This is a genomic window from Paucibacter sp. DJ2R-2 (assembly GCF_025717675.1).
Classification (GTDB): domain Bacteria; phylum Pseudomonadota; class Gammaproteobacteria; order Burkholderiales; family Burkholderiaceae_C; genus Paucibacter_A.
Genome location: NZ_JAJIRT010000006.1, coordinates 225528 through 283198, shown reverse-complemented (window position 1 = coordinate 283198; position 57671 = coordinate 225528). Strand labels below are relative to the sequence as shown.

Genomic DNA, 57671 nt, shown 5'->3' with positions numbered 1-57671 from the left:
CAACATCTCCAAGGCCTATCTGAAGCCGGGCTTCGCCTTCGGCGGCTCCTGCCTGCCCAAGGATTTGCGCGCGACGACCTATCTGGCCAAGACGCACGATCTGGAACTGCCCATGCTCTCGGGCATCCTGGCCTCCAACCGCCAGCACCTGGACCAAGCGCTGGACAAGCTGCTGGCCCTGGGCAAGCGCAAGATTGGCTTCATCGGCCTGTCCTTCAAGACCGGCACGGACGATCTGCGCGAAAGCCCGCTGGTGACCTTGGCCGAGCAGCTGATCGGCAAGGGCATGCAGCTGTCGATTTATGACCCCGAGGTGCATCTGGCCAGCCTGCTGGGCGCGAACCGCAGCTTTGTGCAGAAGCACCTGCCGCACATCGGCGAGATGCTCAAGGGCGATCTGGCCGAGGTGGTGCAGGACAGCGAGGTGCTGGTGATGGGCCTGTCGGGCGCGGAGATCGCGGCGCAGGTGGCCGGGCTGGCTCGTGCGGACCAGGACCTGCTGGACCTGGTGAACCTGCCCAACAAGGCGGACTTCAAGGCTCGGGTGCAGGGGCTGTGCTGGTGATGAATCCGGCCAACCACAGTCCCGCGCAAGGGGGCACTCCATTCGGTCTCGCTTGGCCGCGTGCCCTGCTCGGGCTCGCGGCGGTCTTGCTCTTGGTGTTGGGCCTGTACCACCAGACAGCCTGGGCCATGGTGCAAATCTGGAACCGCTCGGAGACCTTTGCCCATGCCTTCACAGTGCCGCCGATCGCGCTGTGGCTGATCTGGCGCCAGCGCGCGGCCTTGGCCCTGGTCGAACCGCGGCCTTCGCCGTGGTTTCTGCTGCCGTTGGCGGCCTGTGGCAGCTTGTGGTTGCTGGGGGATCTGGCGGCCGTCAATGCCGCGACACAACTGGCCTTGGTGGGCATGCTGGTCTTTGCCGTGCCTTTGTGTCTAGGGTCGGCAGCAGCCCGTGTGATTGCTTTCCCGCTTGCCTTCTTTTTCTTTGCCGTGCCCATCGGCGAATTCCTGATGCCGCTGTTCATGGACTGGACAGCAGATTTCACGGTCAGCGCCCTGCGTTTGAGCGGCATTCCGGTCTATCGCGAAGGCCTGCAGTTCGTGATTCCGAGCGGCAATTGGTCGGTGGTCGAGGCCTGCAGCGGTATTCGCTATTTGATGGCTTCGGTCATGGTGGGGGCCCTGTTCGCTTATCTCAACTACCGCTCAGTCAAGCGGCGTGTGATCTTCGTGATCTTCGCCATCTTGCTGCCCGTGGTGGCCAACTGGGTGCGAGCCTATCTGACCGTGCTGCTCGGCCATGTGTCCGGCAATAAGCTGGCCACAGGTGCCGACCATCTGCTTTACGGTTGGGTGTTCTTCGGCATCATCATGCTGGCCATGTTCATGGTCGGGGCCCGCTGGGCCGAGCCCGATGCGCCAGCACCCGAGGCCAATCCGGGGTCGAGCATGCCCGGTTTGCCTCGCCGCCTGAGTGCTTCTGCTGTGGTCACGCTGGTGTCGGCTCTGGCATTGGTATTGCTGCCTTTTACATGGTCGCAGCGCTTGTCCCTGCAGTCCCCGAAGCCGGATCTGGTGCTGAGTCTGCCAGCCGGCAAGGTCGGCAGTTGGCAAGTGGCACCAGGCAGTCCAGTCATGTTGAAACCTGTGTTCCAGGCGCCAGCTGGGCAGACCGATGCGGTCTACCGCAAGGGCGACCGGCAACTGGGTTTGCATCTCGCCTATTACCGCCAGCAAAGCTACAGCAGCAAGCTGATCAGCTCGGTCAACACCTTGGTTACCAGCGAGGATCGCCGGTGGTCCGCTGTGTCGCAAGGAGCCGTGGTTTTACAGGAACCGGCCATTCGCCTGCGCCGTACCGAACTTCGCAATGTGCAGGGCACAGACAGCCCATGGCCGCAGCGCCTGGACGTCTGGCAGGTCTACTGGATCAATGGCCAGACCACCAGCAGTGACTCACGGGCCAAGCTGTTCGGCCTCTGGCATCGCTTGATGGGGCAGGGCGACGATGCGGCTGCCTTGACTCTTTACACGGACCGCGGTGACAACGGTTCGGGTGAAGCCGCACTGCGTGAATTTGTGCAAGAAAACTGGGCTGCCTTGGATGCCGCCCTGCGCAAGACCCGGGACGGCCAGGGCGCCGTGCCTGCTGCGTCTCCGTGAACAGCTGTTTTGAAATTTGAACTGACAAGGGAAACAAGATGACGACCTTAGCGGTGATCGGCCTGGGCTATGTGGGCCTGCCATTGGTGGTGGAGTTCGGCAAGCAGATCCGGACCATCGGTTTTGACATCTCGACCGCCAAAGTTGAGTCCTGCCAGCGCGGCGTCGACCCCTCGCGCGAGCTGAGCGACGAGCAGGTGCAAGCCGCCACCCATGCGGTCTACACCGACAAGCCCGAGATGCTGGCCGAGGCCGACATCATCATCGTCGCCGTGCCCACGCCGGTGGACGAGGCTCACATCCCCGACTTCAAGCCCCTGATTGGCTCCAGCACCAGCGTCGGCCGCCACATGAAGAAGGGCGCCATCGTCGTGTACGAGAGCACGGTCTACCCCGGTGCGACCGAAGAGGTGTGCATCCCCGTGCTGGAGCGTGAGTCGGGCCTGAAGTGGAAGCAGGATTTCTTCATCGGCTACAGCCCTGAGCGCATCAACCCGGGCGACAAGGAACACACGCTGACCAAGATCCTGAAGATCGTCTCCGGCGACACGCCGGAGACGCTCAACAAGGTGGCCGAGCTCTACGAAAAAATCATCATCCCTGGCGTGCACCGCGCCTCCAGCATCAAGGCCGCTGAAGCCGCCAAGGTGATCGAGAACACCCAGCGTGACCTGAACATAGCGCTGATGAACGAGCTGGCGATCATCTTCGACAAGATCGGCATTGACACTTCCGAAGTGCTGGCCGCGGCTGGCACCAAGTGGAATTTCCTGAAGTTCAAGCCGGGCCTGGTTGGCGGCCATTGCATCGGCGTGGACCCCTACTACCTGACCCACAAGGCCGACATGCTGGGCTACCACCCGCAAGTCATCCTGGCTGGCCGTCGCATCAACGACAGCATGGGCAAGTTCATTGCCGAGCAGACCATCAAGCACATGATCGCTTCGGGCTCCTACATCAAGGGCGCCCGCGTCAACGTGTTGGGCCTGACCTTCAAGGAAGACTGCGGCGATTTGCGCAACTCCAAGGTGATCGACATCATCAATGAGCTGCGCACCTACGGCGTGGAGGTATTCGTGACTGATGCCCAGGCCGAGGCCGAGGAAGCCATGCACGAGTACGGCGTGCGCCTGCTGCCCTTCGACGAACTGCCGCGTGCCGACGCTGTGGTGGCCGCTGTGGCCCACAAGGAATACGCAAAGCTCAGCGTCGAAGACCTGGGCAAGAAGATGGTCAAGGGCGGGGCGTTCATCGATGTGAAGGCTGCGTTTGATCAAGGCGGTCTGGAGGCCGCTGGCTTCCGCGTCTGGCGCCTCTGATCGAGTGCTTCGCTTGCCCCCTGAACGCATGAAAGAGCGCCGGCCCCTGGTTGTCCACCTGCTGTTCCGCTTCGACACCGGAGGGCTGGAGAACGGCGTGGTGAATCTGATCAACCACATGGATGCCAGCCGCTGGCGCCATGCGGTGGTGGCCATGACCGAGGTCACCGAGTTCCGGCGCCGCATTCAGCGTGACGATGTGCAGTTCCTGGCGTTGAACAAGCCGCCGGGGCCGGGCATTTTGCAGTGGGGCGCGCTGTACCGCATGTGCCGTGAGCTGCGGCCCGACATCGTTCACAGCCGCAATCTGGCGGCGCTCGAAGGCCAGCTGCCGGCGTGGTTGGCCCGTGTACCGGCGCGCATTCACGGTGAGCATGGCCGGGACATGGACGATGTGGACGGCCTCAACCGGCGCAACCGCCTGACCCGGCGTTTCTACAGCCCATATGTGCAGCGCTATGTGGCGCTGTCGCGCGATCTGGGTGGCTATCTTGAGAATGCCGTCGGTATCGTGCCGCGCCGCATCAGCCAAATCTACAACGGGGTGGACACGGACAAGTTCCATCCGCGCGGCGCGGCTGGGGCTTCGATTGAAGGCTGTCCCTTCCAATCTGGACCTCATGTGCTGGTCGGCACGGTGGGGCGGATGCAGTCGGTCAAGGATCAGCTGACCCTGGCTCGGGCCTTCGTCCTGGCCCTGCAGCAGCAACCCATCTTGCGTGAGCGCCTTCGCTTGATCATGGCGGGCGATGGCCCGCTGCGCACCCAGGTAGCCCAGGTCATGGCGGAAGCAGGCATGAGTGAACTGGCCTTCTTGCCCGGTGAGCGCCGCGATGTGGCGGAGCTCATGCGCGGTCTCGATGTGTTCGCCCTGCCTTCGCTGGCGGAAGGGGTGTCCAACACCATACTGGAGGCCATGGCCAGCGGCCTGCCGGTGCTGGCGACCCGGGTTGGCGGCAATGCGGAGTTGGTGGAGGCAGAGCGCACCGGGCTGCTGGTGCCTTCTGCCGATGTGTCAGCCATGGCTGGGGCCTTGATCCGTCTGGCTCAGGGCCCGGAATTGCGCGCCGCCTTCGGCCAAGCCGGTCGCCAGCGGGTGGAGCACTGCTTCAGCTTGCGCGCCATGGTGGCAGCATATGATGCCCTGTACAGCCAAGCTCTGGGGCGGCCCACGCTCGATCTCGAACACGGTCTGCGGACCACAAAGTAGAACAAGATATGTGCGGAATCACTGGAATCTTCGACACGCGCGCGGATCGCGAAGTCGATGCGGCGCGCCTGCATCGGATGAACGAATCGCAGTACCACCGGGGCCCCGATGAAGGCAGCCTGCACACCGAGCCCGGTCTGGGCATGGGGCACCGCCGCCTGTCCATCATCGACATCTCCACTGGCCAGCAGCCGCTGTTCAACGAGGATGGTTCGGTGGTCGTGGTCTTCAATGGCGAGATCTACAACTACCAGTCGCTGATTCCCGAGCTGCAGGCGCTGGGGCATGTGTTTCACACCAAGAGCGACACCGAGTGCATCGTCCATGCCTGGGAAGCCTGGGGTGAGGACTGCGTTCAACGCTTCCGCGGCATGTTTGCCTTTGCGCTCTGGGACCGTAACAAGCAGACCTTCTTCATGGCCCGCGACCGCATGGGCGTGAAGCCCTTGTTCTACAGCGTGCTGGACGATGGCCAGCTGCTGTTCGGCTCGGAGCTGAAATCCTTGCTGGCCCATGGCCAGATGCGCCGCGACATCGACCCGCTGGCGGTCGAAGAGTATTTCGCGCTCGGCTATGTGGCCGAGCCGCGCTGCATCTTCAAGCAGGCGCGCAAGCTGGAGCCGGGCTACAGCCTGTGCATCCGTCGCGGCCAGCCGATCCCCGAGCCCAAGCAGTTCTGGGATGTGCGCTTCACGCTCGACCGTCAGATCGGCGTTGAGGAAGCCTGCCTGGAACTGCAAGAACGTCTCAAGCAATCCGTGCGCCTGCGCATGATTGCCGAGGTGCCGCTGGGCGCCTTCCTGTCGGGTGGTGTGGACTCCAGCGCCGTGGTGGCCACCATGGCTGGTATCAGCTCGGACGCGGTCAACACCTGTTCGATCGCCTTCGACGACCCGGCGTTCAACGAATCGGAATTCGCCAAGCTGGTGGCCGACCGCTACCGCACCGAGCACAAGGTCGAGACCGTCAAATCCGACGACTTCGACCTGCTCGACACCCTGGCCCGGCTCTACGACGAGCCCTATGCCGACAGCTCGGCCATCCCGACCTACCGGGTCTGCCAGCTGGCGCGCAAGCATGTGACCGTGGCCCTGTCGGGCGATGGCGGTGACGAGACCTTCGGCGGCTACCGCCGCTACCGCATGCATTTGATGGAAGAGCGCATGCGCTCCATGATGCCGGCCGGCCTGCGCAAGCCGCTGTTCGGAACGCTGGGGCGTCTGTATCCTAAGGCGGACTGGGCGCCGCGCGTGTTCCGCGCCAAGACCACGTTCGAAGGCCTGTCGCGCAATGCCGTCGAGGCCTACTTCCACTCGGTGTCCATCCTGCGCGGCCCCATGCGCGAGCAACTCTTCAGCCCGCAGTTCAAAGCCCAGCTCAGCGGTTACGAGGCCCAGGAGGTGTTCGACCGCCATGCCGCCAAGGCCCAGACCGACGACCCGCTGGCCCTGATCCAGTACCTGGACACCAAGACCTATCTGGTCGGCGACATCAACACCAAGGTGGACCGCGCCAGCATGGCGCATTCGCTGGAAGTGCGTGAGCCGCTGATGGACCATGAACTGGTCGAGTGGGTGGCCAGCCTGCCGTCCGATCTCAAGATTCGCGGCCAGGAGGGCAAGTACCTGCTGAAGAAGTCCATGGAGCCCTTGCTGCCCGACGAGGTGCTGTACCGGCCCAAGATGGGCTTCGCCGTGCCGCTGGCGCGCTGGTTCCGCGGCCCGCTCAAACAACGGGTGCAGGACGCCGTGCTCGGCCCCCGCCTGGCCGCCACCGGTTGGTTCAACCGCGAGTACCTGCAACACCTGGTCGAAGCTCATCAGAGCGGCGCCCGCGACTACAGCGCGCCGCTGTGGACGCTACTGATGTTCGAGGCCTTCCTGCGCCAGGTGGTGGATGAAGAATTGCCCTTGGCCGTGCACAGCCGGGACGGCGTTCCCGCCTGAGTGAGGCCAGCCCGCCCGGCTTTGGCCGATGGCGGGCGCACGTGGATTCCGGGGCGTTCGCGCCCCGGAACTGCATCAAGATTTCGGAGACTTTGAGCAATGAAGATCAGCATTTTTGGATTGGGCTATGTGGGCGCGGTGTCGCTGGCCTGTTTGTCGCGAGACGGCCATGATGTGGTGGGCGTGGACATCGAGCCGGCCAAGCTGGACCTGATCAAGAACGGCAAGACGCCGGTGGTCGAGGAGGGCATGGTGGAGCTGATGGCGCAAGTCGCGGCCAGCGGCCATGTCAGCGTGACGACGGACGCGGTGCAAGCGGTGCTGAGCACTGAGATCTCGCTGGTCTGCGTGGGCACGCCCTCGGCGGCCAACGGCAGCCAGGACCAGGGCGCGGTGCTGCGCCTGGCCGAACAGATCGGTGAAGCGCTCAAGCAAAAGAGCGAGCCGCATGTGGTGGTGTTCCGCTCTACCCTGGTGCCGGGCACGGTGGAAGACGTGCTGCGCCCCATCATCGAGCGCGCCTCGGGCAAGCGCGACGGCGTGGACTTCCACCTGTGCTTCCAGCCCGAGTTCCTGCGCGAAGGCAGCTCCATCCGCGACTACGACAAGCCGCCCTTCACCATCGTGGGCGCCAACCACGATTACGCGGCCGAGCGGCTGCAAGCCCTGTTCGGCCATCTGCCCTGCAAGTTCCTGAAAACCTCGGTGCGCGCGGCCGAGATGATGAAGTACTGCTGCAACAACTTCCACGCGCTCAAGATCACCTTCGCCAACGAAACCGCGCGTCTGTGCGGCGCTTTGGGTGTGGACGCCTTCGAAGTGATGGACCTGGTCTGCCAGGACACGCAGCTCAACATCTCCAAGGCCTATCTGAAGCCGGGCTTCGCCTTCGGCGGCTCCTGCCTGCCCAAGGATTTGCGCGCGACGACCTATCTGGCCAAGACGCACGATCTGGAACTGCCCATGCTCTCGGGCATCCTGGCCTCCAACCGCCAGCACCTGGACCAAGCGCTGGACAAGCTGCTGGCCCTGGGCAAGCGCAAGATTGGCTTCATCGGCCTGTCCTTCAAGACCGGCACGGACGATCTGCGCGAAAGCCCGCTGGTGACCTTGGCCGAGCAGTTGATCGGCAAGGGCATGCAGCTGTCGATTTATGACCCCGAGGTGCATCTGGCCAGCCTGCTGGGCGCGAACCGCAGCTTTGTGCAGAAGCACCTGCCGCACATCGGCGAGATGCTCAAGGGCGATCTGGCCGAGGTGGTGCAGGACAGCGAGGTGCTGGTGATGGGCCTGTCGGGCGCGGAGATCGCGGCGCAGGTGGCCGGGCTGGCTCGTGCGGACCAGGACCTGCTGGACCTGGTGAACCTGCCCAACAAGGCGGACTTCAAGGCTCGGGTGCAGGGGCTGTGCTGGTGAATTCAGGCGCGTCGCCCTGGTTGAGTGAAGGCCGGTGGCGCTGGGGCCAGCGCCTTGGCTGGCTGCTGGTCTTGCTGCCGCTGCTGATCCTGCTGCCGCAGGTGCTGGGCAGCACCGATCGGGTTCGCCTGCGCAACGCGCTGGTTCTGGATGAGTCGGTCAATCCGGCCATCGACTGGCCCGCGAGTGCGCCGCCGCCCAGCTTCAAGCGTGAGCAGGCGCCGGCCTCGCTCGTCTTTGTGGAGCAGGTGCGCAAACTTGGCCTGGCCGAGCTGCCCGGTCCTTGGGAGCGCTCGCTGGCGATTGCCTCCCATTTGCTGAGCTCGGCGCCGGTCCTCACCGGCGGCCCGATCCAGAGCGATCTGCAGCGCACCTACCAGCGCATCGTCCAGGACGGCGAAGGCTATTGCGGCGATTTCGTACGCAGCTTCATGGCCCTGGCTCATGCAGCAAAGATCCCCACGCGCAGCTGGGGCTTTGCCTTTGACGGCTTCGGCGGCCACGGTCACATCTGGGTGGAGATTTGGAACGAGCCGCTGGCTCGGTGGCAGTTGCTGGATGTGTTCAATAACGTCTATTTCAGCCGGGGCCAGGGGCCGTTGTCGGCGCACGAGGTGCGCGCCGCCTTGCTGGCCCGCGATGCCGAGCTGCGCATGCTGCCCATCGCGCCTGAGGCTCGCCCGGGTTATGTCGAGGAGGCCAAGGCCTGGGAGTACTACCACCGCGGCGAGACCCAGTGGTTCCAGTGGCTGGGCGACAACCTCGAGAGCTACGACCGCGAACCGGCCGTGCGCATCACCGGCTCACTTTCGCGCAGCCTGGAGCAATTTGCCGCCATCGCCACGGGCGTTTATCCCGGCATGGCGATCTGGCCCATGGCCGAGAGCCAGGCGGCCCATGCGCATCTGCGTCGGCTGAAGACGGCCTTGCCCATGCTGGGCCTGAGCCTGCTTGCGGGCCTGGTCCTGCTGCTCCTCAGCGCCTTGCGCTTGCGCCGCCTGCGCCCGGCCTTGCAGGCTTGGTCACGCGAACACGGCCATGTGCTGCTGGTCGGGCCGCTGCCGCCGCCCGCCGGCGGCATGGCCAACCAGTGCGAACAACTCCTGCGCCTGCTCAAGGCCGAGGGTGTGCAGGTTCGCCTGCTGCGCAACAACCCACCGTATCGGCCGGCCTGGACGGGCCGTGTGCCCGTGCTCCGTGCGGTTGTTCGTTTGCTGGCCTATGTGCTGGCGGCTCGTCGCGAGATTCGCGGTGCGCGCGTGGTCCACATCATGGCCAACTCGGGCTGGGCCTGGCATTTGTTCGTGCTGCCGGTCGCGCGCCTGGCGCTGGCCCGTGGCGTGCCCTTAATCATCAACTACCGGGGTGGCCTGGCTGATGAGTTCCTCAGCCAGGGGCCGGCCCATGTGCGGCGCCTGCTGTCCCGCGCTGATTTGCGCGTCACGCCCTCGGCCTTTTTGCAGCGTGTGTTTGCCAAGCATGGCCTGAGCGCCGAGATCATTCCCAACATCATCGACCTCTCGCGCTTCAAGGCCAAGACGCCTGCGGTGGCTGCTAGCGCACCGGTGTTGCTGGTGGCCCGCAATCTGGAGCCGATCTACGACAACGCCACGGCGGTCCGCGCCTTTGCTCGCGTGCGTGAACAGTTCCCGGCGGCGCGGCTGATCGTGGCCGGGGAAGGGCCGGAGCGCGCCGCCTTGCAGCAGCTGTGCGAACAGCTGCAGATCGCCTCTGCGGTCGAATTTGCCGGTCGTGTCAACAATGCCGACATGCCTGCGCTCTACCAGCGCGCCGACTTGGCCCTCAATGCCAGCACCGTGGACAACATGCCCATCTCCATCTTGGAGGCCTTCGCCAGCGGGGTGCCGGTGGTGAGCACCGATGCCGGTGGTATTCCCGATTTGCTGGAGTCGGGCCGCACCGGTTTGCTGGTGCCCATCGGTGATGCCGAGGCGATGGCGGCCGGGGCCCTGACGGTGCTGAACGATCTGCCCTTGGCCCAGCGGTTCAGCGCGGCCGGGCAGGTCGAAGCCCAGCGCTATGCCTGGGCGGCGGTCAAGCCTTTGTGGCTGACGGCGTATGCCAAGGCGGGCCAACCCTTTGCGGCATCTTCGGTATCTGCGGCGCCGGTGCCGTCTGCCACTGTTTGAGATCTTTGAATCGTGAATCTCTACACCGATCTTTGCGCCCAGCTTTTGTTTCCGCTGCACGAGGCCTTGAAAGGCCATGACAGCGTGGCCCGGCTGCGCCTGCTGGAGCGCAGCCAGTGGTTGGCACCGGCCGAGTTGCAGGCCCTGCAACTGGCTCGCTTGCGCGATTTCCTGGGCGATGTGGGGCGCCATGTGCCTTACTACCGCCAGCTTTTCAAGGAGCTCGGCTTCGACCCGGCAGCCCTGCAAAGCTTGGCCGATCTGGAAAAGCTGCCGCGCCTGGACAAGCCCTTGATTCGCGCCCATCAGGACACGCTCAAGGCCGAAGACCATGGCGTGCTGAGCCGCTACAACACCGGTGGCTCCTCGGGCGAGCCTCTGATCTTCTACATGGGAAAAGCTCGCAAAAGCCATGATGTGGCGGCCAAATGGCGGGCCACGCGCTGGTGGAATGTGGACATCGGCGACCCCGAGATCGTGGTCTGGGGCAGCCCGATCGAGCTGGGCGCTCAGGACCGTGTGCGCCGCCTGCGTGACGGGCTGATGCGCAGCCATCTGCTGCCCGCTTTCGAGATGAGCGAGGCCAAGCTGGACGCCTTTGTCGCCGACATCCGCCGCATCCGTCCGGCCATGCTGTTTGGCTACCCGTCCAGCCTGTCCCTGATCGCGGCCCATGCCATGAAGCGCGGCGTGAGCATGCGCGATCTCGGCATCCGCGTGGCCTTTGTCACCTCGGAGCGGCTCTACGAAGAGCAGCGCCGCCTGATCTCGGAGGCCTTCGCCTGCCCGGTGGCCAATGGCTATGGCGCACGCGACGCCGGTTTCATCGCCCACCAATGCCCGGCCGGCAGCCTGCACATCAGCGCTGAGGACATGATTGTCGAGACCTTGGATCCTCAGGGTCAGCCGGTGGCCGAGGGCGAGATTGGCGAGATCGTCGTCACCCACATGGCCACGCGCGATTTCCCCTTCATCCGCTACCGCACCGGCGATATGGGCGTGCTGGGCAGCCAGGCTTGCAGCTGCGGCCGCGGCTTGCCGGTGTTGAAAGAGGTGCATGGCCGCAGCACCGATTTCGTGGTGGCGCAGAACGGCACCATCATGCATGGCCTGGCCTTGATCTACACGGTGCGCGATCTGCCCGGCGTCGAGAAGTTCCGCATCGAACAGCTGAGCCTGGATCACACCCAGGTGCAGGTGGTGCGTAACGCTGAATTTGATCCGGCTGGCGTGCAACGCATCGAGGACGACTTCCGGCGCCGGCTGGGTGCGGCGGTGCGCGTCGAAGTGCTGCTGGTGGACGACATCCCGGCCGAAGCTTCCGGAAAATTCCGCTACGTGATCAGCCGCGTCAAGGCTTTTGCATCTTGAGCCCGGGACGACCACAAAGTCCCAGGCCATTGGAACCACACTGACATGCTCACGAAACTGGCTTACAGCCTGCTCTCGCCTGCCGGCGCCCGCGGGCGGTTGACCATCCTGACCTTGCACCGCGTGCTGCCGCAGGCGGACGACATTTTCCCGGGCGAGGTGGACGCTGCGCGCTTCCGCGAGATCCTGGGCTGGCTGAAGGACTGGGCCCATGTCATGCCGCTGGACGAGGCGGCCGAACGCCTGGCCCGTGGCAGCTTGCCGGCGCGAGCCTGCGTGCTGACGTTTGACGATGGCTACGAGGACAATGTCTCGGTGGCCCTGCCCATCTTGCAAGAGTTCCGCATGCCGGCCACCTTCTTCATCGCCACCGGCTTTCTCGGCCAGGGGCGCATGTGGAACGACCGCATCATCGAGGCGATCCGGCATGCGCCGGCGGGCGCCTTGGACCTGAGTACGGTCACCAGCGATGAGCGTTCCCGCTTTCAGATCGGCGATGCCAGCAGCCGACGTCAGGCCATTGATGCGCTGCTCGGCGTGATCAAGTACCGCGTGCCGGATGAGCGTGTGCAGTGCGTCGCCGCGATCGAGACCCTGTGCGGCGGTGCCCACGACCAGGCCTTGATGATGGGCGATGCCGGCATCCACCAGCTGCGGGCCGCCGGCATGCAGATCGGCGCGCACACGGTCAACCACCCCATCCTGGCCACGCTCGATGCGGCCGGTATGCGGCGCGAGATCGGTGACAGCAAGGACTATCTCGAAGCGGTGCTGCGTGAGCCGGTGCGCCTGTTTGCCTATCCCAATGGCAAGCCGGGCCAGGACTACAACGCCGACAGCGTGGCTCAGGTCAAGGATCTGGGCTTTCTGGCCGCGGTCAGCACGGTTTGGGGCGCGGCGCGCCAGGGCGACTCGATGTTCGAGCTGCCCCGTTTCACACCCTGGGACACGAACCGATTCCGCTACCGCAGCCGCATCGTCGAAAACCTGATCCGCCACTGAGGACTACATGATTGCCTTGCGCCGCAGCCAGCTTTCTAACGCGGCGCTTTCCGCTCTTGCCGCGTTTGCGCCTCGTGATCGCGCATCGTTCTGGCGCCTCTGGGCGCGCCCGGGCTTGTGTGCTGCCGTGCTGCTGCAGACATTGGTTTGGCCGAATCAGGCCGCGGCGCAGTTGCCCGCCAACGCCGGGCCTGGCTTGGTGATCGGTGATGGCGAGGCGGGCCCGAGTTGCGCTTTTCTCACCGGCATGGGCGAGATCCGCTGGCAGCATCCGGGCGGCGACTGGATCGATGCCCAAGGCAAGCCGCAGGGCGATCGTGCCTTCTCGCAGATCAAGCTGCAGCGCGGCATGGGCCGACCTTTTGTGGAGATGGACCTCAGCAGCCTGGTGCAGCGCTGGCAGGCGACGCCCAGCCTGCCTCGCGTGGTCCTGCTGCGCGCCCTGGGTGCGGCCGGGGCCGGCGACATCGTCGACTTCCACAGCAAGGAGTCACCCGACCGAGCCGCCCGTCCCATGCTCAAGCTGGAGTTGGAGGACGGCAGCCGTTTGCGACTGAGCCCGGCGGCCGACACCTTCACCGATTGCAGCAGCCTGAGCAGCCTCGGCCAGCGCCCGGAGCTCAAGCTGGGCGGCGGCCGGCATGTGCTGCTGCGCTTTGACATTCCCGAGACGGCCAAGGTCAAGAAAGCCGTGCTCATGCTGACGTCTGACCAGCAATACGGCAGTGCCTTCATCGACATCGGCAGCTTTGCGCTCTATCCCAGCTATGCCCGGCCCGCGCAGGTGCAGGAAGGCCTGGCGGCCAAGTACTCGGGCGACCAAGGCATTGCGTCCCACCCTGACGTCTTGTTCAGTGCCGATTTCGAAGCTTCGGACTGGCTGCGTCAGTTTGGCGGCTGGGTGCTGCGCGGCGATGGCGGCGTGATCGGGCCGCAAGACGCCACCCCTGGGTTTCAAGCCCTTTCGGGCCGGGCGCTCAAGGTGCGCATCGCCAAGGGCGAGAACCTGGGCCTGGATCTGCGCTACAAGTTCAGCGCACGTGGGCAGGCGGAGCCGGAGGAGGTCTATTTCCGTTACTACCTGCGCCTGGGCCGCGACTGGCAGCCCCTGCTGGACGGCGGCAAGCTGCCCGGCATCGCGGGCACCTACGGGAAGGCCGGCTGGGGCCGGCGCAAGGCCGATGGCAGCAATGGCTGGTCGGTGCGCGGTGGCTTCGCTCGGCGCCCGGCGGGCGACCGCTCGGTGGCCGACCTCAATGCTTTGAACTTTTACGCCTATCACGCCGACATGAAGGACGAGACGGGCGACCCTTGGGACTGGTCACTGGGCCCCACCGGGCTGGTACGCAATGAGCGCTGGTACTGCATCGAGCAGCATGTCAAGCTCAACCAGCCGGGCAAGTCGGATGGGCTCATAGAGGCCTGGATCGATGGCCAGCAGGTCATGAAGCGCAGCGGTGTGCGCCTGCGCGACACCAAGCGATTGGCCATCGAGGAAGTCTGGTTTGATGTCTACCATGGCGGTGTGTCGCCAGCGCCGCAAGACATGCACCTCTACATTGACAACGTGGTGATCGCCCGCAGCTATATCGGTCCGATGCGTGCCGGCTCGCCTGCTCGCCCCTGAGGGCGCGAGCTCAGCGCCCCGGCAAGGCCCCTGCAGCCGTTGAGGCGGGTTGAAGCGGTGTTTGCGCTTGAGCCTTTTTCACGATGTGATCGGCGATCATCACGATGGCGCACAGGTAATACGGTAAGTCGAAATGCACCAGGGTCAGGAAGGCGCCCCCAACGGCGAAGCCGAGCAGGCTGGTCTGGGACATGCGCATCAAGAGCGGCAACCAGGACTGCAGTTCCGGAATCTTGGACGCTGCGTTGGACACGGCGCTAGCACGCATCCAGGTCACGATGCCGAGAAGCAAGAAGAGGATGAGCCCAGGGAAGCCATGTTCACCCAGGGCTTGGAAGTAGATGCTGTGCGCCACCAGCACCTGCCCCCCCGCGAAGTCATATCCGCCCACTTCCACGGCGGGACCGTAGAGTCGGAACACGATGGGGTTGTCAGTACGGAATCCGGCGCCCACAAAGGGGCGGTCCACGGCGCAGTTCCACAAGGTGGTCCAGGTGTAGAGCCGCGACATGGCCGAACCATCGGCTTGGAAATCCTGGATGGTGTTCATGCGACTGCTCCAGCTGTCGGGCATGAACACAATGGCAATGCTCAGAACCACAGCAATGCCAAGCAGCGTCAGGAACGGCCGCCTGCTCTTCAAGCCGAGCATGCATGCCATGGTCACGATGGCCAAGAGGGCTCCGCGTGACTGAGTGCCCAGCACGCACAACATGCTGATCAAACCCGAGAACATCAAGCCACGGCGCAGCCAGCGGCGTTCGGTGATCTGGTAGAGGTAGTAGAGCAGGGGCAAGATGATGACCAAGGCCACGCCGATCTCGTTATTGCCCTCGATGATGCCGCCTGAGGGCCCCCAGACCCGGCCGCTGCCGCCGCTGGTGATGGTGAAGATGCCTCCCTTGACTCCGTAAAAAGCCAAAGATCCCACCAAGGTCCAGACCAGCACTTCCAGCTGCTTGCGCTCGTGGATGAGGGCGATCGCCAGCATCACCATGAAGTGGATTTTGAGCACTGTGACCAGTTGCTCGATGACCTTGTCGGAACTGTTCAAGGCAAAGATCGATGTGACAAACATCCACCCAATGAACATCAGGTAGACGCTTTTCACACTGCTCTTGGGCCAGGCCATCTTGGGCCGCATGGCGACGATGCCTATCAGAGTGCAGATCGCCACGATCATGGCGAAGGGCAGACCACGAGCGAAGCCATAGGCCAGGCGGTAGGGAATCATCATGGCCAGCCAGACCCAGACCACGGTGCCGGTCCAGGGGCGTTTGATCACCATGGGCAGCAGGCCCAGGATGATCATGGTGATGAGGATGTCTCTCATGGCTGTGGCCAGGCGCGTCGCGCGCGTGCAGGATTCAAGGTCGGAAGTGGGCCGATGGGATCAGTGCGCCAGGATGCGGTAGTTTGGCTTGTGGCGCTCCAGCCACTGCTCCAGCATCATCAGAATCCAGACCATTTCACCGAAATAGCCTGGATAGGCCGGCAACTGTTCGTTGAGCAGGGTCTGGACGTAATCGGCGCGCACCAAGCCGCGTTCGACCAGCGAGTCCAGCGAGCGTCGCGCCAGTTTTTGAAGGCCCGAATTCTTGACCGTCCAGACCCCAAAGGGCAGACCAAAGCCCTGCTTGCGCTTGGTGATGATCTCGTCAGGCAGGAAACCTCGCAGCGACTCCTTGAAGAACCAACGCAGTTTTTGGCCACGCAGCTTGAAGTTGCTGGGCAGTTGGAGTGAGAAGTCCAGCAGGCCCTGGTCCAGCATCGGGAAGCCCACCGAGACACCGGCCAAGCTGGTGGCGGCCCGCACTTTGGGCAGATCGCTCTCGCCCAGGGTGTAGCGCCAGTCATAAGCCAACTCTCGGTTGAGTTCGCTGCAAGGCTGCGGGGTCGAGCGCCAGACTTGGCGCTGATGTTCCAGGGGGCCGTTCAGGTCGATCTGCTGCAGCAGCGCGGGGCTCAGCACCTGTTCAGGACCGACGCGTGTGACCAAGTTGTAATTCTGCAATCGGTCCGGCATAGGCTGCTTGGCTTGGCGAACATAGCTGCCTGCCTTGCGGACCAGAGGAATGCGGCTCAACGCGGCATTGCCGACGATGGGCTCGATCAAACCAGTGCGCAGAATGCCCGGCACCTGGTCGTAGAAGCCGAACAAGCGCTGGGTGGCATAACGCGAATTACCACCGTACAGCTCGTCGCCGCCGTCGCCTGCCAACAGACGGCTGACGCCGTCATCCTTGGCCATCTTGGCGCAGTAGAAAGCCGGCAGCACCGACGAGTTGCCAAAGGGCTGATCGAGATGAGCCGCCATGGTGGGGATGCTGCGAACCAGATCATCCGGGGTCACGTAGTATTCGTGGTGCTCGGTGCCGAAATGGCGGGCCGCTAGGCGGGCGTATTCCATCTCGTCGTAACCTTCGGCATCGAAGCCAATGGAGTAGCTGGCTGCGCCTGAAGGGCTGGCACGCATCAGCATGCCGGCAACCGTTGAACTGTCGGTACCGCCGCTCAGGAAACAGGCGGCCTTGCTGCCGTCAAACTGGCGTTGCACGGATTGCTGCATCAGTCGCAAAAACTCCTGCTTGCCTGCTTCGAAACTCAGCGATTTGTTCTCGCGAAACTCGGGTTGCCAGAAGGGTTTAATTTCCAATTTGCCTTGGTTGAACCAGGCGTAATGCCCAGGTGGCAAGCGGAAAATGCCTTTGTAAATGGTGCGCGGGGAGGGGATGCAGTGAAAATACAGGTAGTCAAACAGAGCCTGCGGATCGAGTTCGGTGGCTTCGTCGGCCAGCGCGTCGGCTCGTTCTGCAAAGCGCATTTCCCCATCAACCACGCGGTAGCATAGGCTGTAGGTTGCAAAGCGGTCCTGCGCCATGAACACTTGGCCCTGTTCGGTGCTGACGGCGATGGCGAAGTCACCTTCCGCGCTTTGTGCCGCCGCCGCTGGTCCTTGCTTCAGGGCTTCCAACCATGCCTGAGTCAGGCCTGCCGACGCTAGGATCGACTGAGTCCCTGGATTCTTGAAACGAGGCTGGCCGAGCACAATGGCTTGAAGCGATAGGGCAGTTGTTTCCATTGCTGACAAAAAAGAGGGTGGGTGCGGCCGGATCCCAGCCGAAAGGCGTGACTATAGTGGGCGAGATTGGATCCTCAACCCTTCAATCAGGGCGTCCCGGGAAAAATGTGCGTCTGCACAGTCAATAGAAAGCATCGTTTTGAAGCCAGAGAATGAAGTTGTGAAGAACGAGGACGGGGCCGCGTCCGGTTCTGAGTCTGAGCGCGCCTGGGAAGAGCGCCGTGTGTTTCTCCGTTCTTCGCTGGCAGCTTTGGGCGGCATTTCCTTGACGGCTTGCGGCGGTGGTGGTGGGGGCGAAGGCGGCGGGACGGACGTGGTCCCCAAGCCCGCACCCGCTCCGGCTCCGGCGCCCATCCCTGCGCCAAGCCCGGCGCCGTCTCCGAACCCCGCACCCGCGCCGACGCCTGCACCGTCTCCTGCCCCAACTCCTGCGCCGACACCGGCGCCAACACCGGCGCCCGCACCGGGTGAGTTGCCACAGTTCCTCTCCTACGATGGTGGAAGCGGCCCCAACAACAGCTACTGGAGCGAGCGGCTCAAGCTGGGGTGGCTGAATTTCCGGGTGGGCGACTGGCTCGATGCCAAGCAAGTGGCGCAGGGCGCCGAGCCCTATGCCACGGCGAGCGTGGCGGTCGGTTGGGTGAACCTGGATGTGGCGGCCTTGGTCAAGCGCTGGGTTTCTCAGGGTGTGAATCGCGGCTTCTATTTGCGCACCAACCAGGATTGGTCTTTTTATTTTGCGGGGCGAGATTATTCAGACGCCAGTTTGAAACCTGTGCTCGAGGTTGTCACCGATACCGGCACCTTCGTCTTGCCCTGTGTTTGCAATGCTGCCTGGAGCCCTTCGTCCACAGCGAGCAAGAACACTCGCAGCAAGTTCGAGGTATCCAAGACCAATTGGTTTGCCGCGGTTCAGTTTGATTTGAGTTCGGTGAAGGGCCAGGTCAGCAAGGCCACGCTCAAAATGCATTGCTTGGAACTGAAATATCCCGGCAGCATTTACGCTTTTGAGTTGAATCCGCCGACCTTTCGCATCGGCGGTGGCAACGGTACCGCTCAGGCGGGCATCGCCGGCAAGTACCCGGGTGACCAAGGCATCGAAAAGCACACCTCGGTTCTGTTCGCCAGCGACTTTTCGGTCATCGATCGCACGCGCTGGCAGGCGGGCGACATGTCCCCCGGGTTCAGCCAGGTGCAGGAGTCGCGCACCACGGGCACCTATGTGCGCGGCGTGATTGCCAAGGGCATGCTCAAGGGCGGCGATTTGCAGCGCAATGTTGTGATTGGGGGCGCGAAGGGCGTGCCGAACGTGGTGGAAACGCGCCTGTTCGCTCGCTACATGGTCTACCTGGAGCAAGACTGGGGGTCCACGCTGCAGGCCAACAAGATGCCGGGTTGGGATGGTCGCTTTGGTTGGTGGAATACCACCGGGTCCGGCTATTGGCAGTCCACCACAGGCAATGGGGGCTCACCTGGAACGGGCCGCAAGGTGGCAAATTCGAGCACCGGCGGCTGGACCTATGAAGGCTGCTCCATGCGCGGCCTCGGGGGCATGGCCAGCAAGGATGGCAACCCCTACGACGGCTTGTTCACCATGGCCAACTACATGTACCACCTCGATCAAGCCTCAGCCTTTGGCGAGGATTGCTATTGGCCCGGTGTGGTGCTCAGCAAGGAGCGCTGGTTCTCGATCGAGCACGAGATCGTCATGAACACCATCAGCGGTCCCTTTGATGCGTTCGGCAACGGGGTGGCCAATCGCGACGGCGAGTATCGCGTCTGGGTCGACGGCGTGCTGGCCTGGGAGCGCAAGGATCTGCGCTGGCGGCGTCACCCTGAGATGGGCATCCAGGGCTTCTGGCTGGACTGGTACCACGGTGGAACTGAGGCTGCGGCTGCCGACATGCACTTCCGCATGAATTCGGTTGTGATCGCGCGCGAGTACATCGGCCCGCGCAGCGCCTGATGCTCAGCGGCGCCGGCTCTTAGGCTGGCGCAGCGATCGATATTGCCTCGCCAGCTCAAGCCAGCCGAAGCACCTGCACGGGATCGGTGGTGCTGCTCAGGCGCAAGGCCACGTCGGCGCCACCCAAGCGCGCCAATCGGAAACGCCCCCAGGTGCCATGCGGGTGACCCAGCAGGGCGGCGGGCCCGAGCTGTTTGCTCACCCGCCAGTTGTTGCCATCCAGACCGTCAATGCGGTAGAGCGGGCCATTCTCGGCATTGCTTTGCACCCACAAACAGCTGCGCGCAGGGTCGTAGTGCATGCCCGCGTTGGCCAGCACGCCGTCATCGGCCAGGGATGTGGGGTTGAAGTCCAGGTGGGCGCCGTCGCTTGAACTCAGGCTCAGGCGGTCGTGGTAGCTCGTCCAGTTGTTGGCCTTGGCATCCAGGGCTTGACCATGGCGCACGCGGATGCCGGTGGCGTTGCCGAACAGGGAGACTTGTTCGCGGCGTTCTCGCAGCAGGGTCCAGGCGCGGTTGGCATAGGGCAAGGCCGTGCTGGAGCTGAAGGCGTTGAACTTGAGTTGACCGAGGCTCTGCGGGCTCCAGTCGGTGGCCTCCGTGGCATTCAGGTCGAACTTGAAATGCGCGAAGCTGTCGTGCGGCCCGTAGATGGCGCTGCCATCCAGAAATGCGGTGCAGTAGGACCAGTTGGCGCTGTCCTTGAGCGGGTTGAACCAATGGGCGGTGGCGTATTGCGCCCGGTCGAGGTTGACGATGGAGCGGGCATTGCCCGGGTAGAACAAGCCGCCAGCGACAGACCCAGCGCCCGGCAGGCCAGGAGGAATCCAGACCAGTCCATCATAGGTATGGATCGATGCCGGAACGCCATGACGCAAAGGCATATTGCTAGAGTTGGCCATGGATTGGGGCACGATCTTGCCCTGGGCATAGTCCCAGCTTTGCACCATGTCCAACGGGGCGCGATCCACCACCCGCTTGAACTGCAGCTGCGCCGCGTTGAGGGCATAGATGCCGGTTTCGCATTCATGTGCGTCGCCGTGCCCGCCGCCGCTGATGTACATCACCTGATTTTGGTGATCCCAGGCTGCACCGCCCCAGGCGGCAATGATGTTGGGACTGCCGTCACCGGTGCTGGCTTTGGGTTTGGGGTAGCGCGGCCGTTCGATGACGCTGTCCATCACCAGATCGGCCACAAAGAGCCAGCGCATGGTTGGCAGCTGGGACCAATCGCTGTTCAGCACCTGTCCGCTCGCGTCCCGGTTGGGGGTCCAGACCTGGCCCTGCAGTTTGAGGGCGGGCGCTGGTGGTGGCGGTGGCGGCGCAGGTGAGGGTGCAGGGGCAGGGCTCGGTGCCGGATCCACCCCGCCTCCGCCTCCGCAGGCGGCCAAAGCGGAGACACCACCCACACCAACCATGGATTGGAGAAAGCTTCGGCGCGGCAGACGGGTTTGCATCGGTGTCTCTTTCAAACGTGCGTAAGGCCTGTGCTGCCAGGCGCTGCCATTCAGGGGTGCGCCGGCTGGAGCGTGGCGGCGATGGACTCACTCCAGAGCCGGGCGGCTGCGTCCAGGCCTTGGCCTGAGAAATGGCAGCCGTCGCGGCGCTGCGTTGGTTCCACCAAGGTGTCGGTGTCCGGGCCCAGGCGCAACTGGGGCTGCTGCTGTGTCAGGGCCTGTATTGCCTCACGAATCACCCCGGCTTGCGCTGTCAGCCGCTTTGTGGTGTCGCCATGGGCTGCATCGCGCTGGCAGTGGGTCGAGCGAGCCAACAGCACCGGGGCTTGCACGCCCGCGGCCTGCAACTGCCCGAGCAACCGTGTCCAGCCGCGGATGTAATCGTCGGCTGACGTGCCGGTCAGGGCATCGGCCTCACCTTGCTGCCACAGCACCAGATCCGGCACCCAGGTCGCGGCGCGCAGCGACCTCAGTTTTTGCTGCAGTGCCTGGTTCAAGGGACTGCTGGGGCGGCTCCAGTCGTCCAAGGTGGTCGATTGCACGGCCAGCAGGGCAATCTGTGGTGAGCGCTGCGAGCCGGATCCCCCCTGCGCTTCGGTCAGCCTTGCTGGCAAACGACTCCAGATGCTGCCGCCTTCTCCGCTGGCGCCAGGCAAGGGGTCGTGGGCAAGAATGCACTGGTCGCCCATTTGCATCTGCAGTGGTGGCCCTGCGTCGGCGTCGGGATAACGTGGGCCGTGATTGCCTGCGTTGGATTGGCCCAGGATCAGGAGCCTGAGCGGCTCGCCCGTTGCTCGCTCGGGGCTGCAGCGGGCGTTGGTCGGGGCGGGCTGAACCCGTTGTGCCAGCTCTAGCCGCAGCCAGGCATCGCGCCGAAACTGTTGGCGCAGTTGCAGGCCTTGCAAGACGGCGAGGGCGCTCAGCAGGGTGGCCAGCAAGAACAGGGCCACCCAGTGCTTGGTACGGCGCCCGCGGGGCGCCTCACTGCTGCGGTCCGCCAACTTGTTCACCGGCGCATTCAAGCGGAATGGAGGGGCTTGCGCTGCAAGCCTTGCCGTTGCGCCCAGATGCGCCGTATGGCCGCCATGGCCGGGCGTTCGACGATCTGTGTCACAAGGTGGGCCAGAGTAAGACTGAAAACTAGGGCCACCGCGATGCTCAGATCAGTGGACAGGCCACGCGCCTGCAGTTGGTTCATCAAGACCCAGCCGATGTTCTCGTGCAGCAAATACAGCGGGTAGGAAATGGCCCCCAGCCAGCCCAGCAGCTTGAGCCGCAGCGGTGGCAATCGGCCCATGGCGGCGGCATACACCACGGTCGCAAGGGCTGCTGCCAGCAGCGTCATTGACCAACCCTCGCCCCAGCCAATGGTGACCAAAGCCAGCAGCACCGAGCCGATGATGCGGCGTCGCAGGGCGGATGTGGATGCCTGGGGATCAGCCGAAAGCTGGGTGAGTTGGCGGACACAAATGCCCAGTGCGAACCAAGGCGCCGTGCTCAAGAACAAGGTTCGGTGCAAGATCCAGGGCAGGTCCACGCCCAGGAACTGCGCGCAGGCGAGATAAATCAGCTTGATCGACAGCAGCGCTGCGATGGCGCGGTGCACGGCCGACAGGCACCCGACCCGGTACAGCGTGAACATGGCGATGTAGAACAACATCTCCACTTCCAGCGTCCAGTAGACACCGTCCACATGCGGAATGTGCGCAAAGCCGTGGAGCATCAGCAGATTGGCCGCAGCCTGCCACGCGCTGACTTCCTTGCCCGGCAAGCCGAAGATGCTGACCACCGTGAAGGTCAGGGCAATCGCCAGCCAGTAGGACGGGAACAGCCGGCTGAAGCGCGAGACCACGAAATCCATGGGCTGCCGGCAACGGTCCAGCGTCATGAAGATCACGAAGCCGCTGATGATGAAAAAAAGGTTCACACCCAGATGACCCCAGGGTACGGCGAAACTTGCGCTGCTGGCTGGCGCGAACAGTTTCTGGTGCTGGGTGGTGTAGTGAAAAAGAACGACGGCCAAGGCTGCCAAGCCCCGCAGGGCATCGACCTGATCCAGGCGCATCGCAGCGCTGGGTGCCGGAGCAGAAGGCGTGGAACTCATGCCGTACGCTTTCGCTGTTTGATTTTTTGAACCAGCGCCGAGCCCAGCGAACTGAACTCCAGCCACAAGGGGTGTTGGAGCGCCTTGATGGCCAGCAGCCAGACCGGGATGGACAGGGCCGCGGCTGCCATCAACATGCGCACGAAATTGTCCGCATTGAGCGGCACGAACTGCAGCAGCAGCCAGGCGGGAATGAAGCTCAGCACCGCAACCACCCCGCTGCTGCGGCAGGCAGCGAACAAATGCTGCAGGCGGAAGTCCACCACCTTGTGCAGCAAGGCGTGGGACAGGGCTCCCGTGCCCAGGGCCGCCAGCAAGAGGCCCCAGCAAGCACCCACCAGGCCGAAAGGAATGACCAAGGCCAAGGCCAGCAGGCGGAAGCACTGCGTGGCGAACTGCAGCTTGGTCGCCAGATCGATGCGGCCTTGCGCGATCAGCATTTCGCCGGCCAGGTAGTAGGGCAATTCGGCTGCTGCAACCAAGCAGAGGATCTGGGCCAAGGGCACGCTGTCCAGCCACTGCGAGCCGTAGAGGATGCGGATCGCCGAGTAGGCAAGCAGACCGATGAACAGGAAGAAGGGCCAGCCGATGCCGGTCAACAGGGCCAGGGCCTTGATGTAGCCGGTCTTGGCATCTTCCCCGGCCCGTGCAGCACGTGCGAAATAAGGCAGGCAGATCGGCATGACGGCGCGCAACACTGTCCGGTTGAAAATCTCCATCAAGCCATTGGCCCGGCTGTAAAAAGCCACGGCGGCCATGTCCAGCACACGACCGATCACGGCCTCGGGCGCGCTGCGTCCGGCCTGCGAAAACAGGTAGATGCCGGTGGCCTGCTTGCCGAAACGGATGACCTCGCCGATGCCTTTGAGTCCTGGCCAGCGCGGCATGCTGGCCGGACGCATGAAGTTGGCCAAGACAACGGTCCAGACGATGGAAGCCAGGGAAGACCAGGCCATGCTCATATAGCCCAACCCGCCCAAGGCGCAGGCCATCACAACCACAAAGCCGACGATGTTGGCGCTGATGTTGACCAGAAAGATCGGCCGGTAGTTCATATCCCGCCGGAAGCAGGCCATGGTGACCGCGCCGAAGGGCACGAGCAGGAAGTTCAGTGACAGCACACGCAGCACATTCGTCACACCGTCCTGGCGGTAGAACTCACCGATCCAGCTGCTGCCGAAGAAGAGCAGGGCCGCCATCATCCAGGACACGCCGATATTGGCCGCTAGCGAGGCCCGGATCTTGTCGTCGGTCAGTTCCTTTTCCTGGATCAGATACTCGGCGACCCCAAAATCCCGGAAGGTTGAAGCGAGGCTGGATAGCACGGCCGCCACGGCAAAGATGCCGATCTCGGTCGGGTTCAGCAGTCGGGAAATGACCAGGGTACTCAGCAGTTGCAGCACCACGCCCAGATAGTTGTCGGCCAGGGAATAGGCCAGGGAACGGCGGACAGTGGTCATGAGGACGGGGGCATCTCGGACGCAAACAAGGTCAAGGGGCGGGTGGGGCCGGGTTTAGCGGCTGTTGACGGCGGCGCTGGCCGGCGCACTGGGTGCAGAGGCACCGGCCGCCAGGGCATTCGTCTCAGCGTTTGCCGAGGTCGATGCGGGCGGTGTATACGGAACCACCTTAGACGGATCGCCTCCGAAACGCCGGAAGGCGCTGCGCAGTTCGGGGGAGTCGGGAGCATGGCGCAAACCCTCTTCAATCAATTCCCGGGCGGCGTCTCGCTGCCCAGCCTTGAAGAGTACGTCGGCCCAGCCGGTGTAGGCCGGCGCGTAGCCAGGCTTGATCTGGCGGGCGTTGTCGTAGGCATCAAAGGCTTTGCTGAAGTCTTCCAGCTGCAAGGCGGCGTCGCCGATGCGGGCGTAGACCTCCGGCTTCAGTCGGAAATCGGCCGAGGCGTTGTTGATCACGTACTCCAAGTCATTGATGGCCGTGGTCACCAAGTGTCTGCGCTTCTCCTTGTTGGGCGCCATGCTGGCGCGTCGCAGGCTGACCAGGGCCCAGCAGTAGTGGTGAACATGCTTGAAGGTCTCGCCCATGCGAGCGCCCCAGTACGCCCATTTGGGGTGAGAAAAGGAGTAGACCGGGTAGTTCAGGCGATCCTGGCAGAAGTCTGGCAGCAGGGAGATTTCCCCGGCGGTGAAGTTCCCTTGCTCGGCCCCGCGCGCGGGGCCGACCAGAGCCAGACACAAGGCGGCCACCACCAGCAGGGCGCGGTGGAGCAGAAATGAGCGAGGGGCGGCGGCACTGGCGGAAAGTATGTCTTGCATGTCAGGCATTGTCCGCGACGTTCGGGGCTTGTGCTTCACCGCTTTCCGGTGATTTGCGCAGTCTTTGCAAGGCTTGGCTCAGGCGCGCTGCCGCCGGTCTGAAGATCTCGGCCAGTCGATCTCGCACATGGAGGCGCAGGCCGGGCAAGGTCCTGGGGTTGTAAGCCACCCAGCCCCAGCGTTCGCGGCGTTGGCTGAGCCAGCGCTTTTTGTAGGGATCGTCGCCGATCAGGTAGTCCACTTCCTTCACTTGATCGATGTCGATCACATGCTTCATCACTTCGGCCGTCAGGACGCTGCCGGGGGCGAAGCGTTTGTACTCTTCGTCGTAGGCCACCTTGTAGATGTCGGCCCGGCCATGTGACGAGAGCCAGAGTTGGGCGGCGATGGGTGTGTCGCCATGCCAGGCCAGGCCCAAGCGCAGCCAGCCACGTTGCGCGCATTTGCGCATCAGGTTGGGGATGAAGTCGGGGTAGGGTTCGGGCTTTTTCCAGCTGCGCGCGTAAACGGAAGCAAAGGCCTCAAGACCGCGCTCCAGATCGGCCGGGTCGCAGATCACTTCCAGCCGACCCTGTTCTTGCAGCAGCTTTTTACGCATACGGCGGACCGTGCCGCGCAAGCTGGTGCTCAGCTGGTCGACAAAGGCCTCGCCACCAATGGTGATGGTCTGAAACCAGTTGCCGAAGCAGAAGTAGGGGTGGGTCTTCAGGCCGGCCTGGCGCATGCCTTCGCCCAGCATGCGGTAGGCGTCGGAATCATGATCCAGCGGCGCAAAGTAGAGGGCATAGGTCTCGGGGCGCTGGGCCAGGATCAGCCGAAACATCTGCGTGATATCGGCAACCTGGGTCTCTGGGGCCAGGGCCGGAGCGTACAGCGCGGTGTAGTAGTTGCCCAGCGCTACCAGGCGCCCATGGTGGGGCGCGCGGTCCATCTCCATGCGAACCGGCAGCACGATCAGGGGCTTGCCTTGGCGCCGCAGCACGTAAAAGCCGGGGTGGTCGTCGGCGGTCATGACCGTGTCAAGCAGGACTTGGTACCAGTCCGAGCTGAACTGTGCTGATCTCCGCTCGGCTTGGGCCATCAAGGCTTTGACGTCTTCGGGAAACTCGCCCGGCTGTTTGTAGAGCTCCAAGGCGTCATCTGCTTGAGGCATGGTCGGGTCGAGCAAGGCGGGTGTGAAGAAACGCCGGGCTCGGCGTGCGGCGCTGAAGGTTCGAGCCATCAAGGCGTGGCGATACAGGCTGAAATGCAGGATCAGACGAGTCTCGCTGCCCCAGGACAATAGGTCCTGGTCGGCATTGGTGTAGAACTCAATGCGTCGGCCCGGGTAGCGTTGGTGCAGGTTCCTAATGACAAACATCAGCAGTATCCTTCCCGGTGCCAGTTTGGCATAAGCCTCTGCATAGGTGGTTTTGAGAAAAACCACCGATTCGTTGCGCAGAATCACCAGGCGGGAGGCGACCATCTCGGCCCCCAGCCACATCTCGAACACCAGCGCTTTGCCCAGCTGGGCGAATTCGCGCATGATGTCCCGGTAGAAGTGTCCCTGCTCGTTGTCGGCAGTCAAGGCCGTTCCAGTGCTGCCTTTCCAGCCGCGCGATTCCAATGCGGCATAGCGAAGCACGGCTGCATCAATCTCGAGTGCCTGGTCCACGACCCGGAACTCGGGCTGCAGCCCTTCTTCCTGCATGCGGCGTTCATAACGCCGCATATTGCTGGTCAGTTTTTTGTGCCGGCTGGCCCAGTAGCTCTCAAAGCTGCCTGTCATGGGAATGGCAATGGTTCGTGCATGCTCCAGCGTGCGGCTGGCCGCCCGCGGCGTGGCCTCGAGTCCACCAGTTTGCGTGAAACCCGTGTCGATGCACATCAGATCCAGCGCCCAGGCCGGCGAGGGCAGATGGCGCAACAGGTCTTGAGCGGCGGCCAGGTCAGGCAGCAGGGCCGGGGCGATTTGCGCCTGGCTCGGCAGGAAGGTGGCCCAGGTGCCGAAATCGCGTCTCCGCAGCACCAGCATGGCGTCGGCCTTGCCCTCAAGGCGGCGCACGCAGAGCAACTCGCTGCCGTTGGCGAAATGGCGCAGCAGTTGATTGACGAATCCACTCCAGAGCATGGGATGTGCGCGGAAGCTGCGACTGTTCAGCTCATCCCATTCCGCACTGAACTCGCCGAGGCCACGTTGCAGTGCATGGCAGCTCCAAACGCCGCTCACGCGACGGCTCCCGCGTGGCTCAGTCCTGCGCCGTTCAAGCAGGCGTGCAGTGTCCGCTCCATCCATTGCCATTGACTCTCACTCAAGCCTTGATGGCAGGGCAGGTGCAGCAGCCCCAGACGGTAGCGGCTGGCGGTGTCGCATGGAGAGGCCAGCTCATCGTCCCAGCGCCAGATCGGCAGACCGGCATCCTTCAGTACCGCGAAGTGCGTGCTGGGAGCGTCCAGCAGCACGGGGAACATATAGGGCACACAGGCATCTGGCAGTGTTGCGTGCAGGGGCTGCAGTTGAGGCAGACCCTTGCACAGTGACAGCCAGCGCTGGAAGTTCTCGCGTCGGCGTTCGGTGACGAGCTTCAGCGGCGTGCGCTCGAGGATGAAATTCGAAATGGGCAGACGATAGCGACCCTCTTCGCTGGGCAGGTAATGCGAGGAAATGCCCACGCAGTCCTCCTCCCACTCGCGCGCGGGGGCGGCGCTGGTTGCGGACTTGGTGTTTGGCGCTTTCCAGGCGGGCGCTTGGCCCGGTTGAGCCGCCCATCCTCGCATCAGGGTTGCAGCCTGGCGCCAGCCTTGGCGCCCTGTGGCAGGCGGGGTGTCGGAAGCGTCCAGCGTCCCACCGTGCTTGGACCAGAGCAAACCCATCTCAGGCACGGGAATGAATTTGTAAGGGCTGGACACGGCAAAGTCGCCATGCGAGCCAATGCCCTCGGGCAAGCTGCTCAGCCCGAGCGCCAGGCAGTGCGAGCAGTCTTCGATCAGACGGAGCTGGTGCGCTGCGCACAGGGCCTGAAGCTCCTTGATGATCGCCACAGGCTGCGCAATGCCGAAGAAGTGGGTCAGCAGCAGGCAATCGCCGCTTTGCGGCTCGGCCTGGAGAAGCCGCTGCAGTGCCTGCACATCGACGGTCAAATCATCCTTCAGCGGATAGAGAACGATGTCCGCACCGAGCCGCAAGCCTGGGTCTGCCATGGTGGGGCAGTGATAGCTCGGAACAAACAGCCGTTTGCCGGGCCCGAGCCCTGCGCGGCGAAACGCTTCATGCAGCCCGTAGCGGCCGCGCAGAAAGACCTGTGTGCGCGTGGTATCCAGCGTCACACCATCTCGGCGCAGGAGGCTGAGTTGGCGGCGATCAACCGGCGCCAGCATAGGCACGGCCGCACGCGGGAAATTGCAAGGGCTGGCGTCGAAGCGCAAACGACGCAAGCCAGGCACGGGCGCGCGGCTCATGACGGAGCCGTATCCCGCGGCGCTGGCGAGCTGAGGTGCTGACGCAGCCAGGCGGCGGTCGCTTGGGCCACTTGATCGCGCGCCTGCGCGTTCGAAAACGTGTGGTCGGCATCCGGGAAGTCGGTTCGCGTCACATGTGGGGCCTGCAGCAAGGCCTGCCAAGCCGCGTCGGCCTGCGCATGCTCCAGAAATTCCTTGGCGGTCAGGTCCCGTCCGCTCAAGATCAGCAGCAGCGGGGCCTTCAGTTGCGCCCAGGCGAGCGCCATTTCTTGCTGGAAGTTCATCGCAGCTGCGGCGCGTGTGCCGGCGCCAGCCCCGCGAGCGCGGCGCAAATTGCCCATCAGGTCGCGCAGCGCTGCGCCGGCAACCCGTCCGCTGAGCAGCTTTTTCCAGAACTCCGGCTGCTTGAGGCGGTCCAGGTAGTAATGCTTGACGGTGGCCTTGGCGAGACTGGCTTCGGAACGAACCCAGGGGTTGAGCAGGCACAGGCCCGCGATGCGTGGGTCGCGGCTGCGCTGCCAGAACATCAGCGCCGCTGAAGCCGCATCGCACAAGCCCCAGATGACCACGCGGCGGAGGCCGGGGTGGGCGCTTTGGAAGGCTTCAATGGCGGTGCCGATGTCGGGTGTGATCTGCTTGAAATCGTGCAAGGGTCCGCTGCTGTCGCCCATGCCACGGTGGTCAAAACGCAGCACCGGAAAGCCCTGGCGCGCCAACTCACGAGCCAGCAAGGTGAACTGGCGGTGGCTGCCGGCGCGGTACTGCGGGCCACCCACCACCACCAGCACACCCAGATCGCCCGGCGATGTTGCGGGGGCGCTCGGCAGCGTCAGCACGGCCTGGAGGGTCTGACCCTCGCAACTAAAGTTCAAGGACTGCTGGCGGTAAGCGCTAGTCGTCACCGCATTCATGCCATCAGCTCCAGCGTGATGGGCGGCAGATCCGGCGCGTCTTCGATTTCCGTCGTCTGCCAGAACGCGGGGCCTGCCACCACAGCGCTTTGCAGGCGGTAGCCCGCGTTCGCCCATTGCTGGCTCATGGTTTGCGAAGCGGGGCTCAACTCTGGCGCCGTACGTGAGATTTCGATCCAGGCCAGATGCGCTTCGTCATTGCCTTTGCGCTGCGGCGGTTTGAGGCTGGCGGCCTCCAGGCCCTGGGCCAGTGCGGGAGGCAAGCGATAACCGGCGATTTCTACGCATTCACCGTGAGCCAAGGCTTGGCGCACTTGCTCGGCCATGCCTTTTTGCTGACCGTCCATCATGGCGGCAGCGGTTTTCAAGCGAATGAACTGCTGAAGCACCAGCTTGCCCTGGGTGCTGGGTTGCCAGAACAAGTAATGGCAAGGTTCACTCAGTGCTTCGGCCACCGCAGGGGCGAGAAGGCAGCCGGCGCGCAGGCCCCAGAGGGTCAGGGGCGCATCAGAGCCGACCTGGGCATTCAGGTAGTCGAGGCCGAGCAGGCAGTCCTGGATCCAGCCCTGCCAGGACGCATCGGCAAAGTCGCCGTCGCTGTCGCCGCAGCCTTGCAGATCCAGTTGCAGCACGGCATAGCCGGCTACGGCCAGCGCCCGCGCTTGCAGGGCTGCCATGCGCCGGCTTTTGTTCATTTCCTCGGCGAAAGGCGGCAGGTAAAGCACGCGACCGCGAAGCGGACCCACAGGCCGGTGAAGCAGGGCATAGCGCTGGTCAGCGCTATGAGGGGCATCCAGGAATACGGCGTGCGGCGCGCTCATGCAGGCGTGGTTCAGCCGGCCAGCTTGGCGTCGACAAAGTCCACCAGCGAGCCAACGGTGGCGAAGGTCGCGCCGTCAATTTCATCGTCGTCGGTGACGATGCCCAATTGTTCTTCCAGTCCAGTGATGAGGCTGACCACGGCCATCGAATCCAGCTCCGGCACTGCGCCCAGCAGGGGGGTATCGCGGGTGAAGGTGGCGCTGCGGCCATCCAGACTCAGGACCTCGTCCAGAATCCTCAGGACATGCTTTTCTGTGCTCATTCGGCTGCTTCGGTTGTAGGGCGCGGGGATTGCGCCTGCGGGCATCGCCAGCGGCGTTGCGGCGCGCGATCTTATCAGGCCGAAATGGCACCATTTCCCTGTGTCGGCCCCCCTGCTCTTGGGGGGCGGAGGTAGTTTTCACGCGCGGCGTGAAAACGGGGCGCCCATTCGCGTGCACACTCCCGCCTGCTCGCTTGTGACGCATGGGTGAAACAGACTTTGGCTCCAGGCCATGCGCTACATTTTGAGCTCCTGTTTTCTGGCCTGCCTTTTTGCTTGGTGAAGCATGACTGAATCTTGTTCCGCGTCTGTTCGGGAAGCCCATTTGCTGCATGAGTTGATTCTGGTGAGCGCCGCGCGCACGCCCGATGCCCTGGCCGTGACGGCTGGCTCAAGCCATTTGCGCTATGCGGAACTGGCTGATCAGGTGATTGCCTTTAGCGCCGGCCTGATGGCCACGGGCCTGGCGCGTGCCAGCCGCGTGGGTATCTATCTGGACAAGCGCATCGAGACCGTGGTTGGCAGTTTTGGCGCGCCGGCTGCTGGCATGGTGTTCGTGCCCATGAACCCTTTGCTCAAGCCCGAGCAGGTCGGTTTCATCATGGCCGACTGCGCCGTCAGCGTGCTGCTGACCTCGCCCGAGCGCTACGCCTTGCTGCAACCCACACTCGCGCAAGGCAGCAGCCTCAAGCACATCGTGCTGACCGAAGGCGCGGCCGCCACGCTGCCGCCGCCACCCAAGGGTGTGCGCCTGCACAGCTGGGCCGAGTTCATGGCCGCCCCGGCCTGCCCCGGCCACCGCGTCATCGACACCGATATCGTCGCCATCCTCTACACCTCGGGCTCCACAGGTCGCCCCAAAGGCGTGGTGCTCTCGCACCGCAATATGGTGGCCGGCGCCAAGAGCGTGGCCAGCTATCTGGAAAACCGGGCGCAGGACACCTTGTTGGCTGCGCTGCCGCTGTCATTCGATGCCGGCTTCAGCCAGTTGACCACGGCCTTCCATGCTGGCGCGCGCGTGGTGCTGCTCAACTACCTGATGCCGCGTGATGTGCTCAAGGCCATGGAGCGCGAGAAGGTCACCGGCCTGACCGCTGTGCCGCCGCTCTACATTCAGCTCTCGCAGCTCGAGTGGCCCGCCGCGATCAACGAGAACCTGCGTTACTTCGCCAACACCGGCGGCCGCATGCCGCGCGAAACCCTAGACCTGTTGCGCCAGCGCGTGCCGGCCGCCAAGCCTTTCCTGATGTACGGCCTGACCGAGGCCTTCCGCTCGACCTATCTGCCGCCCGAAGAGGTGGACCGCCGGCCGGATTCCATCGGCAAAGCCATCCCCAATGCTGAGATCCTGGTGCTCCGCGAGGACGGCAGCGAATGCGCGCCCGAGGAGCCAGGCGAGCTGGTGCACCGCGGCGCCCTGGTGGGCCTGGGCTATTGGAACGACGCCGAGAAGACGGCCGAACGCTACAAGCTGCTGCCGGTTGGCGTGGCTGGGCGCGAAGGCGGCCTGCAACTGCCCGAGTACGCCGTGTTTTCGGGCGACAACGTGCGCCGTGATGCCGAAGGTTTCCTCTACTTCATTGGCCGCCGTGACGAGATGATGAAGACCTCGGGCTACAGGGTCAGTCCGACCGAGGTCGAGGAAATCCTCTACGCCACCAAGCTGGTCGGTGAGTGCGTGGCCTTCGGCGTGGACCATCCGACCTTGGGCCAGGCCATCCAAGTCATTGCCACGCCGCCGGCGGGCGCGGAAACGCTGGACCTGGCCGCGCTGCAAACGCAGTGCCGCCTGCACATGCCAGCCTATATGGTGCCGGCTGGCATCGAAGCCCAGCCCGGCCCACTGCCGCGCAACCCCAATGGCAAGATAGACCGCAAGCTGTTGTCCACCGCCTGGGTCGAGCGCCAGCAGACTTTGGCCTGATTGATCGCTGAGTCGCCACCCATTCAAAGAAGACGTTCCCGAACCCACCATGTCTGACGCCACGCCCACCCCCAAGCGCGCCCCGCTGCACGCCCCCATGACCCAGTTCCCGCAAGCGGCCGATGGTTCGCTGCAGATCGGCGGTCAGAGCCTCAGCCTGCTGGCCGAGCGCGTGGGCCAGACGCCGTTCTATGCTTACGACCGCGGCCTGTTGCGCGAGCGCGTGGCCCAGCTGCGCGCGGCCCTGCCCAAGCAGGTCAAGCTGCACTACGCCATGAAGGCCAATCCTCTGCCTGCCGTGGTGGGCTGGATGGCCGGTCTTGTCGATGGCATCGATGTGGCTTCGGCCGGTGAGCTGCAGGTGGCACTCAATGCCGGCGCTGATCCGGTCGAAATCAGCTTTGCCGGCCCGGGCAAGCGTGACATCGAGCTCCATCAGGCCGTGGCCGCGGGCGTGCTTGTCAATGTGGAGTCAGCCCGTGAGCTTCCTGTGCTTGCCGCTGCGTCCAAGCGTTATGGCCTGCCGGCCCGCGTGGCCGTGCGCGTCAACCCCGACTTCGAGCTCAAGGGTTCGGGTATGAAGATGGGTGGCGGTCCCAAGCAGTTCGGCATCGACACCGAGCAGATGCCCGAGTTGCTGGCCGAGATCGGCCGTCTGGGCCTGGCTTTCGAAGGCTTCCATTTGTTTGCCGGTTCGCAGAATCTGAAGCCTGAGTCGATTTGCGAAGCGCAGCAGAAGTCATACGAGCTGGCCCTGCGCCTGGCGGCTCTGGCCCCTTCGCCGGTCAAATTCCTGAATCTGGGTGGAGGCTTCGGCATCACCTACTTCCCAGGTGAACAAGTGCTGGACCTGGCCCCGATTGGCGCCAATCTGCAGCAGCTCGTCGAGCGTGCGGCCGTCGAGATGCCGCAAGCGCATCTGGTCATTGAGTTGGGCCGCTATCTGGTCGGCGAGGCTGGCGTCTATGTGACCCGCATCGTCGACCGCAAGGTCTCGCGCGGCCAGACCTATCTGGTCACCGATGGCGGCTTGAACCACCATTTGTCGGCCTCGGGCAATTTCGGCCAGGTGATCCGTAAGAACTACCCGGTCACCATCGTGCGCCAACTCGGCGGCTCGCCGGTCAGCGAGCGCGAGACCGCCTCGGTGGTCGGGCCGCTGTGCACACCGCTGGACCTGCTGGCCGATCGCATGGACCTGCCCGTGGCCGAGATCGGCGATCTGGCCGTGGTGTTCCAGTCGGGCGCCTACGGTGCCAGTGCCAGTCCCGAGCATTTCCTCGGCCACCCGCGCTGCGTGGAAGTGCTGGTCTGATCTCGGTGTTCAGGCGTTGATGCGGAGCCAGGTGGTCTTCAACTCCGTGTACTTGTCAAACGCATGCAGTGACTTGTCCCGCCCATTGCCGCTTTGCTTGTAGCCGCCGAAGGGCACGGTCAGGTCGTCCTCGTCGTACTGGTTGACGTGCACGGTGCCGGCGCGCAGGGCGCGGGCGACGCGGTGGGCGCGGTCGATATGGCTGCTCCAGACACTGGCCTGCAGGCCGTAAGGGCTGTCATTGGCGAGACGAACGGCCTCGGCTTCATCCTTGAAGCGCAGCACGCTCATCACCGGGCCGAAGATCTCTTCGCGGGCGATCTTCATGCTCGGGCTCACGCCGTCAAAGATGGTGGGGGCGACGAAGTAACCGCCGGTTTCGACGCGTTGCTGTTCGCCGCCGACGACAGCACGCGCGCCCTCGCTGCGACCCGATTCGATATAGCCCATCACCGTGCCGAGCTGCCCGGCGTCCACCAGGGCGCCCATCACGGTCTTCGGGTCCAGCGGGTCGCCGGCCTGGTATTTGGGGGCTTCTGCGGCCAAGAGGGCCAGGAACTCGTCGGCGATGCTGTCATGCACCAACACGCGTGAAGGCGCATTGCAGCTCTCGCCCTGGTTGAAGAACATGCTGCTGGCCACGGTCTTGGCCGCGCGAGGCAGGTCGTCGAAATCGGGAAAGACCAGGAAGGCTGATTTGCCGCCCAGCTCGTTGTAGACCCGCTTGAGGTTGCTGCGGCCCGCGTACTCCAGCATCTTGCGGCCGACTCGGGTGGAGCCGGTGAAGCCGATGGCGTCCACGTCCATGTGCAAGGCCAGGGCCTCGCCGGCCTCATGGCCGTAGCCGGGAACGACATTGAAGACGCCCGCGGGAAGGCCGGCTTCCAGCGCCAGTTCGGCCAGGCGTAGTGCCGTCAGCGGCGATTTTTCGCTGGGCTTGAGCACCACCGAGTTGCCCGCGGCCAGGGCCGGCCCCAGCTTCCAGGCGGCCATGATCATGGGGTAGTTCCAGGGCACGATGGCACCGATCACACCCATGGGTTCACGCTGGATCAGGGCCAGAGCATTGGGGCCGGTGGGAGCGATCTCATCGTAGATCTTGTCCACGGCCTCGGCATACCAGGCGATGCAACGCGCCGTCGAGGGCACGTCCACCGCCAGCGCGTACTGGATGGGTTTGCCCATATCCAGGGTCTCGAGCAGGGCCAGTTCTTCCTTGGCGGCAAGGATCTTCTCTGCAAAGGCCTGTAGCACGCGCTTGCGTGCCGCAGGTGCGCGGCGCGACCAGCGGCCGTCCTCAAAGGCCGCCCGAGCCGAAGCCACGGCGGCGTCGATGTCGGCCGCCTGTCCGCGCGAAACCAGCCCCAAGCTTTTGCCGTCGAGCGGTGAGATGCAGTCGAACTGCAAGCCGGCCAGCGTGTCCTGGCGTTGCCCTTCGATCACCGGTCGGCCGTCGATCTTGAGGGCGGCGGCGCGTTCATGCCAGTTGATGGCGGCAGGGCTGGGGCGGTTCATGGTCGAGAGGCTTTCGGTGCGGAGTTCAGAGGAATCAGAATTTGACCACCATGGCCGCGCCCAGCAAGCTGTTGCTCTTGCGGAAGCTGCCGTCCTTGACCTGCTCGAACACGCTGACATTGGCGCGGTCCAGCCGGTATTCGAGCTTGAAGCTGGTGTTCAGGTCGTAGAGGTAGTTCAAGCCCAGGGACAATGCCGTGCGTGTGGCGCCTTTCTCGGCGTCGCCGAAGATCAGGTCGCCACTGTCCGCGTCGCGGCCGACGATGGCCGGGCCGATGCCGTTGCGCGGGTCAGCGCCATAACCGAGCAGGCCACCGCCATGCTTGTCGTTCTTCAGCCAGTCCAGCCGCGCAATGCCCTCGACGCGCGGCGAGAATTTGTAGGCCGCCAAGCCCGAGAGGCCCAGCCATTGGGCGGTGCGCAAAGCGCCGGTTTCCGGGTCCGGCGTGATGGCGGCACGTTTTTGCTGGCCCAGGCTCAGCTGGCCCTGCACGGTCCAATCGCCCCGAATGAAATAGCCGTCCAACTCGAACAGGTGCAGCTCGGTGTTTTTGGTGCCGCCGACGCCATTGGCCGCCTTGCCGTGCACACCGGCGAAGCCGAAGCCTTGGAACTCGCCGCGCGCATAGTCGACCCGGTAAGCCAGCACCGGCGCCTTTTCGCCGGACGGCAACTTGGAGGCATTCATATTGGCGAGCACGGCCTTGGTGATCCATTTGCCGCGGGTCAGCTCGACACCGGCGCCGGTGTAGGCGGTGGGCAGGGTGAAGTCGAACAGCAGGTTGTGGGTGATCAGCTTGTTCTGAGTCGGCGGCAAGTACTCGTAGCCTGACCAGTCCGGGATGTGGCCGGCGATCATGCGGGTCTGCAGGTCACCGAGGGGCACCGACACCGAAGCTTCCTGAACGATGCCGCCATTGCCGATGACGGCATCTGTACCGCGGTTGGGCGAGAGGGTCAGGCGCCAGCGCGTGCCGTTGTCGGTTTCCTTTTGAAAGTCCAGGGCCAAGGTGCCCATATAGGAGTTGTCGTAGTTGAAACCGTCGTTGGCGACATTGTTCAGAAACTGGAAGCTGGCCCGGTTCTGCGCCCGGTTGTAGATGTAAGTCGGCTCCATATAGCCGCTGATCTTCAGGCCCTTGGTGCCCATGGCCTCGGCGTTGTCTTCCAGGGCTTCGGTTTTGACGGCGATGCGGTTGAACTCCTGGACCTGCTGCGGTGTCATGCCCCACTGTGCCGTCGCGGGCGCCGGCGCGGCGGCTTTCTGCTCCGCGGCCTTCAGCTTGTCTTCCAACTGTCCCACGCGCTCCTTAAGCGCGCGCAGCTCTTTGAGCAGTTCTTCATTGCTCTGGGCCCGCGCGGCGCCAGGGTAGGCAGCCAGGAGAGCCAGGCTCAGTGCGGCCAGCAGGGGGGCGACAGTCTTTGCATGCGAGTGGGGTTTCATGGCATCGGCTCCTTGGTTTTGTGGGTCGGTTTCAGCCGCCGCGCTGGGCGGCCGCCATATCGAGGCTGCGCCGGCGTTCGGCGCGTGCAATCAGGTAACTGGCCAGCACCACGCCCAGGGCCACCAGCACGATGATGACGGTGGCGACGGCATTGATGCTGGGGCTGACACCCAGCCGGGCGCGCGAGAAGATCACCAGGGGCAGGGTGGTGGAGCCCGGCCCGCTCAGGAAAGCCGAGAGCACCACATCGTCCAACGACAGGGTGAAGGTCAGCAGCCAGGCCGAGAGCATGGACTGCGTGATCATGGGCAGGGTGACCAGCGCAAACACCTGCAGTGGTCGAGCGCCCAGGTCCATGGCGGCTTCTTCCAGCTGCGGGTTCAGCTCGGACAGGCGGGCTTGGATCACCACCGTGGCATAGGCCATGCCGAGCAGCAGATGACCCAGCCAGATCGTCAGGGCGCCGCGTTCGGGGAAGCCCAGGGCGCGCTGCAGCGACACCAGCATCAGCAGCAGGGACAGGCCCACGATGACTTCGGGCATCACCAAGGGCGCATTGACCATGCCGGCAAACAAGGTGCGCCCCTTGAAGCGCTTGTATTTGACCAGGGCGAAGGCCGCAAACGTGCCCAGCAGCACCGAGGCGCAGGCAGTGGCAAAGGCGATCTCCAGCGAGAGCTTGAGGCCGCTGAGCAATTCGCTGTCCTGCATCAACTCGACATACCACTTGAAGGTGAAGCCGCCCCAGACCGAGGGCAGCTTGGAGTCGTTGAAGGAGTAGAGGATCAGGGTGAAGATGGGCAGGTAGAGGAAGGCGAACACCAGGCCCAGCCAGCTGCGCGCGAACCACCGAGTGGCCTTGGGGCCGAGCAGGGCGCGGTTCACGGCTGGCCTCCTTTGCCGCGGCCGGCGGCCGGTCCGGCCTGGCTTTCGGCCTGGTAGCGGTTGAACAAGGCCAAGGGCACGATGATCAGCAGAATCATTACTACGGCCACGCTGGAGGCCATGGGCCAGTCGTTGTTAGAGAAAAACTCGTCCCAGAGCACGCGGCCTATCATCAAGGTCTGCGGCCCGCCCAGCAGCTCGGGGATGACGAACTCACCCACGCAGGGGATGAAGACCAACATCGCGCCGGCAATGATGCCCGCCTTGGACAAGGGCACGGTGATGCGCCAGAAGGCCTGCCAGGGTGTGGCGCCGAGGTCGCTGGCCGCCTCCAGCAGGCGCAAGTCCAGCTTGGCCAGGTTGGCGTAAAGCGGCAACACCATGAAGGGCAGGTAGGTGTAGACCATGCCCACCACCAGGGAGAAGGGCGTGTTCAGCAGCTTGCCCAGCGCTGGAATCATGCCGGCCGAGTACAGCAGCTGATCCAGCCCCAGGCCGGTGATCGCTTCGGCCACCCAGCCATGTTCGCCCAGCAGGCCTTTCCAGGCATACACGCGCAGCAGGAAGCTGGTCCAGAAGGGCAGCATCACCAGCATCAGCAGGGCCGGCTGCAGGCTGGCCCGGGCGCGCGCCATGAAGTAGGCAAAGGGATAGCCGATCAGCAAGCAGCCCGCCGTGGTAATGGCTGCGTACTTGAGGCTGGCCAGATAGGCCTTGAAGTAGAGCTCATCCTGGGTGATGAAAATGTAGTTGCTGGTCTTGATGGCGATGCGCAGCATGCCGTCGGCATAACTGAGCAGGTCTTTGAAGTGCACGGTCTCCATCTCGGAGACACTGATTTTCAGGACGATCAGGAAGGGCAGGGCAAAGAAAGCCAGCAGCCAGGCGTAGGGCAGGGCGATGACGGCGCTGCGGCCGGAGAACAGCTTGGCCCTCATTGGGTCAGCACCACCTGGGCCGTGGGCGACCAGTGAGCCCAGACCTGCTGGTCCCAGCTCAGCGGGTCGGCGCGGTGGCGCTCCAGATTGCTTTCGCTGACCTTGATCACCTGGCCGCTGGGCAGTTGCAGGTGATAGACAGTGAAGGCGCCGAAGTAGGACAGGTCGCGTACGGTGGCCCGCACTTGGTTGAACTCGCCTTCGGGCTTCTCGCTGCTGAGGCGGATCTTCTCGGGCCGCAGGGCCACGCTGACTGCCATGCCGGCCGTGCCAGTGATGCCATGGCCGACATAGTGCTGGCAGTCCGCGCAATCGATCACCACATGGTCGGGCTCGTCGACGCTGAGTTGGCCTTCCATCAAATTGACGTTGCCGATGAAGTCGGCCACGAAGCGGGTGGCCGGGGTCTCGTAGATGTCGGCCGGTGCACCCACTTGCAGGATGCGGCCCTCGCTCATCACGGCGATGCGGGTGGCCATGGTCATGGCCTCTTCCTGGTCGTGCGTCACCATCACGCAGGTCACGCCCACGCTCTCGATGATGTTGACCAGCTCAATCTGCGTTTGCTCGCGCAGCTTCTTGTCGAGCGCGCCCAGCGGCTCGTCGAGCAGCAGCAGCTGTGGCTTTTTGGCCAGGCTGCGCGCCAGGGCCACGCGCTGCTGCTGGCCTCCTGAGAGCTGGTGGGGTTTGCGTTTGGCGTACTTGCCCAGCTGCACCAGCTTGAGCATGGCTTCGACGCGGCTGGCGATTTCGTCCTTGGGCAGGCCGTCTCGGCGCAGGCCGAAGGCGATGTTGTCCCAGACGCTGAGGTGGGGAAACAGCGCATAGCTCTGGAACATCATATTGATGGGCCGGGCGTAGGGCGGCAGACCCGCCAGGTCCTGGCCGTTCAGGATGATGCGGCCGCTGCTCGGCGTCTCGAAACCGGCCAACATGCGCAGCAAGGTGGTCTTGCCGCAGCCCGAGGAGCCGAGCAGAGCGAAGATCTCACCCTTGGCAATGTCGATGGACACCCGGTCCACGGCGACAGCGCCGCCGCCGAAGTCCTTGACCACGTTGTCAATGCGCAGGTAACTGTCCAGTGAAGCGGTCTTGTGCTCAGCATCGTTCATCACGTTCCCCCTGGCGGCTTGGCTTGTGCTGGTCGGCGCGAGCTCAGAGGCCCGTCTTGAAGGAGGTGAAGATGCGCGTCATCTGGCGCCGCACATCGTTGTTGATGGCATCGGGCGCGGCCATCTTCTTCATGTCGCTGTCGCTCAGGAAGACGCTGGGGTTGTTGGCCACATCGGGCTTGACGAACTTCTTGGCCTCTTTGTTCGGGTTGGCGTAGAAGACCTTGTTGGTCAGGCCAGCGTGGACCTCGGGGCGCAGGATGTAGTTGATGAATTTGTGGGCATTGCCAGGGCGCGGTGCGTCGGCCGGGATCACCATCACGTCCATGAAGATGATGCCGCCGCTCTTGGGGATCAGGGCCTCGATCTTCTGTCCGGTCTTGCCGTCGATGGCGCGCTGGCGGGCGATGTTGATGTCGCCGGAGTAGCCCATGGCCACGCACAAGGAACCATTGGCCAAATCGTTGATATAGCCCGATGAGCTGAACAGGCTGACATGGGGACGCACGGCTTTGAGCAAGGCCGGCACGGCGGCAAAGTCGCCGATATTCTTGGTGTAGGGCGGCTTGCCCAGGTAGTGCAGGGCGGCCGGCACCACCTCGGTGGCGGAGTCCAGGAAGCTGACGCCGCAGCTCTTCACCTTGGCCATGTACTCGGGTTTGAAGATCAGGTCCCAGGCGTTCTCGGGCATGGGCATGCCGCCCAGAGCGGCCTTCACCTTGTCGACATTGATGCCCACGGTCGAGAAACCCCAGAGCCAGTTGACGAAGAACTCATTGCCCGGATCCAGCTTGGACAGCTGAGCCTGCACCTCGGGGTCCAGGTTTTTGTAGTTGGGGATTAGGCTCTTGTCGATCTTGCGCAGCAAGCCTCCGTCGGCCTGCATCTTGGCCCAGTAGCTGGAGGGCACGACGATGTCGTAGCCGGTCTTGCCTGCCACCAGCTTGGCATGGACGATTTCGTTGTTGTCGAAATTGTCATAACGCACCTTGATGCCGGTTTCCTTCTCGAAGTTCCGGATCGTGTCCTCTGCGATGTAGTCGGACCAGTTGTAGACGTTCAGAACCTTCTCTTCCTCCTGCGCCCGGGCCGGGCCGGCCGTGGCCAGCAAGGCAAGAGCCGGGGAGAGTGCACAGACGAGGCGACGCAGGGCGGGCGACAGTTTCATGGTGTGGAGTTCCCGAAAAGAACAGTCAAGGACAGACGAAAGGAAGGATGACAAATGGAATGAGGAGCGGAGCGAATGAGCCCCAGTCTAGGCATTGGCTGAGCCTCGCCCATTGGCCAAAACCCGGGGCTGTGGCTGGGGCGGTGCATGTTCACAGCCAGCCGCGCTTGCCCAGGTCCTCGAAGGTCAGGTCCAGACAGCGGCGGATCAAGACCATCATTTCGTCGATCTGGGCGCGTGTCATCACCAGCGGTGGCGCCACGATCATGCGGTCGCCGACGGCGCGCATGATCAGGCCGTTGCCGAAGCAGTGGCCGCGGCAGACCATGCCGACCTCAAGTTCGCCGTCAAATGGCGTGGCCGTGGCTTTGTCCTTGACCAACTGGACTGCGGCCATCATTCCGCAGCTCTGCGTTTCGCCGACCAGCGGGTGCCCGTCCAATTCGGCGATGCGCTGGGCCAAATAGGGGCCGATGTCTTCGCGCACATGGCGCACCACATCTTGTTCGCGCAGCAAGCGGATATTGGCCAGGGCCACGGCGCAGGCGGTTGGGTGGCCCGAGTAGGTGAAACCGTGGTTGAACTCGCCGCCCTGTTCGATCAGCACGCGCGCCACGCGCTCGCCCACCATCACCCCGCCGAGCGGGATGTAGCCCGAAGTGACGCCTTTGGCAAAGGTCATCAGATCGGGCTTGCTGCCCATGGTTTCGCAGCCGAACCATTGGCCGGTGCGGCCGAAACCGCAGATCACTTCGTCGCTGACCAAGAGGATGCCGTACTTGTCGCAGATGCGCTGGATCTCGGGCCAGTAGCTGGCCGGCGGCACGATCACGCCGCCCGCGCCCTGCACCGGCTCGCCGATGAAGGCCGCCACCTTGTCGGCACCGAGCTCCAGGATCTTGGCCTCCAGCCAGCCCGCGGCCTTGAGCCCAAACGCCTCGCGGCTGAGCCCGGCCGTCTCGCCGCGCAGGCCGGCGCCATGCTCGAACCAATGCGGCTGATCGATGTGGCTGATGTTGGGAATCGGCAGGCCGCCTTGGGCATGCATGCCGCTCATGCCTCCCAGCGAAGCCCCGGCCATGGTGGAGCCGTGGTAGCCGTTCTTGCGGCCGATGATGACCTGGCGCTCGGGCTGACCCAGCACGTCCCAGTAGCGCCGCACCATGCGCACAATCGTGTCGTTACCTTCCGAGCCCGAGCTGGTGAAGAAGACATGCTGGAACTGCGGCGGGCTGATCTCAGCCAGCACCTCGGCCAGCTCGATCGCCGGTGTGGTGGCGGTCTGGAAGAAGGCGTTGTAGAAGGGCAGCTCCTTCATCTGCGCGGCGGCCGCGTCGATCAGGCTTTGCTGCCCGTAGCCAACATTGACACACCACAGGCCGCTCATGGCGTCGAGGATCTTGTGGCCCTCGCTGTCCCAGAGGTAGATGTTCTCGGCGCGGCTGATGATGCGCGCGCCTTTTCCGGCCAGGCCCTTGAAGTCGGTGAAGGGATGGAGGAAGTGGCGGCTGTCGGCCGCCTGCCAGTCTTTCGTCGAGCGGCCTGCGGTGTCCGCAAGCGGTTGGGTGTGCAAGGTGTTCATGGGTTGGCTCCTTGGATCGTGGCGTTGAGGGCGTTCAGACGTGCAAGAGCAAATGCTCGCGCTCCCAAGGCGAAATCACCTTCATGAACTCCGCATATTCGATCTCCTTGACCTCGGCATAGACGGTGACAAAGGACTCGCCCAGCACCGCCGCCAGCTCCTTCTCGGCTCTGAGCAGATTGAGCGCTTCGCCCAAGCTGCGCGGCAGCTGGAAGTCGCCCAGATAGGCATCGCCCTTGCATTCGGGGCTGGGCTCGATGCGGTTCTTGATGCCCAGATAGCCGCACGCCAAGGTGGCGGCCAGGGCCACATAAGGGTTGGCGTCGGCGCCGATCACGCGGTTCTCGATGCGCCTCGCTGCTGGCTCGGCCAGGGGCGAGCGAATGCCTACGGTTCGGTTGTCCGTGCCCCACTGGATGTTGATCGGCGCGGCCGTGTGGCGGGCCAGTCGGCGGTAGCTGTTCACGTAGGGCGCGAACAAGGCCATGGCGGCCGGGATGTAGCGCTGCAGGCCGCCGATGTACCAGAAGAACTCGGCGCTGGGCGAACCGTCTTCATTGCTGAAGAGGTTGCGGCCGGTGGCCTTGTTGATGACGCTCTGGTGGATGTGCATGGCGCTACCGGGCTCGCCGGCAATGGGCTTGGCCATGAAGGTGGCGAACATATCGTGGCGCAGCGCCGCCTCCCGCACCGTGCGTTTGAAGAAGAAGACCTCATCGGCCAGTCCCATGGGGTGGGCATGGAAGAAGTTGATCTCCATCTGACCGGCGCCGACTTCGTGGATCAAGGTGTCCACGTTCAGCTCCATTTTTTCGCAGTAGTCGTAGACGTCTTCGAACAGCGGGTCGAACTCATTGACCGCGTCGATGGAGTAGGCCTGACGCGAGGTTTCAGCGCGGCCCGAACGGCCGATTGGCGGCTTCAGCGGCATGTCCGGGTCGCTATTGCGGGCCACCAGGTAAAACTCCAATTCGGGTGCCACCACCGGGTCCCAGCCCTCGGCCTCAAACAGGCCGCAGACACGGCGCAGCACCGAGCGCGGCGCGAAGGGCACGAGCTCGCCATTGCGGTCGAAGCAGTCATGGATGATTTGTGCGGTCGGGTCGATGGCCCAGGGCACCAGGCGTGCGGTCGTCGGGTCGGCGCGCAAGTGCATGTCGCGGTCGTTGGGGCTGATGACGTCGTAGTAGGGGCCTTCTTCCGGAAACTCGCCCGTCACACCCATGGCCACCACCGCCTCGGGCAGGCGCATGCCGCGGTCTTCGGTGAACTTCTCGCGCGGCAGGATCTTGCCGCGTGCCACACCGGTCAGATCCGGCACCAGGCATTCGATCTCGGTGACGCGCTGGTCCTTGAGCCAGGCTTCCAGTTCGCTGAAAGTGAAATTGTTTCTGTCGACCATCTTGAATCTCCGTGGGTTCTTGAACCCCGCACCGCCGAAAGCAAGTTGGGCATTGGGCGCGGGTCTTGAGGGGACGGACGTTCGACAGGAACTCTAGGTCTCGGGGTCGCGCAAGGAGTCATGGCGGGGTTGGTGAATTTGCTCGCGGTAGTCGCGGCAGGCTCGGCCAAAGGCTTGCAGCAAGGCCATGGAATGCGGGTTGCGTTCGGCCTGCCATTCGGGATGCCATTGCACGCAGAGCGAAAAGCCGGGTGCTTCGGCCATGCTGAAGGCTTCGATCAAACCATCGGGCGCGAGCGCTTCGACGCGCAGGCCCGGCGCCAGGCGTTTGACGCCCTGGCCATGCAGCGAATTCACACGGATGCGGTCCTGGCCCAGCAAGGCCTGCAAACGGCCGCCCGCCTGGATGTGAATCTCGTGTTGATCGGCATAGGCGATCTCCGGCGGCTGGCCTTCCGGCGCGCGGTGATCCTGCAGCCCGGTCTGCTCTTGCACCGCCTGGTGCAGGCTGCCGCCCAGGGCCACATTGGCCTCCTGGAAGCCGCGGCAGATGGCGAACAAGGGCAGGCCGCGCGCCAGGGCCTTGGGGATCAGCGGCAGGGTCCAGGCATCGCGTTCGGGGTCCAGGGGCAGAGCCGGGTTGTGAACCGCCTCGTCGAAATGCCTGGGGTGCACATTGGATGGTGAGCCGGTCAGCAGCACGCCATCGGCCAGGTCCAGCAAGGCATCGAGGTCCTGCACTTCGACATTGGGCACGATCAGGGGCAGGCAGCCGGCCAGGCGAACCGCATCTACGTACTTTTTTCCGGCGATGTGGTTGGGGTAGTCGCCCACCATGCGTTGGCAGGCGGGCACCAGCACCACCGGCTTTCGTGGTGCTTGCAGTCCTTGCGTTCGGGGCTTCTTGACCTGTGTCACAGCAGATCCTTCAGTCGGTAGTACGCCATGCCCAGCACCAAGGCTGGCATGCGCATCAGTGTGCCACCGGGGAAGGGGCGGTGGCGCAATCTGGCAAAACAATCAAAGCGGCTGGCGTCGCCCGCCATGGCCTCGGCCACCAGCTTGCCCGCCAGCCCCGTCAGGGCCAGGCCATGGCCGGAGAAGCCCTGCAAGTAATAGATATTCTGAGCGGTGCCCAGGCGGCCGAAATCGGGGGCGCGGTTCATGCTGATGTCCACAAAACCACCCCATGCATATTCCATGCCGATGTCGGCCAGCTGCGGGAAGGTGGCGTGCATGCGTGCCGCCATGCTGGCCTTGAGGTCCGGCGGCGTGCGCGTGCTGTAGCTGACGCGGCCGCCGTAGAGCAGGCGTCGGTCGGCCGTGGGGCGGAAGTAGTCGAGCACGAAATTGGTGTCGCACACGGCGCTGCGCGAGGGGATCAGGGCCTTCAGTCGCTCGGCCTCAATGGCTTGGCTGCAGCCGATGTAGGTGCCGACCGGCATGATGCGATGGGCCAGCTGGGGGGCCATCTGTGGCGCCAGTTCGGGCAGGTACACATTGCCGGCCAGCAGCAGGTACTTGGCGCGCAACTGGCCCTGGCTGCTGCGCAAGGTGATCCCTGTTTGGGCGGCCGTGCCCTGTTCCAGTGCCAGGGCCGGGCTGTGCTCGAACAGCTGCACCGGCGCGGTGCCAGGGCGGCGCGTGGCGTCGATGAGCAAGTGAGCGAGCGCGCGGCAGTATTTGAGCGGATGCAAGTGGCCCGAGGCCGGGTCATGGACGCCCGCCTGGTAGCGCGGGCTGTCGATCCAGCCGGGCAGCTCGTTCTTGGGAATCCAGCGCTGCTCATAGCCGTAGACCTCGGCCATGCGCTGCTGCCAGGTCTGCAGGTCGGCAGCTTTGCGCGCGCTGGTGGCCACGCTGAGAAAGCCGTCCTGCCAATCACAGTCGATGGCGTAGTCTTTGCAGCGCTGACGGATCAGATCGACGGCTTCCAGGCTCATGGCCCAGATCCGGCGGGCTGTCTCCAGCCCGAGCTGATGTTCGATCTCGCCGTGCTCGCAGGCCAAGCCGGCCAGGGCCTGGCCGCCATTGCGGCCGGACGCGCCACCGCCGATCTCGCCAGCCTCCAGCAAAGCCACGCTGAAGCCGCGCGCGCTCAGCTCCAGCGTAGCGGAAAGCCCGGCCAAGCCGCCGCCGACGATGGCCACATCAGCCTGCACCGTGCCATGCAGCGGCGCAAAAGCCGGGCCTTGCGGCGCGGTGGCCGCGTAGTAGCTGTCACGCGCGAGTTGGCGATCGATCTGCAGCAAAGGCATGCAAGCGTCGGGTTCTTGGAAGCTCAGGCGGCGCGATGCAAAGCGGTGCGCACGGTGTCGATCAAGCGGTCGATGTGCTGCTTCTCGATGATCAGCGGCGGGCTGAAGGCAATGGTGTCGCCGGTGGTGCGGATCAAGACACCTTGCTCCCAGCAATCGAGGAAGACCGAGAAGGCGCGTTTGGCCGGCTCGCCCGGCAGCGGCGCCAGCTCGACGCCACCAACCAGGCCCATATTGCGGATGTCGATCACATGGGCTGCGCCCGTGAGCGAATGCAGGGCCTCGGCAAAGTAGGTCTGCATCTCGCCGGCGCGGGTCAGCAGGCCTTCTTCGGCGTAGGTGTCCAAGGTACCCAGGGCGGCCGCACAGGCCAGAGGGTGAGCGGAGTAGGTGTAGCCGTGGAAGAACTCGATCAGGTGCTCGGGGCCCTGCATGAAGGTGTCGTAGATGGACTGCTTGGCGAACACCGCGCCCATGGGCACGGCGCCGTTGGTCAGGCCCTTGGCCACCGTCATCAGGTCCGGCGTGACGCCAAAGGTCTGGGCGCCGAAGGGCTGGCCGGTGCGGCCGAAGCCGGTGATGACCTCGTCGAAGATCAGCAAGATGCCGTGCTTGTCGCAGATCTCGCGCAAGCGTTTCAGATAGCCCTGGGGTGGGATCAGCACGCCGGTGGAGCCGGCAATGGGCTCAACGATGACGGCGGCGATGGTGCTGGCGTCATGCAGGGCGACCATGCGTTCCAAGTCGTCGGCCAGCTCGGCGCCGTGCAGGGGCTGGCCCATGGAGTAGGCGTTGCGCGCCGGGTCGTGGGTGTGGCGCAGATGGTCCACGCCGCTGAGCAGGGTGCCGAACATCTTGCGGTTGGCCACCATGCCGCCGACCGAGATGCCGCCAAAGTTCACGCCGTGGTAGCCGCGCTCCCGGCCGATCAAGCGGGTGCGTGAGCCTTCACCGCGCACGCGGTGGTAGGCCAGGGCCATCTTGAGCGCGGTCTCCACCGCCTCGGAGCCCGAGTTCGTGAAAAAAGCCTTGCTGAGCCCGGCGGGTGTCAGCTCGACCAGGCGCTCGGCCAGCTCGAAGGCCTTGGGGTGGGCCATCTGGAAGGGCGGCGCGAAATCGAGCTCGGCGGCCTGTTTCTGGATCGCCTCGACGATGCGTGGGCGGTTGTGGCCGGCGTTGACGCACCAGAGCCCGGCAATGCCGTCCAGCACCTGGCGGCCCTTGTCATCGGTGAAGTACATGCCGTCGGCGCGCGTCAGCAGGCGCGGCGACTTCTTGAACTGCCGGTTGGCCGTGAACGGCATCCAGTAGGCGTCCAACTTCGGATCGGAACTCTGGCTCATGTCGGGCTCTCCTCAAGACCTGTGATTGAGATCCAGTCTAGAGAGCCTCACGCGCAATGTGCGAGCGCTTTCGCCCCGGTGCTTACCCGAGGTTCTGCACTTTCATGCCATCATTCATTGAATGATTCGCACAAAATTCGAAATATGAGTTCAGAAGTGACTTTGGATGCGATCGATCGCAGCATCTTGGCCGAGCTGCAGCGCGACGGCCGCATCAGCAATGTGGAGCTGGCCAAGTTGGTCCATCTCTCGCCCTCGGCCTGCTTGCGCCGTGTCAAACAGCTGGAAGATTCGGGTGTGATTGCCGGCTATGTGGCGCTGCTGAGCCCCAAGGCCATCGGCCAACCGGGCACCAGCTTCACCATCATCAATCTGGAACGCATGACGCCGCAGGCGCTGGGCGCTTTTGAGCAGGCTGTGCGAGACATCCCGGAGATCCTCGATTGCTTCTATGTGGCGGGCACCAATGACTACCTGATACGCTTCGCCTACAAGGATGCCGAGGATCTGGAGCGCCTGCACAGCAATGTGCTGATGCACCTGCCGGGGGTGGCGCGCAGCAATTCGATGCTGGTGCTGCGCACGGTCAAGAAGACCACGGCGTTTGAGCTTTGAGCCCGACTCGGGCGGGCCGTCTGATCGCTAGGCGCGATCAGCGTGGGTTTACATCGCCAGGCCCATCATCAGGGCGGTCAGACCGAATCCGCCCAGGGTGGCAGCCAAACCCAGGGTCTCGGCCACGAGATGGGCTTGCTTGCCGAGGCCGAAGGTGCCGGCCAGGGAAGGCTGGGCGTCGGCGCTCAGCAGGTACTGTTGCGATTGGGCGAGGAAGAAAGGTGTCGCAGTCATGGCTTTGTTTTGTCTCGTAGGGGCCGCCCTTCTGGGTGGCTTCGAGCGCAATTATCAATGCCATTCGTGAAAACCCTATGACAAAACCAAGGGTTTTTACTTAATTGGTGAAACTTCACTTGAGTTTCGGGCCGTCTGGAGCAGGGGAAGGAGCTGCACCAGCAGCAAGCTGCCCAGGATCAGGGCGCAACCAGCCAAACCCGCAGGCGCCAGGCGGTCGCCCATCAACCAATAGCCAAATAGGGCGGCAAACAGCGTTTCCGAAGACAGCACGATGGCGGCATCGGCAGCGTGGGCATAGCGCTGCGCCACCACCTGGGCCGTGAAGGCAACGCCGACCGACAGGATGCCGGTGTAGAGAATCGGCGTGGCCGCTGACTGGACGCCGGCGGCGCTGAAGGGCTCGAACAGCAGACCCCAGGCCAGGGCCAGCAGACCGCAGACAAAGAACTGGCCGCAAGCGACCAAAAAGGGCGCGGCCATGCGGTCGGCCACGCGGCCGATCAAGAGCACATGCAGACCCCAGGGCAGGGCCGAGGCAATCACCCAGAGGTCGCCGAGGCCGATCTCCAAGTGCTGCGCACCCGAGAGCAGGAAGGCGCCCACCAAGCAGGCCAGGGCGCCCGGCCAGACCGACCAATGCGGCAACTGGCGCAGCAGCAACCAGCCCAGCACCGGCACCAGGGGCACATAGAGCGCGGTCAGAAATCCTGCATTGGTGACGGTTGTGTACTTGATACCAATCTGCTGCATCGCCGCACCGAGGGTGAGCAGGGTGCCCAGGCCGAGAATCTTCAGCCCGTCATCGCGGTTCAGGGCCAACTGGCGCCCGGCCAGATGCTGCCACTCGCGCCAGGCCAGGGGCAGCACCACCAGGGCGCCGACTAAGAAGCGCAGGCCGGTGAACATCATCGGCCCCAGCTCCTGCATGCCATGGCTTTGCGCCACAAAGGCCGAACCCCAGATCAGGGCGATGAGGGTCAGCAGGAGATTGGCTTGGATGCGGCTCAAGGGGCAGGGCTTTCTTGGGAGCGAAGGGCGGCAAAAAAAGAGGCGGCGCCGATTATCGCGGCGCCGCCTCTTGCTTCTCGCGTGAGCCCGGGAAGGCGCTCACGCGAAATTGGGGTCAGAGTGATTTTGAGCGGGCGGCCCGAATCACTCCTCGCGGCCGCCGAAGATGCCCAGCAGGGCCAGCAGCGACTGGAACACGTTGTACAGGCTCAGGTAGACGCCCAGCGTTGCAGTGATGTAGTTGGTTTCCTCGCCGTCCTGCACCCGCTTGAGGTCATAGAGGATAAAGGCCGAAAAGATGCCGATGGCCAGCACCGACAGCGTGATCATCAGCGCGCTCGATTGCAGGAAGATGTTGGCAATGCCCGCCACCAGCATCAAGATCATGCCGATGAAGAGGAACTTGCCCATCGAGCTCAAGTCGCGCTTGATCACGCTCGACAGCGAGGCCATGCCCAGGAAGATGGCGCCCGTGCCGGCAAAGGCCGTCATGATCAGCTCAGCACCGTTGGCCAAGCCCAGCACCGTGCCCACCAGGCGCGAGAGCATCACGCCCATGAAGAAGGTGAAGGCCAGCAGCATGGGAACGCCGGCGGCCGAGTTCTTGGTCTTCTCGATGGCGTACATGAAGCCGAAAGCGCCGGCCATGAAGACGATCAGGCCGACCATGGGCGACATGGCCTTGGAAATACCGGTGGCCACGCCCAGCCAAGCGCCCAGCACGGTCGGCACCATGGACAAGGCGAGCAGCCAGTAGGTGTTGCGCAGCACACGGTTGCGTTCCTGGCGCAGAGCGCCGTCGCCCAGGCCGGTTGAGACATTGTTAAAGCTTGCGTTCATGACAGCTCCTGAGAGTTGAGTGAAGGGAAAACAGAGTTCTTCGAAAAGTTCAAGCCGCGCCGCTGGCCTCGGCCGCCGCGGCGCGGCGCTTGCCCCGGGCGCGGATGTTCAGTGCCTCCACGGCCAGCGAGAAGCACATGGCGGCGTAGATGTATCCTTTGGGTACATGCTGGTCGAAGGCTTCGGCGGTCAGCGCCATGCCCACCATGACCAGGAAGGCCAGGGCCAGCACCTTGACGGAGGGGTGGCGATCAACGAACTCGCCGATCGGCTTGGCCGCCACCAGCATCACAGCCACCGAGGTCACCACCGCCGCCACCATCACGCCAATCTGGTCCACCATGCCCACCGCTGTGATCACGGAATCGAGCGAGAACACGATGTCAATGATGGCGATTTGGCCGATGGTCATCCAAAACAGCTTCTGCCCCGCGGCCTTCAAGGCTGCGGCGTCGGCCGCCGGCGGGCCATCCTGCTCCTGCGCCTCCACCTCGACAAAGATCTCATGTGAGGCCTTGTAGAGCAGGAAAAGACCACCGAACAGCAGCACCAGATCACGCCCGCTGATGCCCTGGCCGAAAACCTGGAACAGATCGTCGGTCAGGCCCATGACCCAGCTCAGCGAGAACAGCAGCAGCAGACGCGACACCATGGCAAAGCCCAGCCCCAGCCGCCGGGCCTGGTCGCGTTGGGCGGCGGGCAGTCGACCCACCAGGATCGAGATGAAGATGATGTTGTCGATGCCCAGGACGATTTCCAGGGCGGTCAGCATCGCGAAGGCGATCCAAAGATTGGGGTCGAGCAGGAAGTCCATGGCGTGTCAGCGAGAGGTAAGGCCGAAAGGGCGGGAAGCCTCAGAGTGCCAAAAAATCAGTGTGGGGAGGCTCGCGCCCGGACTGGCCGGACGGGGCTGCAGGCGTCGGGGCCTGCGAGCGCGCTGCAGGCTTCAGCCTGGCAGTCGCGAAGCCAGTCCTTGAGGCGGCCGTTGCGGCCCCTCCAGCGCCGGCGCAACCGGCAAGCGGCAGGGCTGGGCCTGCCAGAGTTCCAGAGGCTCTCTCGGCGCTTGCGGCACTGAGGAGTTCAGCGCCAGCTCAGGCCATTCCATGCTGCCAGCATCTTGGCCATTGCCTGCGTGTTCCTGCTCATCCGCGGGAGCCCGAAGATCATGGGCCGCGGACGCAAATTCGGCGTCGACGGCGGACGGATCTGCCACGGACTGGGCCGGGCTGAGAGCCGCGGCAGCCACCGTCGCGCTCACCATGACCTGCGCCACCGCCATGTTCTGCGCGAACAGGGTCAGCAGCACGAACAGCTGGGCAGTGAGGAAGGCGATCAGGCGGGGTGTCACGGGCGCAGTTTAACGCCCTCGCGCCTTCAGGCATCGCGGCCAGCCGTGTCGGGGCGAATATCAGCCTGCAGATACGCCAATTCCTCGGCACTGAAGCCAGCTGCGCCGCGCGCCGCCAGGTTGAAGGGCGGGCGCAGACGCGGCGCCTGGTACTGCAGCACCAAACCCGGGTAGATGGCGACCGGATCCAGGCCGCGCAAGCGGCAACAGTGCCGATACCAGCGATTGCCGATCTCGACATGCCCGATCTCCTCACGCAGGATGATGTCCAGGATGGCCACCGCCCGGTGGTCGCCAGCGCGGGCCAGCTTGGCTTGCAGCGGCGGTGTGGCGTCCAGCCCGCGCGCTTCCAGGGTGCGCGGCACCAGGGCCATGCGCGCCAGCACATCCTCGGCCGTGCGCTCGGCCATGGTCCAGAGGCCGTCGTGGGCATCGAAGTCGCCGTACTGGTGGCCCAAGCTATTCAGGTGCTCGTGCAGCAAGCCGAAGTGCTGCGCCTCCTCGGCCGCCACACGCAGCCAGTCGAGGTAGAACTCGCGCGGCATGCCGGCAAAGCGCCAGACCGCGTCGAGTGCCAAATTGATGGCGTTGAACTCGATATGGGCGATGGCGTGGATCAGCGCGGCCCGTCCCTCCAGGGTGAAGGGCGAGCGGTTGGGTACTTGCAGGGCCGACAGCAAACGTGGCCGCTCGGGTCGGCCGGGCACGCCCTCCGGACGCTGCAGCTGCGCATCGGGGTCCAGGGCCAGGCCGTTCTGAGCGTCGACGTAGAGCGCCTGCGCGGCGGCGGCTTTGTCGGCAGGCGAGTTCAGGCAAAGGGTGTGCAGGGCACGGGCGCGGCAGTCCGGAGGCATCATGGGTAAATTATCCCCGGCCCCGCGGCTAAAGCCCTGGGCAGGTGGCCCGGTGTGCTTGGCCGCTTAAAATGTCGGGTTTTGCTGCGGCCGGGGGCCGTCCGGGAGTGCGAGATGGCGATTTTCCAGTTGGACGAACACCGGCCCGAAGTCGCCGCCAGCGCCTGGGTGGCCGACAGTGCCCAGGTCATCGGCCGGGTGCATCTCGACGAAGACGTCAGCATCTGGTTCAACGCCGTGCTGCGCGGTGACAGCGAACATCTGCACATCGGCCCTGGCTGCAATATCCAGGACGGCTCCGTGCTGCATGCCGACCACGGCTTTCCGCTGCGCTTGGAGGCGGGCGTGACGGTCGGTCACCAGGTGATGCTGCATGGCTGCACCGTGGGCGAGAACTCACTGATCGGCATCGGCGCTGTGGTGCTCAATGGTGCCCGCATCGGCCGCAACAGCATCGTGGGCGCCGGTGCCTTGGTCACCGAGGGCAAGGAGTTTCCAGACGGCAGCCTGATCGTCGGCAGCCCGGCCAAGGTGCTTCGAGAGCTGACCTCGGCCCAGGTCGAAGGTCTGCGCGCCAGCGCCCGTCACTACATTGCCAATGGCCAGCGCTACGCCAGCGGCCTCCAGAACATCAGCAGCGACTACCCCCAGAATTCCCAAGCCAAGCCATGAGTGAACTGCATAAATTCTTGTTCGAAGGCCTGCCCGTGCGCGGCATGCTGGTACGCCTGACCGACAGCTGGCAAGAGGTGCTCAAGCGCCGCGAGACCGTCGGCGCCCACCCGCCCGAGCTGCGCGCCTTGCTCGGCGAGATGGCCGCGGCTGCGGTATTGATGCAGTCCAATATCAAGTTCAATGGCGCCTTGGTGCTGCAGGTCTTTGGCGACGGTCCCGTCAAGCTGGCAGTCGCCGAGGTGCAGCCGGACCTGAGCTTCCGTGCCACCGCCAAGCTGGTCGGCGAGGTGCCGGCGGGTGCGCAACTCGAGGCCATGCTCAATGTCCATGGTCAGGGCCGCTGCGCCATCACCCTAGACCCCAAGGACAAATTTCCCGGCCAGCAGCCCTACCAAGGCGTGGTGCCTCTGCATGGCGACCAGCGCGAGCCGCTGCAGAAGCTGTCCGAGGTGCTGGAGCATTACATGCTGCAGTCCGAGCAGCTCGACACGAAGCTGGTGCTGTTTGCCAATGACGAAATCGCTGCCGGCCTCTTGATTCAGCGCCTGCCGGTGCAGGGCGAGGGCAATCTGGGTGGAGCCAAGAACGAGGATGACATCGGCCTGTCCGATGCCTTCAACCGTATCAGCATGCTGGCCGCCACCCTGACGCGCGATGAGTTGCTCGGCCTGGATGCTGAGACCATCTTGCGGCGCTTGTTCTGGGAGGAAACGGTGCGTCGCTTTGAGCCCCTGACGCCGCGCTTCGCCTGCAATTGCTCGCGCGAGCGCGTCAGCCAGATGCTCAAGGGCCTGGGTCGCGAAGAGGTGGACGAGGTCTTGGCCGAGCGCGGCAATGTCGAGATCGGCTGTGAGTTCTGCGGCCTGCAGTACCACTTCGACGCGGTCGACGTCGGCCAGCTGTTTGCGCAAGACCTGGCACAAGCAGGCGGCAGCGGCACCGTCCAGTAGGCGTTGGTGCCGCGGCACTTTCTGGCAATAAGCACTGTGGGATTGACGTCCCCGCCCTGATCCCCGACCTTGCCTGACGACCCCTCATGTGATGGGCCGTGCACAGGCCCGTGGGCCGGGAAGGGCGACGATGGACAACAAGGGCGGCGGATTTCCCTGGACCAGCTTGGCGGTGCTGGTCGCCTTTGTCACCAGCACCCAGCTGGTGCCTCATGCGTTCGATCAGCTGCGGCCGGCCGAGAAGGAGCGGGCGCAAGCGGTCACCGCGGCCGATCTGGAGGTCGAGGCGCGGCTCTGGGAGGACCCGTTTGTTGCCGTGCGCCGCCACGAGTCCGAGCGCCTGGAGCGCTGCGACAAGCTCTACAAAGACCCGGCCAAGGCCACCGATTGCAAGCTCAAGTCGGTGGCGGCGCTGCGCACGCCCAAAGAGCTTTCGCGGCGCCTGATGGGCGACGACGATCTGGATGCCAGTGAAACCCTGGTGCTGGTGGCCCTGGTGCCCGGCAATGCTTTTGTCGGCGCCGAAGAAGGGCGGCGGCGTACCCGCTATGCCGTGTTGGCGGGCCTGCAGGCCAAGGGTTATGTGCCGGACAATGCCGAGCGTCTGGGCCTGCTGCAGCTCGATGAGTCCAAGCTCAGTGCCCAGCCGGCTGCCAGCGACGGCGCACGGCCCGGCTTGCTGGTGCCTTATGAGTTGCTGTCCGCCAGCGCCCTGAGTGCGGCGGTGGCCACGTCCTCGCCAGCGCGCCCCGCGCAAGCGGCGTCCGGCGTGCCCGACATCGCCGATGCTTCGCGTTACAGCCAGGTGGTCTTGCTCTGGGTGGATGAGACGGCCCTGCCTACGCGCAAGCTGGACTCGCTGGCCTTGATGCTGCACGCCTTGTTCGAGCCCTGGGTGTCCGCCCGGCATGAGCCTCCGCCACTCGCGGTGATTGGCCCTTCCACCACCGACGCCTTGCGTGTGGCTCTGGCCGATCTGCGCAGCGGCGCTTGGCGCCATGGCCCGGGGCGCGCCTCGCGCGAGAGCTGTGCCATGCCGGCCGGTCAGCGCCCATTGGCCCAAGTGCCGTCCACGCAGGACCCTTCCCTGGACGGCTATTGGCATCTTTCGCGTGCCTTGCTCCTGAGCCCCTTTTCGACCGCCAGCGACGACATGCTCAGTGAGCTGGGCGGCAGCAGCTTGGAAGACTACATCGCCTGGCGTTTTTGTCGTTTGCAAGGCGGCCGCCAGGACCCGCCGGTGCGCCTGATTCGCAAGATCAGCAGCGACAAGGAATTGCTGGCCCAGTTGACGGGCGAGCTGAGCCTGCGCCTGGCGGCCAGCAAGGACTCGCCCCAGCGCGTGGTGCTGATCGGCGAGCGCGACTCGCTCTATGCCCAGGCCTTGGTCGGTCAGCTGCGCGCCAAGCTATCTCAGAACCCGGCTTTGCAGCTGGAGGAGCTGTATTTCTTCCGTGGCTTGGACGGTGTCACCACACGCGACGCCGGCCGCGACGACGGGCGGTCAGGCGCAGGCGCTGGCAAGAGCGATGCCCAGGCCCGTATCGAGTGGCCCGAGGCCCGCGACCAACTCGACTATCTGCGCCGCCTGGCCCAGCAGCTGCAGCGCAGCGAGGCCAAGGTCGGCGCCGTGCCCATCGGCGCCATCGGCCTGATGGCCAGCGATGTGCATGACAAGCTGCTCCTCTTGCAGGCCTTGCACGAGAGCTTTGCTGACAAGGTGTTCTTCACCACCGATATGGATGCGCGCTTTCTGCATCCGCGCACCCAGACCTTCACCCGCAATCTGCTGGTCGCTTCCAGCCTGCCCTTGGAATTCCCGCGCCTGCCTTCAGCGCACTGTCAGGCGGTGGCGAATCGGGTCGGCTTGCCTGCGCCCGACCTGGCCGCCGGCAACCCGCCCTGGCGTGATGTCTACCAATCCTCGGCTTACCTGGCAGCGCGGCATGCCGGCTGCCGGAGCAAGGCTTGCCGGGCGGTCGAAGACTGCGCGGCCGAGGAAGCGCTGGATCGCCCTTCGCTCTATGAGGTGGGCCGAAGTGCTGCCGTTGCCCTGAGCGGTTACGCCTTCGAGCGCCGGCCAGCGAGCAAGCCCTATGCCGTGCGCTTGCTGGCGGTGGCCCTGCCGGTGCTGATGCTGCTGGGCTTGCTGGTCTGGCCCGGCACGCCGGTTCTTCGCTGCATCAAGCGACGTTGGGCGGAGTCTGCGCAGGATCCGGCTGGGGGCGTGCTTGCACCCAGCATTTCTCTGCCCGAGCTGGGCTTTGTGGCGCTCTACGCCTGGCTGTTCTTCTTCACTTTGGTCAGCTTAAGCGAGATGCTCTGGCCCGGCCGCCTGAGTTTCGCGCCCGGCATGCTGGGCTTGAGCCTGGGAAGTACCTTGCTGTTGCTGCTGTCACTGGCGCCCGAGCATCGTTTCGGGTTCCGCACCGGGCTGGCGATGGCACCTGGCGCACGCCGGGTTCTTCGGGGTCTGTGCTGGTTGAGCCTGCTGCTGCTGTGGGGGCTGATGCTGCGCCAAGCGGCACCCACGCCTTGCCAGAACTGCGAGCCCTTGGCCTGGCTGGAGGGCATCAGCGCCTGGCCCTCGCACCTGATCCATTTGCTGGCCTTGCTGGCCATCGTCGACACCCTGGATGCCACCTGGTCGCGCAGCGTGCATGGCATGGCCGAGGAAAGCGCTTGGTTGCGCCTGCCCGAGCAAGCGCCCAAGCGCGCCGGGGTGGCGGCGCGTGAAGGCGGGCTGCGTTTCATGCGCCGGATCTGGTCGCGGCATCTGAGCGTGGCAGGCTGGCATGCGCCGGCCGGCGGCAGCGTGGACTTCCGCATCCTCTGGCACCAGTACGGCCGGCGCGGCAGCCGCGTGCCGCGGGCCTTGCGCATCCTGCTGGGCTTTGTGCTGACCCTGGCGGTGGTGCTGGGCCTGTTTTTCGGTTTCAGCGATGGGGCCGGTCCGGCGGTGCCGGTGCGCGGCGACGACCACCGGGCGCTGATCCGCTTCACGCTCGATGCCATCCTGGTGCTGCTGCCTCTGCTGGTGGTGGCGGTTGGCGATGCGACCATGCTGGCCTGCCGCTTCATCCGCCTGCTCACGGCGGCTCGCACGGTCTACCCCGGCTCCACGCTGGGGTATTTCGCGGCCAGCCTGGGCAGCGCGCATGAGCAGCTGTGGCTGCGCCCCATCGCCGCCGACCCCGCGCTGCGTGCCGACGCGCCGCTCTCGCTGCGCCGCCACAGCCTGCTCGATGACTGGATCGATGTGCAGATTGTGGTGCGCCGCAGTGCCCGCATTGGCCCTTTGGTGATGGGGCCTTTTGTGGTGCTGACCTTGCTGATCGTCGGGCGCAGTCGCTTGTTCGACAACTGGTCCTTGACCCTGCCCGTGGCCATGGCCGCCAGCGCCTATCTGCTGGGGCTGCTGGCTCTGGCGGTCTTGCTCAAGCAGGCGGCCGAACAGGCGCGCAGCCGGGCGCTGCGCCGCATGGAGGCCGATCTGCGCTGGCTGATGGGCGGCGATGAGGATCAACGCAAGCTGATCGAGCCCTTCAAACGCTTGATGAGTTCGGTGCAAGAGGAGCGCGGCGGTGCCCTGGCGCCGATCTTTGAGCAACCCCTGGTCAAGGCCTTGCTCGTGCCCCTGGGAGGCGCCGGCGGGGCGCAGCTGTTTGAGTATTTCCTGCTGGCACGCTGACCCATAATCGCCGCTGCCACTCCAGCAACGACAACAACAGCG

Annotated in this window: 46 protein-coding genes (1 of these 46 only partly in view); 17 read left to right on the top strand and 29 right to left on the bottom strand. The window is 64.4% G+C overall.

Annotation, left to right across the window (positions count from 1 at the left end):
• From LNV28_RS16155 to LNV28_RS16110, 10 genes are all read left to right on the top strand, one after another.
• Nucleotides 1-565 carry the 3' end of a nucleotide sugar dehydrogenase gene (locus tag LNV28_RS16155; RefSeq protein ID WP_263517393.1) on the top strand. It extends 752 nt beyond the left edge of the window, so only the last 565 of its 1317 coding nucleotides appear in the window; the start codon falls outside the window, past its left edge; its stop codon occupies nucleotides 563-565.
• Nucleotides 565-2166, top strand: coding sequence for an exosortase A (xrtA, locus tag LNV28_RS16150; RefSeq protein ID WP_263517397.1), 1602 nt, complete (start codon nucleotides 565-567; stop codon nucleotides 2164-2166). The genes LNV28_RS16155 and xrtA overlap by 1 nt, the downstream gene beginning before the upstream one ends.
• Before the next feature lie 38 nt (nucleotides 2167-2204).
• Nucleotides 2205-3485: a nucleotide sugar dehydrogenase gene (locus LNV28_RS16145; protein ID WP_263517396.1), complete on the top strand. Its 1281-nt coding sequence runs from the start codon at nucleotides 2205-2207 to the stop codon at nucleotides 3483-3485.
• A 13-nt stretch (nucleotides 3486-3498) separates the two neighbouring features.
• Entirely contained in the window at nucleotides 3499-4695 is a 1197-nt protein-coding gene (locus LNV28_RS16140; protein ID WP_263517395.1) for a TIGR03088 family PEP-CTERM/XrtA system glycosyltransferase, read from the top strand.
• An 8-nt stretch (nucleotides 4696-4703) separates the two neighbouring features.
• On the top strand, nucleotides 4704-6641 hold the full coding sequence (locus tag LNV28_RS16135) for an XrtA/PEP-CTERM system amidotransferase (RefSeq protein ID WP_263517394.1): 1938 nt from the start codon (nucleotides 4704-4706) through the stop codon (nucleotides 6639-6641).
• 99 nt (nucleotides 6642-6740) lie between these two features.
• On the top strand, nucleotides 6741-8057 hold the full coding sequence (locus tag LNV28_RS16130; RefSeq protein ID WP_263517393.1) for a nucleotide sugar dehydrogenase: 1317 nt from the start codon (nucleotides 6741-6743) through the stop codon (nucleotides 8055-8057).
• Between the two features lie 20 nt (nucleotides 8058-8077).
• Complete coding sequence (locus LNV28_RS16125; protein WP_263568996.1) at nucleotides 8078-10207, top strand: glycosyltransferase; 2130 nt, start codon at nucleotides 8078-8080, stop codon at nucleotides 10205-10207.
• Between the two features lie 12 nt (nucleotides 10208-10219).
• The gene (locus LNV28_RS16120) at nucleotides 10220-11578 is read left to right on the top strand and encodes a phenylacetate--CoA ligase family protein (protein WP_263517391.1); all 1359 of its coding nucleotides are present in this window, start codon (nucleotides 10220-10222) and stop codon (nucleotides 11576-11578) included.
• A gap of 45 nt (nucleotides 11579-11623) precedes the next feature.
• Nucleotides 11624-12580, top strand: a complete 957-nt coding sequence (locus tag LNV28_RS16115; protein ID WP_263517390.1) for a polysaccharide deacetylase family protein — start codon at nucleotides 11624-11626, stop codon at nucleotides 12578-12580.
• A gap of 7 nt (nucleotides 12581-12587) precedes the next feature.
• Nucleotides 12588-14207, top strand: a complete 1620-nt coding sequence (locus LNV28_RS16110) for a polysaccharide lyase (RefSeq protein ID WP_263517389.1) — start codon at nucleotides 12588-12590, stop codon at nucleotides 14205-14207.
• 10 nt (nucleotides 14208-14217) lie between these two features.
• Here LNV28_RS16110 and LNV28_RS16105 read toward each other — a convergent pair whose 3' ends face one another.
• Together LNV28_RS16105 and LNV28_RS16100 are read right to left on the bottom strand one after the other, a co-directional pair.
• Nucleotides 14218-15540: a putative O-glycosylation ligase, exosortase A system-associated gene (locus LNV28_RS16105; RefSeq protein ID WP_263517388.1), complete on the bottom strand. Its 1323-nt coding sequence runs from the start codon at nucleotides 15538-15540 to the stop codon at nucleotides 14218-14220.
• Nucleotides 15541-15600: 60 nt separating this feature from the next.
• Nucleotides 15601-17181: an asparagine synthetase B family protein gene (locus tag LNV28_RS16100; RefSeq protein WP_263517387.1), complete on the bottom strand. Its 1581-nt coding sequence runs from the start codon at nucleotides 17179-17181 to the stop codon at nucleotides 15601-15603.
• 580 nt (nucleotides 17182-17761) lie between these two features.
• Between LNV28_RS16100 and LNV28_RS16095 the strand changes: the two genes are divergently transcribed.
• A complete protein-coding gene (locus LNV28_RS16095; protein WP_263517386.1) occupies nucleotides 17762-19255 on the top strand; it encodes a hypothetical protein in 1494 nt (497 codons plus the stop codon).
• 55 nt (nucleotides 19256-19310) lie between these two features.
• Here LNV28_RS16095 and LNV28_RS16090 read toward each other — a convergent pair whose 3' ends face one another.
• The 10 genes from LNV28_RS16090 to LNV28_RS16045 form a co-directional block, all read right to left on the bottom strand.
• The gene (locus tag LNV28_RS16090) at nucleotides 19311-20465 is read right to left on the bottom strand and encodes a hypothetical protein (protein WP_263517385.1); all 1155 of its coding nucleotides are present in this window, start codon (nucleotides 20463-20465) and stop codon (nucleotides 19311-19313) included.
• Nucleotides 20466-20761: 296 nt separating this feature from the next.
• A complete protein-coding gene (locus LNV28_RS16085; RefSeq protein WP_263517384.1) occupies nucleotides 20762-21721 on the bottom strand; it encodes a sialate O-acetylesterase in 960 nt (319 codons plus the stop codon).
• Nucleotides 21722-21729: 8 nt separating this feature from the next.
• Nucleotides 21730-22815, bottom strand: a complete 1086-nt coding sequence (locus tag LNV28_RS16080) for an acyltransferase family protein (RefSeq protein WP_263517383.1) — start codon at nucleotides 22813-22815, stop codon at nucleotides 21730-21732.
• On the bottom strand, nucleotides 22812-24275 hold the full coding sequence (locus LNV28_RS16075; RefSeq protein WP_263517382.1) for a lipopolysaccharide biosynthesis protein: 1464 nt from the start codon (nucleotides 24273-24275) through the stop codon (nucleotides 22812-22814). The genes LNV28_RS16080 and LNV28_RS16075 overlap by 4 nt, the downstream gene beginning before the upstream one ends.
• Before the next feature lie 54 nt (nucleotides 24276-24329).
• Complete coding sequence (locus LNV28_RS16070) at nucleotides 24330-25091, bottom strand: tetratricopeptide repeat protein (protein ID WP_263517381.1); 762 nt, start codon at nucleotides 25089-25091, stop codon at nucleotides 24330-24332.
• Nucleotide 25092: 1 nt separating this feature from the next.
• A complete protein-coding gene (locus tag LNV28_RS16065) occupies nucleotides 25093-27300 on the bottom strand; it encodes a GNAT family N-acetyltransferase (protein WP_263517380.1) in 2208 nt (735 codons plus the stop codon).
• The gene (locus tag LNV28_RS16060) at nucleotides 27297-28529 is read right to left on the bottom strand and encodes a DegT/DnrJ/EryC1/StrS family aminotransferase (RefSeq protein ID WP_263517379.1); all 1233 of its coding nucleotides are present in this window, start codon (nucleotides 28527-28529) and stop codon (nucleotides 27297-27299) included. Before LNV28_RS16060 ends, LNV28_RS16065 begins: the two co-directional genes overlap by 4 nt.
• On the bottom strand, nucleotides 28526-29440 hold the full coding sequence (locus LNV28_RS16055; protein ID WP_263517378.1) for a hydrolase 1, exosortase A system-associated: 915 nt from the start codon (nucleotides 29438-29440) through the stop codon (nucleotides 28526-28528). Before LNV28_RS16055 ends, LNV28_RS16060 begins: the two co-directional genes overlap by 4 nt.
• On the bottom strand, nucleotides 29437-30261 hold the full coding sequence (locus tag LNV28_RS16050) for a hydrolase 2, exosortase A system-associated (protein WP_263517377.1): 825 nt from the start codon (nucleotides 30259-30261) through the stop codon (nucleotides 29437-29439). The genes LNV28_RS16055 and LNV28_RS16050 overlap by 4 nt, the downstream gene beginning before the upstream one ends.
• Before the next feature lie 11 nt (nucleotides 30262-30272).
• Nucleotides 30273-30524, bottom strand: a complete 252-nt coding sequence (locus tag LNV28_RS16045) for an acyl carrier protein (protein WP_263517376.1) — start codon at nucleotides 30522-30524, stop codon at nucleotides 30273-30275.
• A gap of 286 nt (nucleotides 30525-30810) precedes the next feature.
• Between LNV28_RS16045 and LNV28_RS16040 the strand changes: the two genes are divergently transcribed.
• Nucleotides 30811-32448: an acyl-CoA ligase (AMP-forming), exosortase A system-associated gene (locus tag LNV28_RS16040; RefSeq protein WP_263517375.1), complete on the top strand. Its 1638-nt coding sequence runs from the start codon at nucleotides 30811-30813 to the stop codon at nucleotides 32446-32448.
• 49 nt (nucleotides 32449-32497) lie between these two features.
• A complete protein-coding gene (locus tag LNV28_RS16035) occupies nucleotides 32498-33763 on the top strand; it encodes a pyridoxal-dependent decarboxylase, exosortase A system-associated (RefSeq protein ID WP_263517374.1) in 1266 nt (421 codons plus the stop codon).
• A gap of 9 nt (nucleotides 33764-33772) precedes the next feature.
• Here LNV28_RS16035 and LNV28_RS16030 read toward each other — a convergent pair whose 3' ends face one another.
• The 11 genes from LNV28_RS16030 to aptA form a co-directional block, all read right to left on the bottom strand.
• Nucleotides 33773-35278 (bottom strand): aldehyde dehydrogenase, encoded by a 1506-nt coding sequence (locus tag LNV28_RS16030; protein ID WP_263517373.1) that lies wholly within the window; start codon nucleotides 35276-35278, stop codon nucleotides 33773-33775.
• Nucleotides 35279-35312: 34 nt separating this feature from the next.
• Entirely contained in the window at nucleotides 35313-36722 is a 1410-nt protein-coding gene (locus tag LNV28_RS16025; protein WP_263517372.1) for a DUF3138 family protein, read from the bottom strand.
• 31 nt (nucleotides 36723-36753) lie between these two features.
• A complete protein-coding gene (locus tag LNV28_RS16020) occupies nucleotides 36754-37608 on the bottom strand; it encodes an ABC transporter permease (RefSeq protein ID WP_263517371.1) in 855 nt (284 codons plus the stop codon).
• On the bottom strand, nucleotides 37605-38546 hold the full coding sequence (locus LNV28_RS16015) for an ABC transporter permease subunit (RefSeq protein ID WP_263517370.1): 942 nt from the start codon (nucleotides 38544-38546) through the stop codon (nucleotides 37605-37607). The genes LNV28_RS16020 and LNV28_RS16015 overlap by 4 nt, the downstream gene beginning before the upstream one ends.
• Nucleotides 38543-39658, bottom strand: a complete 1116-nt coding sequence (locus LNV28_RS16010) for an ABC transporter ATP-binding protein (RefSeq protein ID WP_263517369.1) — start codon at nucleotides 39656-39658, stop codon at nucleotides 38543-38545. The genes LNV28_RS16015 and LNV28_RS16010 overlap by 4 nt, the downstream gene beginning before the upstream one ends.
• A gap of 43 nt (nucleotides 39659-39701) precedes the next feature.
• The gene (locus LNV28_RS16005) at nucleotides 39702-40826 is read right to left on the bottom strand and encodes a polyamine ABC transporter substrate-binding protein (RefSeq protein ID WP_263517368.1); all 1125 of its coding nucleotides are present in this window, start codon (nucleotides 40824-40826) and stop codon (nucleotides 39702-39704) included.
• 151 nt (nucleotides 40827-40977) lie between these two features.
• Complete coding sequence (locus tag LNV28_RS16000; RefSeq protein ID WP_263517367.1) at nucleotides 40978-42408, bottom strand: aspartate aminotransferase family protein; 1431 nt, start codon at nucleotides 42406-42408, stop codon at nucleotides 40978-40980.
• Nucleotides 42409-42442: 34 nt separating this feature from the next.
• Nucleotides 42443-43810, bottom strand: a complete 1368-nt coding sequence (locus tag LNV28_RS15995) for a glutamine synthetase family protein (protein ID WP_263517366.1) — start codon at nucleotides 43808-43810, stop codon at nucleotides 42443-42445.
• A gap of 93 nt (nucleotides 43811-43903) precedes the next feature.
• Nucleotides 43904-44728 (bottom strand): gamma-glutamyl-gamma-aminobutyrate hydrolase family protein, encoded by an 825-nt coding sequence (locus tag LNV28_RS15990; protein ID WP_263517365.1) that lies wholly within the window; start codon nucleotides 44726-44728, stop codon nucleotides 43904-43906.
• Nucleotides 44725-46068: an NAD(P)/FAD-dependent oxidoreductase gene (locus tag LNV28_RS15985; protein ID WP_263517364.1), complete on the bottom strand. Its 1344-nt coding sequence runs from the start codon at nucleotides 46066-46068 to the stop codon at nucleotides 44725-44727. Before LNV28_RS15985 ends, LNV28_RS15990 begins: the two co-directional genes overlap by 4 nt.
• Nucleotides 46069-46091: 23 nt before the next feature.
• Nucleotides 46092-47411 carry an omega-aminotransferase AptA gene (gene aptA / locus LNV28_RS15980; RefSeq protein ID WP_263517363.1) on the bottom strand — a complete coding sequence of 440 codons (1320 nt, stop codon included), beginning with the start codon at nucleotides 47409-47411 and terminating at the stop codon, nucleotides 46092-46094.
• A 144-nt stretch (nucleotides 47412-47555) separates the two neighbouring features.
• Between aptA and LNV28_RS15975 the strand changes: the two genes are divergently transcribed.
• A complete protein-coding gene (locus tag LNV28_RS15975) occupies nucleotides 47556-48026 on the top strand; it encodes an Lrp/AsnC family transcriptional regulator (RefSeq protein ID WP_263517362.1) in 471 nt (156 codons plus the stop codon).
• A gap of 48 nt (nucleotides 48027-48074) precedes the next feature.
• On the opposite strand, the gene LNV28_RS15970 is transcribed toward LNV28_RS15975, so the two are convergent.
• The 6 genes from LNV28_RS15970 to LNV28_RS15945 form a co-directional block, all read right to left on the bottom strand.
• Complete coding sequence (locus LNV28_RS15970) at nucleotides 48075-48260, bottom strand: hypothetical protein (RefSeq protein ID WP_263517361.1); 186 nt, start codon at nucleotides 48258-48260, stop codon at nucleotides 48075-48077.
• A 96-nt stretch (nucleotides 48261-48356) separates the two neighbouring features.
• Nucleotides 48357-49271 carry a DMT family transporter gene (locus LNV28_RS15965; RefSeq protein WP_263517360.1) on the bottom strand — a complete coding sequence of 305 codons (915 nt, stop codon included), beginning with the start codon at nucleotides 49269-49271 and terminating at the stop codon, nucleotides 48357-48359.
• Between the two features lie 144 nt (nucleotides 49272-49415).
• Nucleotides 49416-50111, bottom strand: coding sequence for a Bax inhibitor-1/YccA family protein (locus tag LNV28_RS15960; protein ID WP_263517359.1), 696 nt, complete (start codon nucleotides 50109-50111; stop codon nucleotides 49416-49418).
• A gap of 49 nt (nucleotides 50112-50160) precedes the next feature.
• Nucleotides 50161-50925, bottom strand: a complete 765-nt coding sequence (locus tag LNV28_RS15955) for a TerC family protein (protein WP_263517358.1) — start codon at nucleotides 50923-50925, stop codon at nucleotides 50161-50163.
• A gap of 132 nt (nucleotides 50926-51057) precedes the next feature.
• A complete protein-coding gene (locus LNV28_RS15950; protein ID WP_263517357.1) occupies nucleotides 51058-51459 on the bottom strand; it encodes a hypothetical protein in 402 nt (133 codons plus the stop codon).
• A 26-nt stretch (nucleotides 51460-51485) separates the two neighbouring features.
• A complete protein-coding gene (locus LNV28_RS15945; protein ID WP_411969985.1) occupies nucleotides 51486-52316 on the bottom strand; it encodes a ferritin-like domain-containing protein in 831 nt (276 codons plus the stop codon).
• A 111-nt stretch (nucleotides 52317-52427) separates the two neighbouring features.
• Between LNV28_RS15945 and LNV28_RS15940 the strand changes: the two genes are divergently transcribed.
• From LNV28_RS15940 to LNV28_RS15930, 3 genes are all read left to right on the top strand, one after another.
• Complete coding sequence (locus tag LNV28_RS15940; protein ID WP_263517356.1) at nucleotides 52428-52985, top strand: gamma carbonic anhydrase family protein; 558 nt, start codon at nucleotides 52428-52430, stop codon at nucleotides 52983-52985.
• Nucleotides 52982-53938, top strand: a complete 957-nt coding sequence (gene hslO, locus LNV28_RS15935) for an Hsp33 family molecular chaperone HslO (RefSeq protein WP_263517355.1) — start codon at nucleotides 52982-52984, stop codon at nucleotides 53936-53938. Before LNV28_RS15940 ends, hslO begins: the two co-directional genes overlap by 4 nt.
• 130 nt (nucleotides 53939-54068) lie before the next feature.
• On the top strand, nucleotides 54069-57629 hold the full coding sequence (locus LNV28_RS15930; RefSeq protein WP_263517354.1) for a hypothetical protein: 3561 nt from the start codon (nucleotides 54069-54071) through the stop codon (nucleotides 57627-57629).
• Nucleotides 57630-57671: the final 42 nt, after the last annotated feature.

What these genes read in the sequence shown, in the direction of transcription:
- LNV28_RS16045 (WP_263517376.1), bottom strand. Translation starts at nt 30,524, where the DNA reads ATGAGCACAGAAAAGCATGTCCTGAGGATTCTGGACGAGGTCCTGAGT.
- LNV28_RS15995 (WP_263517366.1), bottom strand. Translation starts at nt 43,810, where the DNA reads ATGGTCGACAGAAACAATTTCACTTTCAGCGAACTGGAAGCCTGGCTC.
- LNV28_RS16055 (WP_263517378.1), bottom strand. Translation starts at nt 29,440, where the DNA reads ATGAATGCGGTGACGACTAGCGCTTACCGCCAGCAGTCCTTGAACTTT.
- LNV28_RS16015 (WP_263517370.1), bottom strand. Translation starts at nt 38,546, where the DNA reads ATGAGGGCCAAGCTGTTCTCCGGCCGCAGCGCCGTCATCGCCCTGCCC.
- LNV28_RS16075 (WP_263517382.1), bottom strand. Translation starts at nt 24,275, where the DNA reads ATGACCACTGTCCGCCGTTCCCTGGCCTATTCCCTGGCCGACAACTAT.
- LNV28_RS16000 (WP_263517367.1), bottom strand. Translation starts at nt 42,408, where the DNA reads ATGAACACCTTGCACACCCAACCGCTTGCGGACACCGCAGGCCGCTCG.
- LNV28_RS15960 (WP_263517359.1), bottom strand. Translation starts at nt 50,111, where the DNA reads ATGAACGCAAGCTTTAACAATGTCTCAACCGGCCTGGGCGACGGCGCT.
- LNV28_RS16135 (WP_263517394.1), top strand. Translation starts at nt 4,704, where the DNA reads ATGTGCGGAATCACTGGAATCTTCGACACGCGCGCGGATCGCGAAGTC.
- LNV28_RS16090 (WP_263517385.1), bottom strand. Translation starts at nt 20,465, where the DNA reads ATGCGCTGGCTCTTTGTGGCCGATCTGGTGATGGACAGCGTCATCGAA.
- LNV28_RS16040 (WP_263517375.1), top strand. Translation starts at nt 30,811, where the DNA reads ATGACTGAATCTTGTTCCGCGTCTGTTCGGGAAGCCCATTTGCTGCAT.
- LNV28_RS16110 (WP_263517389.1), top strand. Translation starts at nt 12,588, where the DNA reads ATGATTGCCTTGCGCCGCAGCCAGCTTTCTAACGCGGCGCTTTCCGCT.
- LNV28_RS15970 (WP_263517361.1), bottom strand. Translation starts at nt 48,260, where the DNA reads ATGACTGCGACACCTTTCTTCCTCGCCCAATCGCAACAGTACCTGCTG.
- LNV28_RS16080 (WP_263517383.1), bottom strand. Translation starts at nt 22,815, where the DNA reads ATGAGTTCCACGCCTTCTGCTCCGGCACCCAGCGCTGCGATGCGCCTG.
- LNV28_RS15985 (WP_263517364.1), bottom strand. Translation starts at nt 46,068, where the DNA reads ATGCCTTTGCTGCAGATCGATCGCCAACTCGCGCGTGACAGCTACTAC.
- LNV28_RS16030 (WP_263517373.1), bottom strand. Translation starts at nt 35,278, where the DNA reads ATGAACCGCCCCAGCCCTGCCGCCATCAACTGGCATGAACGCGCCGCC.
- LNV28_RS16005 (WP_263517368.1), bottom strand. Translation starts at nt 40,826, where the DNA reads ATGAAACTGTCGCCCGCCCTGCGTCGCCTCGTCTGTGCACTCTCCCCG.
- LNV28_RS15940 (WP_263517356.1), top strand. Translation starts at nt 52,428, where the DNA reads ATGGCGATTTTCCAGTTGGACGAACACCGGCCCGAAGTCGCCGCCAGC.
- LNV28_RS15955 (WP_263517358.1), bottom strand. Translation starts at nt 50,925, where the DNA reads ATGGACTTCCTGCTCGACCCCAATCTTTGGATCGCCTTCGCGATGCTG.
- LNV28_RS16105 (WP_263517388.1), bottom strand. Translation starts at nt 15,540, where the DNA reads ATGAGAGACATCCTCATCACCATGATCATCCTGGGCCTGCTGCCCATG.
- LNV28_RS16115 (WP_263517390.1), top strand. Translation starts at nt 11,624, where the DNA reads ATGCTCACGAAACTGGCTTACAGCCTGCTCTCGCCTGCCGGCGCCCGC.
- LNV28_RS16070 (WP_263517381.1), bottom strand. Translation starts at nt 25,091, where the DNA reads ATGCAAGACATACTTTCCGCCAGTGCCGCCGCCCCTCGCTCATTTCTG.
- aptA (WP_263517363.1), bottom strand. Translation starts at nt 47,411, where the DNA reads ATGAGCCAGAGTTCCGATCCGAAGTTGGACGCCTACTGGATGCCGTTC.
- LNV28_RS15975 (WP_263517362.1), top strand. Translation starts at nt 47,556, where the DNA reads ATGAGTTCAGAAGTGACTTTGGATGCGATCGATCGCAGCATCTTGGCC.
- LNV28_RS16060 (WP_263517379.1), bottom strand. Translation starts at nt 28,529, where the DNA reads ATGAGCCGCGCGCCCGTGCCTGGCTTGCGTCGTTTGCGCTTCGACGCC.
- LNV28_RS16010 (WP_263517369.1), bottom strand. Translation starts at nt 39,658, where the DNA reads ATGAACGATGCTGAGCACAAGACCGCTTCACTGGACAGTTACCTGCGC.
- LNV28_RS16130 (WP_263517393.1), top strand. Translation starts at nt 6,741, where the DNA reads ATGAAGATCAGCATTTTTGGATTGGGCTATGTGGGCGCGGTGTCGCTG.
- LNV28_RS15930 (WP_263517354.1), top strand. Translation starts at nt 54,069, where the DNA reads ATGGACAACAAGGGCGGCGGATTTCCCTGGACCAGCTTGGCGGTGCTG.
- LNV28_RS16025 (WP_263517372.1), bottom strand. Translation starts at nt 36,722, where the DNA reads ATGAAACCCCACTCGCATGCAAAGACTGTCGCCCCCCTGCTGGCCGCA.
- xrtA (WP_263517397.1), top strand. Translation starts at nt 565, where the DNA reads ATGAATCCGGCCAACCACAGTCCCGCGCAAGGGGGCACTCCATTCGGT.
- LNV28_RS16050 (WP_263517377.1), bottom strand. Translation starts at nt 30,261, where the DNA reads ATGAGCGCGCCGCACGCCGTATTCCTGGATGCCCCTCATAGCGCTGAC.
- LNV28_RS16145 (WP_263517396.1), top strand. Translation starts at nt 2,205, where the DNA reads ATGACGACCTTAGCGGTGATCGGCCTGGGCTATGTGGGCCTGCCATTG.
- LNV28_RS15945 (WP_411969985.1), bottom strand. Translation starts at nt 52,316, where the DNA reads ATGATGCCTCCGGACTGCCGCGCCCGTGCCCTGCACACCCTTTGCCTG.
- LNV28_RS16035 (WP_263517374.1), top strand. Translation starts at nt 32,498, where the DNA reads ATGTCTGACGCCACGCCCACCCCCAAGCGCGCCCCGCTGCACGCCCCC.
- hslO (WP_263517355.1), top strand. Translation starts at nt 52,982, where the DNA reads ATGAGTGAACTGCATAAATTCTTGTTCGAAGGCCTGCCCGTGCGCGGC.